General features: G+C 73.4%; 52 protein-coding genes and 2 riboswitches (2 of these 54 running past the window's edge). Of the genes, 38 read left to right on the plus strand and 14 right to left on the minus strand.

What is annotated here, in order from left to right:
- The 3 genes in view from ACIDOF_RS20215 to ACIDOF_RS20225 are tightly spaced (at most 1 nt apart) and all read left to right on the plus strand, a layout consistent with a single transcriptional unit that may run on beyond the window.
- Nucleotides 1-851, plus strand: partial view of a Rieske 2Fe-2S domain-containing protein gene (locus ACIDOF_RS20215; protein WP_409007345.1) — the 3' portion only. The gene continues 325 nt to the left of window position 1, outside the view; 851 of the gene's 1176 nt are visible here — the last part of the coding sequence; its start codon lies beyond the left edge, outside the window; its stop codon occupies nt 849-851.
- A 1-nt stretch (nt 852) separates the two neighbouring features.
- Nucleotides 853-1080, plus strand: a complete 228-nt coding sequence (locus ACIDOF_RS20220; protein WP_409007346.1) for a hypothetical protein — start codon at nt 853-855, stop codon at nt 1078-1080.
- On the plus strand, nt 1073-2149 hold the full coding sequence (locus ACIDOF_RS20225; protein ID WP_409007347.1) for a 2Fe-2S iron-sulfur cluster-binding protein: 1077 nt from the start codon (nt 1073-1075) through the stop codon (nt 2147-2149). The genes ACIDOF_RS20220 and ACIDOF_RS20225 overlap by 8 nt, the downstream gene beginning before the upstream one ends.
- 76 nt (nt 2150-2225) lie before the next feature.
- Here the strand turns inward: ACIDOF_RS20225 and ACIDOF_RS20230 are convergent, their stop codons facing one another.
- Nucleotides 2226-2963 (minus strand): glucose 1-dehydrogenase, encoded by a 738-nt coding sequence (locus ACIDOF_RS20230; RefSeq protein ID WP_409007348.1) that lies wholly within the window; start codon nt 2961-2963, stop codon nt 2226-2228.
- A 188-nt stretch (nt 2964-3151) separates the two neighbouring features.
- Here ACIDOF_RS20230 and ACIDOF_RS20235 point away from each other — a divergent pair, with 188 nt between their 5' ends.
- From ACIDOF_RS20235 to ACIDOF_RS20245, 3 genes are all read left to right on the plus strand, one after another.
- Nucleotides 3152-3916 (plus strand): glucose 1-dehydrogenase, encoded by a 765-nt coding sequence (locus ACIDOF_RS20235; RefSeq protein ID WP_409007349.1) that lies wholly within the window; start codon nt 3152-3154, stop codon nt 3914-3916.
- Nucleotides 3913-4833 (plus strand): alpha/beta hydrolase, encoded by a 921-nt coding sequence (locus tag ACIDOF_RS20240; RefSeq protein WP_409007350.1) that lies wholly within the window; start codon nt 3913-3915, stop codon nt 4831-4833. The genes ACIDOF_RS20235 and ACIDOF_RS20240 overlap by 4 nt, the downstream gene beginning before the upstream one ends.
- An 82-nt stretch (nt 4834-4915) precedes the next feature.
- A complete protein-coding gene (locus tag ACIDOF_RS20245; protein WP_409007351.1) occupies nt 4916-5521 on the plus strand; it encodes a hypothetical protein in 606 nt (201 codons plus the stop codon).
- 14 nt (nt 5522-5535) lie between these two features.
- Here ACIDOF_RS20245 and ACIDOF_RS20250 read toward each other — a convergent pair whose 3' ends face one another.
- The 3 genes from ACIDOF_RS20250 to ACIDOF_RS20260 form a co-directional block, all read right to left on the minus strand.
- Nucleotides 5536-7191, minus strand: coding sequence for a flavin-containing monooxygenase (locus ACIDOF_RS20250; RefSeq protein WP_409007352.1), 1656 nt, complete (start codon nt 7189-7191; stop codon nt 5536-5538).
- A 14-nt stretch (nt 7192-7205) separates the two neighbouring features.
- Nucleotides 7206-8744: a FadD3 family acyl-CoA ligase gene (locus ACIDOF_RS20255; RefSeq protein WP_409007353.1), complete on the minus strand. Its 1539-nt coding sequence runs from the start codon at nt 8742-8744 to the stop codon at nt 7206-7208.
- Nucleotides 8745-8913: 169 nt separating this feature from the next.
- Nucleotides 8914-9792: an IclR family transcriptional regulator gene (locus tag ACIDOF_RS20260; protein ID WP_409007354.1), complete on the minus strand. Its 879-nt coding sequence runs from the start codon at nt 9790-9792 to the stop codon at nt 8914-8916.
- A gap of 185 nt (nt 9793-9977) precedes the next feature.
- Between ACIDOF_RS20260 and hsaA (ACIDOF_RS20265) the strand changes: the two genes are divergently transcribed.
- From hsaA (ACIDOF_RS20265) to ACIDOF_RS20305, 9 genes are all read left to right on the plus strand, one after another.
- Nucleotides 9978-11135, plus strand: coding sequence for a 3-hydroxy-9,10-secoandrosta-1,3,5(10)-triene-9,17-dione monooxygenase oxygenase subunit (gene hsaA, locus ACIDOF_RS20265; protein ID WP_409007355.1), 1158 nt, complete (start codon nt 9978-9980; stop codon nt 11133-11135).
- A 151-nt stretch (nt 11136-11286) separates the two neighbouring features.
- A complete protein-coding gene (locus ACIDOF_RS20270; RefSeq protein ID WP_409007356.1) occupies nt 11287-12903 on the plus strand; it encodes an FAD-dependent oxidoreductase in 1617 nt (538 codons plus the stop codon).
- Nucleotides 12904-13082: 179 nt separating this feature from the next.
- Entirely contained in the window at nt 13083-14249 is a 1167-nt protein-coding gene (hsaA, locus tag ACIDOF_RS20275; RefSeq protein WP_409007357.1) for a 3-hydroxy-9,10-secoandrosta-1,3,5(10)-triene-9,17-dione monooxygenase oxygenase subunit, read from the plus strand.
- A complete protein-coding gene (gene hsaD, locus ACIDOF_RS20280; RefSeq protein ID WP_409007358.1) occupies nt 14249-15145 on the plus strand; it encodes a 4,5:9,10-diseco-3-hydroxy-5,9,17-trioxoandrosta-1(10),2-diene-4-oate hydrolase in 897 nt (298 codons plus the stop codon). The genes hsaA (ACIDOF_RS20275) and hsaD overlap by 1 nt, the downstream gene beginning before the upstream one ends.
- A 47-nt stretch (nt 15146-15192) precedes the next feature.
- Nucleotides 15193-16086, plus strand: coding sequence for a VOC family protein (locus ACIDOF_RS20285; RefSeq protein ID WP_409007359.1), 894 nt, complete (start codon nt 15193-15195; stop codon nt 16084-16086).
- Nucleotides 16074-16556, plus strand: a complete 483-nt coding sequence (locus ACIDOF_RS20290) for a flavin reductase family protein (RefSeq protein WP_409007360.1) — start codon at nt 16074-16076, stop codon at nt 16554-16556. The genes ACIDOF_RS20285 and ACIDOF_RS20290 overlap by 13 nt, the downstream gene beginning before the upstream one ends.
- Entirely contained in the window at nt 16556-17455 is a 900-nt protein-coding gene (locus tag ACIDOF_RS20295) for a MaoC/PaaZ C-terminal domain-containing protein (RefSeq protein WP_409007361.1), read from the plus strand. Before ACIDOF_RS20290 ends, ACIDOF_RS20295 begins: the two co-directional genes overlap by 1 nt.
- Nucleotides 17456-17487: 32 nt before the next feature.
- Nucleotides 17488-18264, plus strand: coding sequence for an SDR family oxidoreductase (locus ACIDOF_RS20300; protein ID WP_409007362.1), 777 nt, complete (start codon nt 17488-17490; stop codon nt 18262-18264).
- 150 nt (nt 18265-18414) lie between these two features.
- Nucleotides 18415-18855 (plus strand): SPW repeat protein, encoded by a 441-nt coding sequence (locus tag ACIDOF_RS20305; RefSeq protein ID WP_409007363.1) that lies wholly within the window; start codon nt 18415-18417, stop codon nt 18853-18855.
- Between the two features lie 119 nt (nt 18856-18974).
- On the opposite strand, the gene ACIDOF_RS20310 is transcribed toward ACIDOF_RS20305, so the two are convergent.
- The gene (locus ACIDOF_RS20310; protein WP_409007365.1) at nt 18975-20219 is read right to left on the minus strand and encodes an MFS transporter; all 1245 of its coding nucleotides are present in this window, start codon (nt 20217-20219) and stop codon (nt 18975-18977) included.
- Nucleotides 20220-20356: 137 nt separating this feature from the next.
- On the opposite strand from ACIDOF_RS20310, the gene ACIDOF_RS20315 reads away from it, so the two are divergent.
- A complete protein-coding gene (locus ACIDOF_RS20315; RefSeq protein ID WP_409007366.1) occupies nt 20357-21619 on the plus strand; it encodes a MalY/PatB family protein in 1263 nt (420 codons plus the stop codon).
- A gap of 18 nt (nt 21620-21637) precedes the next feature.
- On the opposite strand, the gene ACIDOF_RS20320 is transcribed toward ACIDOF_RS20315, so the two are convergent.
- On the minus strand, nt 21638-22297 hold the full coding sequence (locus ACIDOF_RS20320; protein WP_409007367.1) for an endonuclease: 660 nt from the start codon (nt 22295-22297) through the stop codon (nt 21638-21640).
- An 88-nt stretch (nt 22298-22385) separates the two neighbouring features.
- Here ACIDOF_RS20320 and ACIDOF_RS20325 point away from each other — a divergent pair, with 88 nt between their 5' ends.
- Both ACIDOF_RS20325 and ligD (ACIDOF_RS20330) read left to right on the plus strand, forming a co-directional pair.
- Complete coding sequence (locus ACIDOF_RS20325; RefSeq protein WP_409007369.1) at nt 22386-23051, plus strand: DNA polymerase ligase N-terminal domain-containing protein; 666 nt, start codon at nt 22386-22388, stop codon at nt 23049-23051.
- The gene (gene ligD, locus ACIDOF_RS20330; RefSeq protein ID WP_409007371.1) at nt 23048-24067 is read left to right on the plus strand and encodes a non-homologous end-joining DNA ligase; all 1020 of its coding nucleotides are present in this window, start codon (nt 23048-23050) and stop codon (nt 24065-24067) included. The genes ACIDOF_RS20325 and ligD (ACIDOF_RS20330) overlap by 4 nt, the downstream gene beginning before the upstream one ends.
- 25 nt (nt 24068-24092) lie before the next feature.
- Here the strand turns inward: ligD (ACIDOF_RS20330) and ACIDOF_RS20335 are convergent, their stop codons facing one another.
- Nucleotides 24093-24635, minus strand: coding sequence for a type 1 glutamine amidotransferase domain-containing protein (locus tag ACIDOF_RS20335; protein ID WP_409007372.1), 543 nt, complete (start codon nt 24633-24635; stop codon nt 24093-24095).
- Nucleotides 24636-24814: 179 nt separating this feature from the next.
- Between ACIDOF_RS20335 and ACIDOF_RS20340 the strand changes: the two genes are divergently transcribed.
- Nucleotides 24815-25855 (plus strand): Ku protein, encoded by a 1041-nt coding sequence (locus ACIDOF_RS20340; protein ID WP_409007373.1) that lies wholly within the window; start codon nt 24815-24817, stop codon nt 25853-25855.
- A 20-nt stretch (nt 25856-25875) separates the two neighbouring features.
- On the opposite strand, the gene ACIDOF_RS20345 is transcribed toward ACIDOF_RS20340, so the two are convergent.
- A complete protein-coding gene (locus tag ACIDOF_RS20345; RefSeq protein ID WP_409007374.1) occupies nt 25876-26745 on the minus strand; it encodes a SigB/SigF/SigG family RNA polymerase sigma factor in 870 nt (289 codons plus the stop codon).
- 208 nt (nt 26746-26953) lie between these two features.
- Here ACIDOF_RS20345 and ligD (ACIDOF_RS20350) point away from each other — a divergent pair, with 208 nt between their 5' ends.
- From ligD (ACIDOF_RS20350) to ACIDOF_RS20365, 4 genes are all read left to right on the plus strand, one after another.
- Nucleotides 26954-27868, plus strand: coding sequence for a non-homologous end-joining DNA ligase (ligD, locus tag ACIDOF_RS20350; protein ID WP_409007375.1), 915 nt, complete (start codon nt 26954-26956; stop codon nt 27866-27868).
- Between the two features lie 156 nt (nt 27869-28024).
- The gene (locus ACIDOF_RS20355; RefSeq protein WP_409007376.1) at nt 28025-28513 is read left to right on the plus strand and encodes an HPP family protein; all 489 of its coding nucleotides are present in this window, start codon (nt 28025-28027) and stop codon (nt 28511-28513) included.
- Nucleotides 28514-28602: 89 nt separating this feature from the next.
- Complete coding sequence (locus ACIDOF_RS20360) at nt 28603-29100, plus strand: peptidylprolyl isomerase (protein ID WP_409007377.1); 498 nt, start codon at nt 28603-28605, stop codon at nt 29098-29100.
- A 267-nt stretch (nt 29101-29367) separates the two neighbouring features.
- Entirely contained in the window at nt 29368-29874 is a 507-nt protein-coding gene (locus ACIDOF_RS20365; protein WP_409007378.1) for a DedA family protein, read from the plus strand.
- 120 nt (nt 29875-29994) lie between these two features.
- Here the strand turns inward: ACIDOF_RS20365 and ACIDOF_RS20370 are convergent, their stop codons facing one another.
- Nucleotides 29995-30681, minus strand: coding sequence for a haloacid dehalogenase type II (locus ACIDOF_RS20370; protein WP_409007514.1), 687 nt, complete (start codon nt 30679-30681; stop codon nt 29995-29997).
- Between the two features lie 123 nt (nt 30682-30804).
- Between ACIDOF_RS20370 and ACIDOF_RS20375 the strand changes: the two genes are divergently transcribed.
- The 9 genes from ACIDOF_RS20375 (at nt 30805) to ACIDOF_RS20415 (ending at nt 42056) form a co-directional block, all read left to right on the plus strand.
- Nucleotides 30805-31353 (plus strand): CGNR zinc finger domain-containing protein, encoded by a 549-nt coding sequence (locus ACIDOF_RS20375; protein WP_409007379.1) that lies wholly within the window; start codon nt 30805-30807, stop codon nt 31351-31353.
- Between the two features lie 175 nt (nt 31354-31528).
- Nucleotides 31529-34738 carry a carboxyl transferase domain-containing protein gene (locus tag ACIDOF_RS20380; RefSeq protein ID WP_409007380.1) on the plus strand — a complete coding sequence of 1070 codons (3210 nt, stop codon included), beginning with the start codon at nt 31529-31531 and terminating at the stop codon, nt 34736-34738.
- A gap of 46 nt (nt 34739-34784) precedes the next feature.
- Nucleotides 34785-36500, plus strand: coding sequence for an AMP-binding protein (locus tag ACIDOF_RS20385; RefSeq protein ID WP_409007381.1), 1716 nt, complete (start codon nt 34785-34787; stop codon nt 36498-36500).
- A gap of 133 nt (nt 36501-36633) precedes the next feature.
- Complete coding sequence (locus ACIDOF_RS20390) at nt 36634-37851, plus strand: acetyl-CoA C-acetyltransferase (RefSeq protein WP_409007382.1); 1218 nt, start codon at nt 36634-36636, stop codon at nt 37849-37851.
- A 133-nt stretch (nt 37852-37984) separates the two neighbouring features.
- Nucleotides 37985-38740 carry an SDR family oxidoreductase gene (locus tag ACIDOF_RS20395; protein ID WP_409007383.1) on the plus strand — a complete coding sequence of 252 codons (756 nt, stop codon included), beginning with the start codon at nt 37985-37987 and terminating at the stop codon, nt 38738-38740.
- A gap of 2 nt (nt 38741-38742) precedes the next feature.
- The gene (locus tag ACIDOF_RS20400) at nt 38743-39426 is read left to right on the plus strand and encodes an HAD family hydrolase (protein ID WP_409007384.1); all 684 of its coding nucleotides are present in this window, start codon (nt 38743-38745) and stop codon (nt 39424-39426) included.
- Nucleotides 39427-39664: 238 nt separating this feature from the next.
- Nucleotides 39665-40939 carry a precorrin-6y C5,15-methyltransferase (decarboxylating) subunit CbiE gene (gene cbiE / locus ACIDOF_RS20405; RefSeq protein ID WP_409007385.1) on the plus strand — a complete coding sequence of 425 codons (1275 nt, stop codon included), beginning with the start codon at nt 39665-39667 and terminating at the stop codon, nt 40937-40939.
- Nucleotides 40936-41685, plus strand: a complete 750-nt coding sequence (gene cobM / locus ACIDOF_RS20410) for a precorrin-4 C(11)-methyltransferase (protein ID WP_409007386.1) — start codon at nt 40936-40938, stop codon at nt 41683-41685. The genes cbiE and cobM overlap by 4 nt, the downstream gene beginning before the upstream one ends.
- A gap of 14 nt (nt 41686-41699) precedes the next feature.
- A complete protein-coding gene (locus ACIDOF_RS20415) occupies nt 41700-42056 on the plus strand; it encodes a glyoxalase superfamily protein (protein WP_409007387.1) in 357 nt (118 codons plus the stop codon).
- 33 nt (nt 42057-42089) lie between these two features.
- Here ACIDOF_RS20415 and ACIDOF_RS20420 read toward each other — a convergent pair whose 3' ends face one another.
- The gene (locus tag ACIDOF_RS20420) at nt 42090-43292 is read right to left on the minus strand and encodes a cobalt-precorrin-5B (C(1))-methyltransferase (RefSeq protein WP_409007388.1); all 1203 of its coding nucleotides are present in this window, start codon (nt 43290-43292) and stop codon (nt 42090-42092) included.
- A gap of 17 nt (nt 43293-43309) precedes the next feature.
- On the opposite strand from ACIDOF_RS20420, the gene ACIDOF_RS20425 reads away from it, so the two are divergent.
- Entirely contained in the window at nt 43310-44047 is a 738-nt protein-coding gene (locus ACIDOF_RS20425; protein ID WP_409007389.1) for a cobalt-precorrin-6A reductase, read from the plus strand.
- 193 nt (nt 44048-44240) lie between these two features.
- Here the strand turns inward: ACIDOF_RS20425 and ACIDOF_RS20430 are convergent, their stop codons facing one another.
- The 3 genes from ACIDOF_RS20430 to cobG are packed head-to-tail and all read right to left on the minus strand — an operon-like array spanning nt 44241 to nt 47718.
- Nucleotides 44241-45731, minus strand: a complete 1491-nt coding sequence (locus tag ACIDOF_RS20430) for a precorrin-2 C(20)-methyltransferase (RefSeq protein WP_409007390.1) — start codon at nt 45729-45731, stop codon at nt 44241-44243.
- Nucleotides 45728-46360, minus strand: a complete 633-nt coding sequence (locus ACIDOF_RS20435) for a precorrin-8X methylmutase (protein WP_409007391.1) — start codon at nt 46358-46360, stop codon at nt 45728-45730. Before ACIDOF_RS20435 ends, ACIDOF_RS20430 begins: the two co-directional genes overlap by 4 nt.
- A complete protein-coding gene (cobG, locus tag ACIDOF_RS20440; RefSeq protein ID WP_409007392.1) occupies nt 46357-47718 on the minus strand; it encodes a precorrin-3B synthase in 1362 nt (453 codons plus the stop codon). The genes ACIDOF_RS20435 and cobG overlap by 4 nt, the downstream gene beginning before the upstream one ends.
- Before the next feature lie 158 nt (nt 47719-47876).
- A riboswitch (cobalamin riboswitch) is annotated at nt 47877-47967 on the plus strand.
- 113 nt (nt 47968-48080) lie between these two features.
- On the opposite strand from cobG, the gene cobN reads away from it, so the two are divergent.
- The 5 genes from cobN to ACIDOF_RS20465 all read left to right on the plus strand — a co-directional run bounded on the left by cobN (nt 48081) and on the right by ACIDOF_RS20465 (nt 56080).
- The gene (gene cobN, locus ACIDOF_RS20445; protein WP_409007393.1) at nt 48081-51689 is read left to right on the plus strand and encodes a cobaltochelatase subunit CobN; all 3609 of its coding nucleotides are present in this window, start codon (nt 48081-48083) and stop codon (nt 51687-51689) included.
- Between the two features lie 122 nt (nt 51690-51811).
- The gene (pip, locus tag ACIDOF_RS20450; protein ID WP_409007394.1) at nt 51812-52774 is read left to right on the plus strand and encodes a prolyl aminopeptidase; all 963 of its coding nucleotides are present in this window, start codon (nt 51812-51814) and stop codon (nt 52772-52774) included.
- A 79-nt stretch (nt 52775-52853) separates the two neighbouring features.
- A riboswitch (cobalamin riboswitch) is annotated at nt 52854-52936 on the plus strand.
- A gap of 196 nt (nt 52937-53132) precedes the next feature.
- Entirely contained in the window at nt 53133-54206 is a 1074-nt protein-coding gene (locus ACIDOF_RS20455; protein WP_409007395.1) for a FecCD family ABC transporter permease, read from the plus strand.
- Between the two features lie 48 nt (nt 54207-54254).
- On the plus strand, nt 54255-55064 hold the full coding sequence (locus ACIDOF_RS20460) for an ABC transporter ATP-binding protein (RefSeq protein ID WP_409007396.1): 810 nt from the start codon (nt 54255-54257) through the stop codon (nt 55062-55064).
- Nucleotides 55065-55072: 8 nt separating this feature from the next.
- Complete coding sequence (locus ACIDOF_RS20465) at nt 55073-56080, plus strand: ABC transporter substrate-binding protein (protein WP_409007397.1); 1008 nt, start codon at nt 55073-55075, stop codon at nt 56078-56080.
- Between the two features lie 69 nt (nt 56081-56149).
- Here the strand turns inward: ACIDOF_RS20465 and ACIDOF_RS20470 are convergent, their stop codons facing one another.
- Nucleotides 56150-56371, minus strand: the 3' portion of a protein-coding gene (locus tag ACIDOF_RS20470) for a Fur family transcriptional regulator (protein WP_409007398.1). The gene runs 195 nt beyond the window's last position; only the last 222 of its 417 coding nucleotides appear in the window; its start codon lies off the right edge, out of view; it ends in the stop codon at nt 56150-56152.

Raw genomic sequence — 56371 nt, forward strand, 5'->3', positions numbered from 1 at the left:
CCCGCGCCCGGACCCGCGCCTGGCTGACCCTGGAGCGCAACCGGCAGCTCTTCGTCTGGCACGACCCCGAGGGCAACCCGCCGCCGCCCGAGGTCACCATCCCGGAGATCCCCGGCGTGCACGGCGCGGAGGCCGACCAGTGGAGCGACTGGACGTGGAAGACGCTCCGCGTCGAGGGCTCCAACTGCCGGGAGATCGTCGACAACGTGGTGGACATGGCGCACTTCTTCTACGTGCACTACTCGTTCCCCGAGTACTTCAAGAACGTCTTCGAGGGGCACGTCGCCAACCAGTACATGGAGTCGAGCCCCCGCCCCGACCTGGACCTCGGCACCCTCAGCGCGGGCAACCTGCGCTCGGACGCCTCGTACCACGGGCCCTCGTACATGATCGACTACCTGTACAGCGACGTCGGCGGCGGCCTGGAGATGGAGGTCGTGCTCATCAACTGCCACTACCCGATCGACGAGAACAGCTTCCTCCTCCAGTACGGGGCCATCGTCAAGAAGCTGCCCGGCATGACCGACGAGCAGGCCGCGGACACCGCGCGCCTCACCGCGGAGGGCGTGGCCGTCGGCTTCGAGCAGGACGTCGAGATCTGGAGGAACAAGACCCGCATCGACAACCCGCTCCTCACCGAGGAGGACGGCCCGGTCTACCAACTCCGGCGCTGGTACGAGCAGTTCTATGTGGACGCCGCCGACGTGAAGGACGAGATGACCCGGCGCTTCGAGTTCGAGGTCGACACCGAGCGGGCCAACAAGGCGTGGCGCGCCGAGGTCGCCGCGAACCTCGCCCTGCGCGAGGCCCGGCGGTCGGCGACCGGCGCACCGACGGACTCCGGAGCCTGACATGCAGCCCGTGGAGTGCCTGACCTGCGGAAACCAGGTCCTGTGCGAGAAGTTCAGCCTGGCCCACACCTCCGTGCAGTGGACCACGGACGCCGCCGTCGCCTGCGCGGAGATCCGCGCCCAGGTCGCCGACGGCGCGAGCAGCGCCCTCGTCCGGACCTGCGGCCCGCTGCGGGCGAGCATCGAACAGGCCGTCGCGGCAGGGGAGTTGGCGGTGCTCGATGCCTGAACCCGAGCGCGCGAACGAACCCGAGCCCGCCGCGCCTGCGCACCGGCTGCGCGTGCGCGTCGCCGAAGTCGTCGTCGAGACCGCGGACACGCACTCCCTGGTCCTCGAACCGGCGCCGGAGGACGCGCACCGCTTCGCCTACCGGCCCGGCCAGTTCCTCACCCTCCGGCTGCCCGGCGCCGACGGCCGCCCCGCCGCCCGCTGCTACTCGCTGTCCAGCTCTCCGCACACCGGCGAGCCGCTGAAGGTCACCGTGAAGCGGGTCGCGGGCGGCCGGTGCTCCAACTGGGTCTGCGACCGGGTGTCCGCCGGGGACGAGATCGAAGTCCTCGCCCCCGCGGGCACGTTCACCCCGGACTCCCTCGACGAGGACCTGCTGCTCGTCGCGGGCGGCAGCGGCATCACCCCGGTCCTGTCGATCGCCAAGTCGACCCTGTCGAGGGGGCGGGGCCGGGTGGCGCTCCTGTACGCCAACCGCGACGACGCGTCCGTGGTGTTCCGGGACGAACTGTGGGGCCTGACCGAGCAGTACCCGGAGCGGCTCGTGGTGTTCCACTGGCTGGAGACCCTCCTCGGCCTGCCCGACACCGGTCGGCTGACCGCCGCCCTCGCCCCGTACACGGGCCGGGACGCCTTCCTCTGCGGGCCCGCCCCGCTGATGGACGCCGCCGAACAGGCCCTGCGCACCGTCGGCACCCCCGCGAACCGGGTCCGCCGGGAACGGTTCTTCTCGCTCGGCGGCGACGTCTTCGACACCCCCGCACCCGCCCCGGTCGTCGCCGACCCGGCCGCCGAGGTCCGCACCGCCCACGTCGAGCTCGACGGCGAGACGCACACCGTCGACTGGCCGTCCCGCACCCCGCTCCTCGACGTCCTGCTCGCCGCCGGGGTGGACGCCCCGTACTCGTGCCGGGAAGGCGCCTGCGCGGCCTGTACGTGCCGGGTGGTGAGCGGCGAAGTCAAGCTGCTGCGCAACGAGGTCCTGGACGAGGGCGACCTCGACGAGGGCTACGTCCTGGCCTGCCAGGCCGTACCGCTCACGGACCGGGTGGATGTCACGTACGTATGAAGTGCCGTGCGGAGCAAGGGAGTTGGGGCGTGCCCGTTTGCAGGTCCGCCCCAACTCCCTCATGTCGTGGCCCCGTTCACTGGGCCGTGTAGCCGCCGTCGACCACGAACTCCGCTCCGGTCGAGTAACTCGACTCGTCCGACAGGAGGTAGAGCACCATGTTCGCCACCTCGTCGGGATGCGCCTCGCGCCGGACGGCCTGGCGCTCGACCGCCGCGTGCGAGCGGTCCGAGGCGGCCGTCATGTCGGTCGTGACGATGCCGGGGTGCACCGAGTTGACCCGGATGCGGTCCGGGGCGAACTCGACGGCCGCCGCCTTCGTCATGCCGCGCACCGCCCACTTGGAGGCCGTGTAGCTGAGGATGTGGGAGAACGCGACGATCCCGCAGACCGACGAGATGTTGACGATCGAGCCGCCGCCGGCCGCCCGCATCGACGGCAGCACGGCCTTCATGCCGAGGAACACCCCGAGCTCGTTGACGTCCGTCACCCGCCGGAAGTCGGCCACGCTCAGGTCCTCGATCGCGGAGCGGTGCACCAGACCCGCGTTGTTCACCAGGCCGGTGACCGGGCCGAACACCTCCTCCGTCCGGGCCACCGCCGCCTTCCAGGCCGCCTCCGACGACACGTCCAGCTCCACGAACAGAGCCCGGTCCGCGCCGAGTTCGGCCGCGAGTTCCTCGCCCTGCTCGACGAGGACGTCGCCGATCACCACCTTCGCGCCCTCCGCGGCCAGCCGTCGCGCGTGCGCCGCGCCCAGGCCGCGCGCGCCGCCCGTCACGACGACGACCTTGCCGTCCGTCCTTCCGCTCATCCCGACCTCCGTAAACCGATGGGTGTGGGTCGCGGCGATGTTCGCAGCGGTGCAGGCGGATGGCTCGCGGCCCTTCCCACTCACCGGGAAAGCGAACTGCCGCGCGGCGGCCCGTACGGGCAGGCTCGACGCGCGCACCGAGCCGCCGAGCGCCCCACCACCCACCCCCGACCAGGAGGACCCCAGACATGACCGTCGATCTCACCGGAAAGGTCGCCCTGATCACCGGCGCGGCCCGTGGCATGGGCGCGGCCGAGGCCCGCCTGTTCGCCGAGTGCGGGGCGCAGGTCGTCCTCACCGACGTCCTCGACACCGAGGGGCGGGAGACGGCCGCGTCGATCGGCCCGGCCGCCCGGTTCGTCCGCCACGACGTCACCGACGAGGCCCAGTGGGACGCGGCCGTCGCCGCCGCCGTCGACGGCTTCGGACGGCTCGACATCCTCGTCAACAACGCGGCGATCTACAGCACTTCACCCCTCGTCGACGAGGACCCCGCACGCTTCGAGGCGCTGTTCCGCGTCGACCTGTTCGGCCCGTTCCTCGGCATCCGCGCCGCCGCGAAGGCGCTGCGGGAGAGCGGCCGCGGCTCCGTCGTCAACATCTCCTCGCAGGCCGGCCTCCAGGGCATCTGGGGGCACGGCGCGTACGGGGCCGCGAAGTGGGGGCTGCGCGGCCTCACCAAGACCGCCGCGCTCGAACTCGGCGCCGACGGCATCCGCGTCAACTCCGTCCACCCGGGCGCCGTCGACACCGCGATGACCGCCCACCTCGGCACCAAGGAGCACCCGGCCGCACCGCTCGGCCGCATCGCCGACCCGCAGGAGATCGCCCGCGTCGTCGCGTTCCTCGCATCCGACGAGGCCTCCTACCTGTCCGGCGCCGAACTCGCCGTCGACGGCGGCGCGTCCGTGGGCCGCATGCCGGTCTTCCCGCAGCGCGGAGCCGAGGCATGACCCGGCCGGCGCCCGACGTGCGGGCGTTCATCGACCTCGCCACCGCCGACTTCCCGCCGCTCGGCACCGGCATGACCGACATCGCCGACGTCCGCACCTTCTTCGCCGCCCGGCCCCGGCCGCCCGCCGACCCGCTCCCCGTCGACCGCGTCACGGACACCGACGCCGACGGCGTTCCCGTACGCGTCTACGACGACGGGGCGCCGGCCGACGCCCCGCTCGTCCTCTTCCTGCACGGCGGCGGGTTCGTGCTCTGCGACCTCGACAGCCACGACGGCTTCTGCCGCGCCCTGACCCGCGCCACCGGGGCCGTCGTCGTCTCCGTCGACTACCGGCGCGCCCCCGAACACCCCTTCCCCGCCGCCCCCGAGGACGCGTACACGGCCCTGCTGTGGGCGGCCAGGACGCACGCCGGGCGGCGCATCGCCGTCGCCGGGGACAGCGCGGGCGCCAACCTCGCCGCCGTCCTCACCCTGCTCGCCCGGGACCGCGGCGGCCCCGACCTCGTCTGCCAGGCGCTGTACTACCCGATGCTCGACCCGGCCCGCACCGGCGCCTCGCACCGCGAGAACGCCCAGGGCCACTTCCTCACCGCCGACCACGTGCGCTGGTACTGGCAGCAGTACCTGACCTCCGAGCGGGACGCGGCCGACCCGTACGCGGCGCCCCTGCACCGCGCCGACCTGACGGGACTGCCGCCCGCGCACATCGTCACCGCCGGCCTCGACCCGCTGCGCGACGACGGCGAGGCCTACGCGGCGGCCCTCACGGCGGCCGGGGTGGAGGTGCGGCACGACCGGTACGACGGCCTGTTCCACGGCTTCCTGACCATGGCGCCGGACCACCTGACCGAGGCTGCCGCGGCACGCGAGACGGCGTTCCGCACCCTCAGAGCGGGGCTGTCGGCCGGGCACTGATTTGCGTATTGACCTGCACACGTCGATAGGCTGCCCGGAGCCCGCAGGCGGACGGCAACCCGACACGAAGGGGCACGAGCGGATGACGCGCGCAGGTGACATCGAGGTGCACCGCAGCTACATGGTCGACTCCGACACGGAGGCGCCCTGGTTCCCGATGCCCCTCGGGGAACGGCAGGCATCCTGGCGCAAGGACTGGGCCGCGCAGTGCGCCGAGGCCATGCAGCTGATGCACGGCGAGAAGCCCAAGTGGCGCCGCTCCCGCCAACTCCGGGACCGGCTCGTCGAGTTCTCGTCCGCGTTCGCCGCGTTCCCGGCGCACTACGCGTACCTCTTCTCGCCCACCCCGGGCGGCCCGCTGCAGCCCGGCTTCTCCGTCGTCTTCGCCAGCGAGGGCGACCGGGACGAGACGCTGCGCGACAGCGTCCGCGGCAACTCCAGGCAACTGCTCGAACCCTTCGCCCCGGAGCCGTTCACCGGCGCGCTCCTCGGCGACGGGCTGCGCGCCGTCAACCGCTGGCAGGACGCGTCGGCGGGCGAGGTGATGTCCGTCCGCTACGCCTGGCGCGTCCCGCAGGCCGCCGTCGACGTGGCGTTCTACGTCGTGGGCGACGACCCGCAGTTCATGCGGGCGCACCTCGCCGACTTCGACGCGTACGCCCGCACGCTGTTCCTGCGCGACCTCTGACAGGCCGGGGCGGCTCAGCCCGGGATCAGCTCGAACCCCTTGTACCCGGACGCCGCCACATCGGCGATGATCTGCCCGTACGCCCCGAACCCGCCGACGAACGGCATGAACACCCGTGGTTTTCCCGGGATGTTGGCGCCGAGGTACCACGAGTCGGCGGACATCATCAGCGTCGCCGCCGCCCGCTCCCGGCACTCCGCCACCCAGTCCTCCACGGCCCGCGCGCTCGCCTCGATCGCCGCGTACCCGTGCGCGTCCAGATGCGTCAGGCAGTCCGCGAGCCAGTCCACGTGCTGCTCGGCGCACAGGATCACGTTGGCGAGCACCGACGGGCTGCCCACCCCCGCCAGGTTGAAGAAGTTGGGGAAGCCGTCCGTGCCGAGCCCCAGGTACGTGCGCGGCCCCGCCGACCAGTCGTCCTTCAACAGCCGGCCGCCCCGCCCCCGCACCTCGATCCGGTCCAGGGAACCCGTCATCGCGTCGAACCCCGTGGCAAGCACCAGCACGTCCAACTCGACGCGCTCGCCGTCCGCGAGGACCACCGCCCGCCCGTCGACCCGCTCGATCGGGTTGGCCCGCAGGCTGACCAGGCGGACGTGCTCCTGGTTGAACGTCTCGTAGTAGTCCGAGTCCGTCACGATGCGCTTCGTGCCGATCGGATGGTCCGTGGGGACGAGCAGATCGGCCACGGCGGGATCGTCGATACGGGCGCGCACCTGCTCCTCCCAGTACGCCCGGGCCTCGGCGTTGGCCGCCAGGTCGGTCAGCTGGTCCGGGAACGTCTTCGAGTAGAGGACGCCGCCGAGCTCCCACCGCTTCGCGTACGCCGTCCGCCGTTCCTCCGCGCTCACGTCGAGGGTGCGCCGCGGATGCGTCATGAACGGCGAGCCGCCCCCGCTCTGCCGGGCGAGCCGGCGCCGCTCCGCGTACCCGGCCTTCAGCTCGCGCCGGGCCGCGTCGTCCAACGGCTTGTTGCCCGCCGGGATGCTGTAGTTGGCCGAGCGCTGAAACACCGTCAACTCGGCTGCCTGCGCGGCGATCAACGGCACCGACTGGATGCCCGACGAGCCGGTCCCGATCACGCCGACCCGCAGCCCGGTGAAGTCCACACCCTCGTGCGGCCATGCACCGGTGTGGTACGCGGCCCCGGCGAACGCGTCGAGCCCGGGTATCGCCGGCGCGTGCGTGCTCGACAGACAGCCCACCGCCGACACGACGAACCGCGCCGACAGCACCTCCCCGCCGTCCGTCCGCACCGTCCACCTCAGCGCCCCCTCGTCGAGCTCCACCGACAGCACGGACGTCCCGAACGTGAAACTGCGACGCAGGTCGAAGCGGTCGGCGACATGGCTCAGATAGCGCATGATCTCCGGCTGGGTCGCGTACTTCTCGCTCCAGTCCCACTCCTGCTGCAACTCCTCGTCGAAGGAGTACGAGTAGTCCGCGGACTCCACGTCGCAGCGCGCCCCCGGATAGCGGTTCCAGTACCAGACTCCGCCCACGTCGCCGCCGCGCTCGAAACCCCTTACGCGGTAACCGAGTCGGCGGAGCTTGTGGACGGCGTACAGTCCGGTGACGCCCGCGCCGACGACCACGACGTCGACGACGTCCATGTCCACGCCCACGTTCCCGTTCACGGACCGGGGCTCGGTGATGTTGTTGTCGCTCACGTTCGAAACGCTCCTCATCCGGTCTTCGCCCGCAGGCGCAGCACGCTCTTGTCGACCTTGCCCGCCGCGTTGTGCGGCAGCCGGGCCAGGGAGTGGAAGGCGCGCGGGGCCTTGAAGTTGGCGAGCCGCTGCCGCGTCCAGGCGGCCAGCTCCGCCGCGTCGATCCGCGCGCCCGCGCTCGGCACGCAGTACGCGACCCCGACCTCGCCGAGCCGCGCGTCCGGCGCGCCCACGACCGCCGCGTCGGCCACGGCGGGATGGCCGCGGAGCACCTGCTCGACCTCGGCCGGGTACACGTTGAAACCGCCCACCACCAGCATGTCCTTCAACCGGTCCGTGATCCGCAGGAAACCCCGCTCGTCCAGGACGCCGACGTCCCCGGTGTGCAGCCAGCCGTCCGCGTCCACGGCCTGAGCGGTGGCCTCCGGGTCGTCCAGGTAGCCGTGCATCACGTGCGGGCCGCGGGTCAGGATCTCGCCGGGCTCCCCGGGCGGCGCGTCGATCCGCAGCTCCGTCCCGGCGAGCGCGGTGCCGGACGTACGGGCCAGGGTCTCCGGCGACTCGTGCGGCTCGCAGATCGACACCACACCCGTCGACTCGGTCAGCCCGTACGCGGTGTAGATGTTCCGCGCGCCGATGAACTCCCGTATACGGTGGATGAGTTCGGTCGGGATGTTCGCGGCGCCGGTGCCCGCCATCCGCATCGACGACAGGTCGTACGACGCCCGCGCCGGATGCTCGATCAGCGACGTGAACACCGTCGGCGCCCCGGTCAGGACGGAGATCCGCTCCTCCTCGATGCGGGCGAGCGCCGCCTCCGGGTCGAAGACCCGCTCGGGCACGATCGTCGCCCCGCGCAGCAGACAGGCCACGATGCCGGCCTTGTAGCCGAACGTGTGGAAGAACGGGTTGACGAGCAGATACCGGTCGCCGCGCCGCAACGTGACGGCCCGCGCCCACGCGTCGTACACCGTGAGCGTCTGCTCGTGCGTCGTCGGCACCCCCTTGGGGCGGCCGGTGGTGCCCGACGTGAACAGGATGTCGGCGGTGTCACCGGGCAGCACGGCGGCGCTGCGGGAGAGCCGCTCGGCCTCCGTCACTCGGGCCGCGCCCTTCAGGAAGTCCGCCCAGTCGGCGGTGTGCAGCGCCACCGTCCGCTCCAGGAGCGGGAGTTGCTCGCCCGACTCGGCGAGCAGCGCACGGTAGTCCGTGCCGAGGAAGTCGTGCTCCGTGAACAGCAGCCGGGCCTCGGAGCGGCGCAACAGGTCGGCCGCCTCGGCCGCCCGGTACCGGGTGTTCACCGGCACGAGCACCCCGCCCGCCGCCACCGCGCCGAGCGCGGCCACCGCCCAGCGGGCACTGTTCGGCGCCCACACCGCGACCCGCTCGCCCGGGCGCAGGCCGTGGGCCAGCACCGCCCGCGCCGCCTCCGCGACCCGGTCGCGCAGCTCCTCGAACGTCCACCGCTCCGCACCGTCGACGAGGGCTTCCGCGTCCCCGTACTCCTGCGCCGCCCAGTCCGCGAGCCGGGCGATCGTCTGCGCGCCACGCATGATCCGTCACGTCCTCCTCACCGCCCCTTCGGAGGGGTCGGATGCGACCACAACGGTCGGAGGGTGACAGGGGGAGCAGGGGCGGCACATCGGAGAGTTCCCGGCCAGTGGGAATATGCGCCGCGGGCAGTGAACGGCCGTGCGCGGGCCCGGAGTTGCGGGGAAGGGGCTACATCCAGTCGCTGGACCGCAGCCAGGCCATCATGTCGTCCATCGACTCGCGCGGCACCGCGGGCTCCGCCCACTCCTCGTCCGCGCGGCCCCGCGCCGCCGGACGGCCCGGCCCGAACATCGACTGCCACACCTTCCGCGTACAGCCGACCACCGCCGGGGCGATCCGCTCCAGCTCGCGGTGCAGCCCGTTGCCGCCGACCGACACCGCCGCGATCGCCCGCCCCGAGCCGCGTACGGGCGCGGCCACGCAGAACACCCCGCGGTACGCCTCCTCGTAGTCGAACGCGACCCCGCGCTCACGGGCCCGGCGGAGTTCGCTGCGGAAGAACTCGGGCCGGGTCAGCGTCCGCGGCGTCCGCGGCCTGAGGCCCTGCCCGACCACCTCGTCGACGAGAGCGGCGTCGCTGAACGCCAGGATCGCCTTGCCCGCGGCCGTGCAGTACGCGGGCTGCCGGCCGCCCACCCGGGACGGCACACCGGAGTCGTCGGACCGGCCGATCCGCTCCAGGTACACCACCTCGGCGCCGTCGAGGACCGTCAGGTGCACCAGGTGGCCGGTGGCCTCGTGCAGGGCGTGCAGATGCGGGAGCGCCGCCCGCCGCAGCCGGTTGTGGTGCGAGGCGAGCGCGCCCAGCTCCAGCATTCGCATGCCCAGGCGGTAGTCCCGGCCCTCCCGCTCCAGCCAGCCCAGCTGCACGAGTTGGTCGAGGATGCGGTGCGCGGACGAGCGGGGGAGGCCGGAGCGCTGCACGACCTCGGTCAGCGTCAGGCGGGGCCGCGACCCCTGGAACGCGCTGAGCGCCTTCGCGGCCTTCTCCAGCAGGGACAGCGGTGTACTCACGGCCTCCGCGGCCTCGACAGCATGCGCCGACATCGCACCTCCCACACGGACAGCCGGCAGACCCTTGGCCGCGGCCGCACCTCCGACAGTGCCGGAGACTGTGCCAGCGGCTCCCATCTGCAGGGAAGAGGTATTTAGAGGTATTCCGTTCCCGAACGGTAGCGCGTAGGTTCCGTCCCGTCACCCCGCTAAGGCCCGCAGATCCGAGAGGCACGAGCATGCGCGACGAGGACGTTCTCGCTGCCGTCCGCGCCCTCGCGCCGACGCTGCGCGACCGCGCGGCGGCCACCGAGGAACAGCGCCGCATCCCCGGCGAAACGGTCGCCGAACTCGCCGACGCGGGCTTCTTCCGGCTGCTCCGGCCCACCGCGTACGACGGGCTCGCCGCCGACCCGGCCGTGCACCACGCCGCCGTCCAGGAGATCGCCCGGGCCTGCGGCTCCACCGGCTGGGCCGCCGCGGTGCTCGCCGTCCACCCCTGGCACGTCGCCCTCTTCGACCCGCGCGCCCAGGAGGACGTGTGGGGCACCGACCCGGCCGCCCTGATCTGCTCCTCGTACGCCCCCACCGGCACGGTCACCGCCGTCGACGGCGGCTTCCGGCTCTCCGGCCGCTGGCACTTCTCCTCCGGCTGCGACCACGCCGACTGGGCGCTGCTCGGCGGGCTCGTCACCGACGCCGAGGGCAGCCCCGTCGACCTGCGCACCTTCCTCGTGCCGCGCGCCGCGTTCGCCGTCGACCCGGTGTGGGACACGGTCGGCCTGCGCGGCACCGGCAGCAACGACGTCGTCGTCAGGGACGCGTTCGTCCCGGCCCACCGCAGCCTCGGCTACCGCCCGGTCAACGCCCTCGACTGCCCCGGCCACAGCCTCAACTCCGAGCCCCTGTACCGCCTCCCGTACGCCGCGCTCTTCACCACCACCATCTCCACGGCCATGGTCGGCATCGCCGAGGGCGCGTACGAGGAACACCTCGCCGCCGCCCGCGGCCGCCCCGGCGCGCGGGCCGCCGACGACCCGTTCGCGCAGGTCCGCATCGCCCGCGCCGCGAGCGAGATCGACGCCGCCCGGCTGCAACTGGCCCGCAACATGGGGGAGTTGTACGCGACCGTGGTACGCGGCGAACGCCCCACCGCCGACCAGCGCGCCCGCACCCGCAGGGACCAGGCCCTCGCCACGGAACGCGCGGTCACCGCCGTCGACCTGCTCGTCGAGGGCGCGGGCGGCGGCGTCATGGGCCCGCACGGGGGCGTCGTCCAACGTGCCTGGCGCGACCTGCGCACGGGCCGCGGCCAGGCGGCGAACGACCTGGAGCGCGCCCTCGGCCTGTACGGGCGGCACGCGCTGGGCGTGGAGGTCAACGACTCGATGGTGTGAGGGCGTCGAGGGCCCGCACGGCGATCCGAGGTCCGTTTCCCACCCAGCGGGAAGCCGCCGTATCCCGGCCGCCCGTACCGCCCCGATACTCGTCCCCCTCCCGGCCCCGGGCGCGCCGCCCACGGGCCGGCCCACCCAGGGAAGGGACGAGATGGCGAACACACCGAACCCGGCGCGCACAGCGCAGGCCGGGCAGCCGCGGGCCGGGGACGCGTGGGACGAGGAGTGCGACGTCCTCGTCGTGGGCTCCGGCGGCGGCGCGCTCACCGGCGCGTACGGCGCCGCCGCGCGCGGCCTCGACACGCTGGTCGTCGAGAAGACCCGGTACTTCGGCGGCACGACCGCCTACGCCGGGGCCGGCCTGTGGCTCCCCGGCAACCAGGCGCAGGCCCGCGGCGGCCTCGACGACTCGGCCGAGCTCGGCCGCGCCTACCTCCGCGCAGTCGTCGGCGACACCACCGACCACACACTGCAGGACGCGTACGTCGACCACGCGGCGGACACCGTCGCCTTCCTGGAGGACAACCCGCACGTCCGCTTCGAGTACCGCCCGTTCCCCGACTACTACGCCGCCCCCGGCCGCTTCGACGCGGGCCGCGCGGTGTTCCCGGTGGACCTCCCGGCGCCGGACGGGCCGCACGCACTCGTCGACGCGGTACGCCCGCCCGCCTGGGCGGAACGTCTCCAACTCCCCACGCCCGACGGGCCGTTGACGGACGGCCGCGCCCTGATCGCCCGCCTCCTCCTCGCCCTGGAGTCCACCGGCCGCGCCCGCGCACTCCTCCGCACCCCCTTCAAGGGCCTCGTCACGGACCCGGACGGCGCGGTGATCGGCGCCGAGGCCGAGCACGACGGCCGTACGCTGCACATCCGCGCCCGCCGCGGCGTCCTCCTCGCCGCCGGCGGCTTCGAGGCCAACGCCGAACTGCGCCGCGCCTGGCAGGAGTTGCCGGGTGCGGACTGGACGATGGGCGCACCCGGCGGCAACACCGGCGACGCGATCACCGCGGCGGCCGGGGCGGGCGCGGCCGTCGGGCTCCTGGAGGAGTCGTGGTGGTGCCCGTCGCTGCGCTTCCCCGACGGCTCGGCCGCGTTCACGCTCGGCCTGCGCGGCGGCATCTTCGTCGACGGCTCGGGCCGCCGCTTCGCCAACGAGTCGCTGCCGTACGACCGGATGGGCCGCGCCCTGCTCGCCGCGAAGGCCGGCACGAGCCACGACAACCCGGTGTGGTGGGTCTTCGACGCCCGCTTCGGCGACGAGTTGCCGGGCATCACGGTCGTCCCCGCGGACCGCACGGCCTTCACGGAGGCGGGCCTGTGGCACACGGCGGACACGCTGCCCGCGCTCGCCGAGCGGATCGGCGTCGACGCGGAGGCGCTGGGGGAGACGGTACGGGTGTTCAACGGGTACGCGGTGAGCGGGGCGGACGCGGACTTCCACCGCGGGGAGGACCCGTACGACCGCTTCTTCGTCGAGCCCGACCCGGAGGGCGCGAACCCGTGCCTGGTCCCGCTGACGGACGGCCCGTTCCACGCCGTGCAGATCGTGCTGGGGGACCTGGGGACGAAGGGCGGGGTACGCACGGACGTGGACGCGCGGGTCCTGCGCGAGGACGGCACGCCGATTCCGGGCCTGTACGCGGCGGGCAACACGACGGCGTCGGTGGCCGGCCCGTCGTACCCGGGCCCGGGGGTCCCGATCGGCTCGGCGATGGTCTTCGCACACTTGGCGGCCCAGCACATGGCGAGCACGGCTCAGCTTTCCTGAGGTGGTCTCTCGTCCACGGCGGGAAAGCCGGACGAGCACCGCCTTGGGGGCCGCTTCCCGCTCAGTGGGAGTCCGACATTCCCCCGCACCCCCACCCCGCCCTACCGTCCACGCACCCACCCACCCACCCACCCACACCACCACCACCCGGCACGACCAGAGAAGAGAGGGGTCGGCCCATGGCCGAAGACGTCCTGGCAGCGGTCCGTGACCTCGTCCCGAGCCTCCGTGAGCGCGCCGCGGAGGCCGAGCGCCTGCGCCGCGTACCGGACACCTCCGTCAAGGAGTTGGAGGACACCGGCTTCTTCCAGCTGCTGCAGCCCACCGCCTTCGGCGGCCGCGCCGCGGACCCGACCTTCTTCTACCGGGCCGTGAAGGAGATCGCGAAGGCCTGCGGCTCGACCGGCTGGGTCGCCTCCGTGGTCGGCGTGCACCCCTGGCACGTGGGCCTGTTCGACCCGCGCGCCCAGCAGGAGGTGTGGGGCGAGGACCACAAGACCCGGATCGCCTCCTCGTACGCGCCGACCGGCGAGGCCACCCCCGTGGACGGCGGTTTCAGGCTCTCGGGCCGCTGGCACTTCTCGTCGGGCTGCGACCACGCCCAGTGGGTGCTGCTCGGCTGCCTGGTGGCGGACGCCGAGGGCAACCCGGTCGACATGCGCACGTTCCTGATCCCGGACACCGAGTACCGCGTCGACGACGTGTGGGACACCGTCGGCCTGCGCGGCACCGGCTCCAACGACATCGTCGTCGACGACGTGTTCGTCCCCGACCACCGTGCCCTCAGCTTCGGCCCGGTCACGGCCCTGCAGGTGCCGGGGCACGAGCTGAACCACGAGCCGCTGTTCCGCCTCCCGTACGCCGGCGTGTTCACCACGACCATCTCGACCCCGATCGTCGGCATCGCCGAGGGCGCGTACGAGGCGTACGTGGCGGCGACGACGAAGCGCATCCGCGTCTCGTACGGCCAGAAGGTCGCCGACGACCCGTTCGCGCAGGTGCGGATCGCCCGCGCGGGCAGCGACATCGACGCGAGCTGGCTGCAACTCACCCGCAACATCGCCGAGTTGTACGCCTGCGCCGAGCGCGGCGAGGAGCTTCCCACCGAGCTGCGCGCCCGTACCCGCCGCGACCAGGTCCTCGCCACCGAGCGTGCCGTGGCCGCCGTCGACCTGCTGATGGAGAACGCCGGCGGCAACGCGATGCGCACCGGACCCAACCCGGTGCAGCGCGCCTGGCGCGACGTGCACACCGGCCGCGGCCACGCCGCCAACGACCCGGAGCGCGCCCTGACCTTGTACGGCCAGGCCGCCCTCGAACTCGACATCAAGGACACGATGCTCTGATGGGAGATCAACTCAGCTACGACAACGAGCAGTTGGCGACGTACGAGTCCACATCCCGCACCGCCAAGGCCCGCGGACTCACCCTGCACTACCACGAAGCGGGGCCCGGGGGCCGCCCCGACGCCCCCGTCGTGATCATGCTGCACGGCGGCGGCCCGGGCGCGTCCGCCTGGTCCAACTTCGGCCGCAACCTGCCGGTGTTCGCCGAGCACTTCCGCACCCTGCTCGTCGACCAGGTGTGCTTCGGCCGCTCCGACAAGCCGGAGCTCGACAAGGACTACTTCACGTACAGCGCCGACGCCGTCGCGGCCCTGATGGACGAACTCGGCGTGGCCCGGGCGCACTTCATCGGCAACTCCCTCGGCGGCGGCACCTCCGTGCGCATGGCCCTGAACCACCCCGGCAAGGTCGGCAAGCTGGTTCTGATGGGCCCCGGCGGGGTGTCGGTCAACCTGTTCGCCCCCGACCCGACGGAGGGCATCAAACGGCTCTTCGAGTTCAACGCGGCGCCCGAGCCCACCAAGGAGCAGCTCCGCGCGTTCCTGGGCGTCATGGCGTACGACCAGTCCGTCGTCACGGACGAGCTGGTCGAGGAGCGCTGGGCCTCCGCGACCGACCCGGAGACCCGCCTCGGCAACGCCCGTATGGGCGCCGCGTTCGCGAACCCGGCCTGGCAGGAGGACTGGATGCTGTGGCGCGAGGCGCACCGCATCACCCAGCCCGTCCTGCTCACCTGGGGGCGCGAGGACCGCGTCAACCCGCTCGACGGCGCTCTCGTCGCCCTCAAGACCATCCCGGACGCCCGCCTGCACGTCTTCCCGCACTGCGGGCACTGGGCCCAGGTCGAACAGGCCGACGAGTTCAACCGCCTCGCCGTGGACTTCCTCACCCACTGAGCCCCCGCAACTCCGCTACCTGCCAACGCTGTTGAAGGAGAACCGTCATGGACATACGCTCGCTCGGCTACCTACGCATCGAGACCACCGAGCTCGCCGAGTGGCGGACGTACGCGCTCGACATCCTCGGCATGACCGAGGGCGCCGACAGCACCGACGACACCCTCTGCCTGCGCATCGACGACCGCGCCCACCGCATCGTCGTCCAGGCGGGCGAGAGCGACCGGCTGCTCGCGGCCGGCTGGGAGGTCGCCAATGCCGCCGAACTCGCCCGCGCGGCAGCCGAGTTGGAGGCCGCCGGGCACGCCGTGAAACCCGCCGACGACCGGCTGCTCGCCGAACGCCGGGTGCGCGACCTGATCCAGGTCACCGACCCGTGCGGCAACCCCCTGGAGATCTACTGGGGCCAGGCCCAGGACCACACCGCCCTCGGCACCCCGTACGGCAACCGCTTCGTCACCGGCGAACTCGGCCTGGGGCACGTGGTGTTGCCCGTCGCCGACATCGACGCGGCCCTCGACTTCTACGAGAACCTGCTCGGCTTCCAGCTGCGCGACTCCATGAAGCTCCCGCCGCAGGCCGTCCCGACCGCCGCCGAGGAGCGCGACTTCCACTGGATGCACTTCCTCAGCCCCAACCGCCGCCACCACAGCCTCGGCCTTTACCCGGGCCAACTCCCGCCGGGCATCGTCCACTTCATGGTCGAGCTGGAGACCCTCGACGACGTGGGCCGCGGCCTGGACCGCATGAACGAGGCCGGCATCCCCATCGCCTCCAGCCTGGGCCGCCACACCAACGACCACATGGTGTCGTTCTACGCGCAGGCCCCGGGCGGCTTCCAGGTCGAGTACGGCTGGGACGGCCTGGTCGTCGACCCCGCCACCTGGGTCGCCAAGGAGATCACCGCCGACAGCTTCTGGGGCCACCAGTGGAACGGCTGATCGACCCCGACGCGTTCCGGGACGTCCTCGGCCGGTTCGCGAGCGGCATCACCGTCGTCGCCGCCCTGGAGGACGGCGAACCGGTCGGCTTCGCCTGCCAGTCCTTCGCCTCGCTGTCCCTCGACCCGCCGCTGGTCATGCTCGCAGCGGGCCGTACGTCGGTGAGCTGGCCGCGGATCGAACGCGCCGGGCGGTTCTGCGTCAACATCCTCGCGGCCGAACAGCGGGACATCTGCGCCCGGTTGGGCCGCAGCGGCCCCGACAAGTTCACCGCGGTGCCGTGGCGGGTGAGCGAGCACGGCACCGTGCGCATCGACGGCGCCCTCGCCGCCGTCGAGTGCGAACTGCGGGCCGTGCACGAGGCGGGGGACCACTATCTGGCGACCGCCGAAGTGGTGGCCCTCGACGCCCGCGAGGACGGCAGCCCGCTGCTCTACTTCCGCAGCCGGTACGCCGTGGGGGCGTTCTGATGCCCATCGACGTGGCCAAGGCGACGTCCGCCCCGCCCGTGCGCACCGAGGTGACCTGGGACGACCGCGACGTCCGCCTCTACCACCTCGCACTCGGCGCGGGCGCCCCGCCGACCGACCCGACGGAACTGCGGTACGTGTACGAACGGCACCCGCGGGGACTCCAGGTCCTGCCGCTGTTCGGCGTGACCGCGGCCAACGTCGGCTTCCAGGTGTTCGAACACCCGGGCGTGGACGTCGACTTGGCGAGGGCGCTGCACGGCGGCCAGGAGGTCACCGTGCACCGCCCGCTCCCGGCCGCGGCGAGGGCGTACGCGCTCACCCGCGTCACCGACGTGTACGACAAGGGCGCCGCGGCCGTCGTCGTACAGGAGTCGACGCTCGTCGGCGAGGACGACGAGCCGCTGCTCACCCAGCGCAACCAGATCTTCGTGCACGGCGAGGGCGGATTCGGCGGCGACCGCGGCCCCTCGGGCCGCACCCCGGCGCCCGACCGCGCCCCCGACGCCGTGCTCGACGTGCCGACCCTGCCCCAACAGGCCCTGCTCTACCGCCTGTCGGGCGACTGGAACCCGCTGCACGCCGACCCCGCGGTGGCCCGCGCCGCCGGCCACGACCGGCCTGTCCTGCACGGCCTCTGCACGTTCGGCATGGCCGTGAAGGCCGTCGTCGACCGCTTCCTGGACGGCGACGCGAGTGCGGTCGGCGGCTGCCGCACACGGTTCGCGGGCATCTTCCTTCCCGGCGAGATCCTGCGTACAGAGGTGTGGTCCGACCCCGCCGCGAACGGGTTCCGGCTGCGCGCCACGGCCCCGGAACGCGACGACGCACCCGTCCTCGACCACGCCCTGATCACCGCCCGCACACCGGACCGCACGGCGCCGCCCGCCCGCCCCTGACGCCCGCCGCCCGTCCCGACAAGGGAGCACCCATGCCCCGTACGTACCTCGTCACCGGAGCCGCCTCCGGCATCGGCAACGCCACCGCGGACCATCTGCGGGCCCACGGCCACACGGTGATCGGCGCCGACCTCAAGGGCGGCGACATCTCCGCCGACCTCGCGACCCCCGACGGGCGGGCCGAACTGGTCGCCGCCGCACGGGAGTTGACCGGCGGACGGCTCGACGCGGTGATCGCCTGCGCGGGCATCGCCCGGTTCGACCCGCTCACCGTCCGCGTCAACCACTTCGGCGCGGTCGCCACCCTGGAGGGACTGCGCCCGCTCCTCGCCGCCGGTCAGTCGCCCCGCGCGCTCGTCATCGGCTCCATCGACGCCGTGCACCCCACCGACGCGGCGACGGTCGAGGCGGCGCTCGCGGGCGACGAGGAGGCGGCGGTGGCGGCGGCGCAGGCGGCCGTCGACCGGGGCGAGGGGCACCTCGCGTACTCCTCGTCGAAGGCAGCGATCTCCCGCTGGGTGCGCCGCAGCGCCGTCGCCGCCGAGTGGGCCGGCGCGGGCATCCCGCTCAACGCGGTCGCCCCCGGCGTGATCCGCACCCCGCTCACCCAACCGCTCCTGGACGACCCCGAGATGCGGGCCGTGGTCGAGGAGGCGGTCCCGATGCCGCTGCGCGGCCCGGCAGCCCCCGACGAGCTGACCTCGCTGATCGCCTGGCTGACCTCCCCGGAGAACACACTGGTCACGGGCCAGATCGTGTACGCCGACGGGGGAGCGGACGCGGTGCTGCGCGGCGAGACAGGCTGGTGACCAAAGCCGCGCGGCGCCGTTTCATCACGCTTCATTACATCTGCCCCGGCCTCTACACATAAAGACGAAATAAGCGCAGAATGTCTCTAGGCGGCGCACACCGCACACCGCGTCAGAGCGGTTGGGCCTGCGTGTCAAAGGAGACGAGCCATGGCCAACGTGCAGCCCACCAGAAGTGACATCACTGCCCACCCCGATGTCTCCGAGATGCGGGACCGCTATGCCCGCATGCTCGGCGGCCGTGACGTGGCACTCGTGGACGGACCCGTGTTCCTGCTCGGTCTGTACTGTGCCGTGTCCCCGTGGATCCTCCACTACACGACGAGCCAGCCCGCCCTCGTCACCCACAACCTGATCGTCGGCATCGCGATCGGCCTCCTGGCCCTCGGCTTCACCCGGGCTCCGGAACGCATGTACGGCCTGAGCTGGGCCTTCTGCGCGATGGGCGCCTGGATGATCATCGCGCCGTGGATCGTGGGCGAGAGCCCGGACGCCGGGGTCGTCCTGAACAACATCATCATCGGCGCCGTTGCCGTGGTCCTCGGCATGGTGTGCGCCGCGACGGCGTCGAAGAGCGGCCCCAAGCCGTAACCCGGCGGGACACGTTCGTACGAGGGAACCACCGGAACCACCAGGGAACTGCGAGGGAACCACCGCTGGGGAACCGCGAGGGAAAACCAGTGAGGCCGGCCCGCACCCCGCGGCCGGCCTCACTCCTGCTCGCCGCCCCCGGACAGCCGCGGCCGGGCGCGCTTGAACGCCCGCATCGCGACCGCCCCCGCCAGCGGCCCCGGGGCCAGAAGCACCAGGGCGTACTCCCAGCCGACGGCGTCCGCGAGGAGCGGGGTGAGCTGGATGCTGAGGACGGTCAGGGCGAAACCGATCGCGGTCTGCGCGGTGAGCGCCGTACCCACGTAGCGAGGGTCGACGACCTCGCTCAACGACGTCGAGAAGACCCCCGAGTCCGCGATCACCGCCGCGCCCCACACCGTGCAGAACACCACGAGCAGCGCGGGCGAGGCGTCCACCAGCAGCGGCGACAGCAGACAGCACGCACCGCTCACCAGCAGCGCGGCCATCGCCGCCGAGGGGCGGCCGAACCGGTCCGCGCCCCAGCCGCCGAGCAGACAGCCGAGCGCCCCGCCGACGCCCATGGTCAGGAACACGGTGATCTCCACCGACCCGGGCAGCCCGCCCGCCCCGGCCGCCGCCGCGAGGTACGCGGGGATCCACGTCCACAGCGCGTACAGCTCCCACATGTGCCCGAAATAGCCGAGGTTGGCGAGGCGCGGGCGGCGCTCGGCGAACATCGTCAGCGCGTACCGCGGGTTGCGGGCCGGCGCGGCCGGGGCGGCGTACGGGCCGACGCGGATCAGGGCCAGTGCGACGACGGCGGCGAGCAGCCCGGCCGCCGACGCGGTCAGCAGCACACCCCGCCACGGCAGCGAGCCGAGCCCCGCGATCAGGTGCGGGAGCGTCGAGCCGAGGGTGAGCGCGGCGATCAGCACGCCCATGCTCCGGCCCCGCGACGCGCTGTCCGACCAGGACGCCATCAGCTTCATGCCCACCGGGTACACCCCGGCCAGACACACCCCGGTCAGGAACCGCAGGGGTACGGCGGTGCCGAGCCCGTCGACCGTCAGGGCGAGCAGCACCGTGCACGCGGCGGCAGCGGCGGCGCCGGACGCGAGCAGCCGCTGCGGGGCGAAACGGTCGGCGAGGGTGAGCGCGGCGGACGTGAGCGCGCCGGTGACGAACCCGAGCTGCACGGACGCCGTGAGCCACACGGCACTCGTCGAGTCGAGCCCCCACTCGGTCCGCAGACTCGGCACGACCGCCGACATCGAGAACCAGACGGCCAGCCCGAGGACCTGCACGGCGGCGACCAGTCCGCGCTGCACGAGGGGCTGCGGATCAGGCCGCACACCGCCGGTCACGCCACGACTGCTGTTCACGGTCCCCCTCGACTCTCGGTGACGGATGACGGACAGGCCCCCATCATCCGTCATGAGCAAAGCCGCCTCGCACAGATGTCCGGCCACCGTCGCCCGGGATCTTGCGGCGCGGCCGGGACGGCGGTCCAATGCTGGGGATGACTACCGACGGTGGAAGCGAAACGACCGCAGACACGTCCGGCCCGGCGGGCGAGATCGCGAACCCTCTGGAGGTGTTCACGCTCGACCAGCTCCGCCGACGCCGCAGCATGAAGTGGCGGGCGCACCCGGCGGACGTGCTGCCGCTGTGGGTCGCGGAGATGGACGTCCCCCTCGCCGAACCGGTCGCCGACGCCCTCCGCGAGGCCGTCGACGCGGGGGACACCGGCTACCCGGCCGGCACGGAGTTCGCCGAGTCGCTCGCCGGGTTCGCCGTGCGGCGCTGGAAGTGGGACGGAGTGGCGGTCGACCGCGCCGCGATGATCCCCGACGTGATGATGGGCGCCGTCCAGGTCCTCCGCCTCGTCACCGACCCCGGCGGCCCCGTCGTCGTCAACTCCCCGGTCTACGCGCCGTTCTACGCCTTCATCGCCCACGACGACCGCCGCATCGTCGAGGCCCCGCTCGGCCCGGACCACCGCATCGACCCGCAGACCCTGGAGGACACGTTCCGGGACCTGCGCCGCCGCGACAGCAGCGCCCGGATCGCGTACCTCCTCAGCAACCCGCACAACCCCACCGGCACCGTCCACACCCGCGAAGAGCTCGCCACGGTCGCGCAGTCGGCACGGCGGTACGGGGTGCGGGTCGTCGCCGACGAGATCCACGCCCCGCTGGTCCTGCCGGGCGCGGAGTTCACGCCGTATCTGAGCGTGCCCGGGGCAGAGGACGCGTTCTCGCTGATGTCGGCGACGAAGGGGTGGAACCTCGCGGGCATCAAGGCCGCGCTCGCCCTCGCCGGTCCGGAGGCGGCGGACGACCTGCGCCGGATGCCGGAGGAGGTGCACCACGGGGCGAGCTACCTCGGCGTGATCGCCCACACCGCCGCGTACCGGCACGGCGACCGCTGGCTCGACGCGCTCCTCACCGGCCTCGACGCCAACCGCGCCCTGCTCGGCCGGCTGGTCGCCGAGGAGCTGCCGGAGGTGGGGTACGTGCGGCCCGAGGGCACGTATCTGGCCTGGCTGGACTGCCGTGCGCTGGCGGCGGAGGAGGCGCCGACGTCGACGGACCTCGCGGTGGTCACGGACCTCGCGGGCCCGGCGAAGCTGTTCCTCGACGAGGCCCGCGTCGCCCTGTCCTCCGGCCACATCTTCGGCACGGGCGGCGCAGGCCACGTCCGCCTCAACTTCGCCACGTCCCAGGGGGTCCTGCGGGAGGCCCTGGGGAGGATGGGGGCTGCGGTGCGCCGGAGGGGCTGAAGCCGGAAGGCGAGCCCCTCAAGCCGCACGCCCCGTGCATTCCTCCACGATCCCCTTGTCCAACGCCGCCCGCACCAACGCCGAAGCCAATGCGGCATCCGCCGCCCCGGTCCCCTCGGCCAGCCGCCGCAGGTCCACCGTCTTGCGGGGAAGCCCAAGACGCTCGGCGCCCTGCAAGGCCTTCGCGTCCACGTACGGCCCGAACTCCGGCCACACGTCCTGGACTTCACGGAGGAATATCGCCGCGCCGACCGCGCCGATTCCCGGCAGTTCCTGGAGGAGTTCGCGGAGTTCGTCCGCGTCGCCGTCCGCCTCGGCCCGCATTCTGCGGAGGTCGCCGCCCCAGCGGTCGAGGAGGATTTCCGCGGCGTCGCCGAGCTGTGTCGCGGTGCGCTCGTCGTAACGGCGGTATCCGCCCTCGCCGAGCGCGTCGACCCGCTGCTGCCACGTCGCGTCCGCCATCCGCCGCGCGTCCCGCAGCCCCGCCTCGTACAGCGCCCGCGACGTCGCGACGGCGACGGATGCGCGGATACGTGCGCTGAGCAGATGCGCGAGCACGAGCGTCCGGTAGAGCGGCTGAGGCGTGTCCCTCAGATGGATTCCCGCCTCGGCCGCATACGTCTGCCCGTGTTCCCGCAGCAGTTCCCGTATGACTTTGCGGTTCTTGTCGTCGCTCATGGTGACCGCTGCTCCTCGGCTGGTGTCTACGCGTCGGGTGCCCACCCGGGCCCGTTTCATATCCGCCGCAGGGAGAACCCGAAAGGGCATGGCTGACGACAAACCGCTGGACGTCTACCGCAGGAAACGCGACTTCGGCCGCACCGCCGAGCCGGAAGGACGAAAGGCGCGGCAGGGCGGAAAGAAGAAGCGGCAGGAGGACGAGGAGGAACATCGGTTCGTCGTGCAGATCCACGACGCCTCCACCCTGCATTTCGACTTCCGCCTCCAGGTCGGCGACGTACTGAAATCCTGGTCCGTGCCGAAAGGCCCGTCCGCCGATCCGCACGACAAACGCCTTGCGATGCCCACCGAGGACCATCCGCTGGAATACGAGGAATTCGAGGGCGTGATTCCCGAGGGCGAGTACGGCGGCGGCACCGTCATCGTCTGGGACAACGGCACCTACCGGCCGATGAGCCACGACCGCCGCGGCCGGCCCGTGCCCTTCGCCGCATCCCTCGACAAAGGCCACGCCACGTTCTGGCTCGACGGTTCGAAACTGCACGGCGCATACGCGCTGACCCGCTTCAGGGAAGGAAACGGCCAACGGGAGGCCTGGCTGCTCGTCAAGGCCGACGACCGGCGGGCCCGCCCCGGCCACGACGCCCCCGACCCCCGCCGCGCCCGCTCCACGACCACCGGCCGCACCCTCCACCAGGTCGCCGAACAAGCCGAACAAGCCGAACAAGCCGAGCAGGGCGAGCGGTCGTGACCACCGGACTCCTCGACACTCTGCCCGCCGACCACGCCGCCCGGCTGCGCGACGCCCCGCCCGGCGCCGAACTCGCCGCGCAGGCCATGCTCGCCACACTCAGCGACCGGCGCGAGTTCACCGAAGGCTGGATCTTCGAGCGGAAGCTCGACGGCATCCGCGTCCTCGCGGTCCGCGAGCACGGCCACGTACGGCTCCTCTCCCGCACCGGACGCCGGCTGAACGACAGCTACCCGGAGATCGTCGAGGCGCTGGCCGCGCAGGACTGCGGGGACTTCACCGTCGACGGCGAGATCGTCGCCTTCTCGCACGGCCGCACCGAGTTCTCCCGCCTCCAGCAGCGCATGGGCCTCACCGACCGTCGCCGCATCGAGGCGACCGGAGTGGCCGTCACGTACTACCTCTTCGACCTGCTGCGCCTCGACGGCCGGGACACCCGGGCGCTGCCGCTGCGCGCCCGCAAGTCGCTGCTGCGCCGCGCCCTCGCGTACCGCCCGCCGCTGCGGCTGACCACGCACCGCAACGAGGGCGGTGCGGAGCTGCTGGCGAAGGCGTGCGCGAGTGGCTGGGAAGGGCTGATCGCGAAGCGCGCGGACAGCCGCTACCGGACCACCAGGTCGACGGACTGGCTCAAGCTCAAGTGCGCGAAGGACCAGGAGTTCGTCGTCGGCGGCTTCACGGAGCCCGCGGGCAGCCGCGTCGGCCTGGGCGCGCTGCTCCTCGGCCACTACGAGGACGGCCGGCTGCGGTACGCGGGCAAGGTCGGCACCGGCTTCGACCGCACCGCCCTCAAGGACCTCCGCGCCCGCCTCGACGAACTCGCGCGCCCCCGTTCACCGTTCAGCGACCCCGTACGCGAACGCACCGCGCACTGGGCCGAGCCCGAACTCGTCGCGCAGATCGCGTTCACGGAGTGGACCCGCGACGGCATGCTCCGCCACCCCCGCTACCTCGGCCTGCGCGACGACAAGCCGGCGACCGACGTCGTACGGGAACGGCCCGTCGAGGCCACGTGATCCACGGGGTGACCCCTTGCACGCGTCACACGCGCTGCCTGCTGAACACCTCCAACAGCGCCGCGTCGAACGCGTCGAGGTCGGCCGGTTTACGGCTGGTGACCAGCGCGTTCGTACCGTGGTCGCAGACCCGGACCTGTTCGTCGACCCAGGTGCCGCCGGCGTTCCGGATGTCGGTGCGCAGGCTCGGCCACGACGTCAGGACGCGGCCCGAGACGACGTCCGCCTCGACCAGCATCCACGGCGCGTGACAGATCGCGGCGACCGGTACGCCGAGGTCGAAGAACTCCCGTACGAACGACACGGCGCGGCTGTCCATCCGCAGGGCGTCCGGGTTGGCGACGCCGCCGGGCAGCACGAGCCCGTCGAAGGCGCCGGCCGACGCGTCGCCGACGACCTCGTCCACGGGGAACGTGTCCGCCTTGTCGAGATGGTGGAACGCCTGGATCCGGCCGGCCTCGGTGGAGACGAGCACGGGCGTGCCGTCGGCCTCGGACACCGCCTTCCAGGGCTTGGTCAGTTCGATCTGCTCGACGCCCTCCGGCGCCGCCAGAAACGCGATACGCATGGCTGCTCGACTCCTTTCCGAGCACGCGGGGGGTCTTCCGGGTACCCGCACGCCCCGGTCCCACACGCGGCCTGCGCGAACCCGGCCTCCCCCGAGTGCACCGCCCGGCGGGCGCGGCCCGGGGGAGTGGTGCCAGCGTGGACGGGGACGGGGCGCACGGAGCAGGACGGAGCGCGGCGATGGCGCGGGCGATCTGGACAGGTGTCATCACGTTCGGCCTGGTCAGCGTGCCGGTCGGCCTCTTCACGGCGACCGAGGACCACACCGTCCACTTCCACCACCTGCAGCGCGGCACCTCCGACCGCATCCGCAACCGCCGCGTCAACGAACGCACCGGCAAGGAGGTCGACAGCGAGGACATCGTCAAGGGCTACGAGGTCGCCGACGGCGAGTACGTCGTCGTCGAACCCGAGGAGCTCGACGAGATCGCGCCCGGCCGCTCCCGCACGCTCGACATCAGCGACTTCGTCGACCTGGACGCGATCGACCCGGTGTACTTCGGCCGCAGCTACTACCTCGCGCCGCGCGGCGAGGAGTACCTCAAGGTGTACGGGCTGCTGCGGGCGGCGCTCGCGGAGCGCGGCAAGGCGGGCATCGCCACCTTCGTCATGCGCAACCGGCAGTACCTGACCGCGATCCGCGCCGAGGACAAGGTCCTGGTCCTGCAGACCCTGCACTGGTCCGACGAAGTCCGCGACCCCGTCGACGAGTTGCCCGAGCTGCCCTCCGGCCGCGTCGGCAAGGGCAAGGAGCTGGACTCGGCCCTCGCCCTCGTCGACGCGCTCACCTCGCCGTGGGAGCCGGACCGGTACAGCGACACGTACCAGGAGAAGGTCCGCGAGCTCGTGCGGGCGAAGGCCGAGGGGGAGGAGGTCGTGCAGGAGGAGGAAGCGCCGAAGGCGACCGACGTCGTCGACCTCATGGAGGTCCTGGAGGCCAGCCTCAGCCAGGCCCGCGGCAAGTCGGGCAAGCCGAGCGGGTCGAGCACGTCCGGCAAGCCGAGCAAGTCCAGTAAGCCGAGCAGGTCCGGCAAGTCCGGGAAGCCCGCGTCCGAAGCCGATTCCGCGTCGTCCCTGCAGGAGCTCACCAAGGCCGAGCTGTACGAACGCGCCGCCGACCAGGACGTCCCCGGCCGCTCCAAGATGACCCGCGAGGAGCTCGTCGAGGCCCTCACGCGCACGCAGAAGGGCCGCGGCCGCCGCAGGAAGCGGGCCGCCTGACCATCGCGACCCGGTTCGCCTCACGCCACCCGGCAACTCCCGTCGTTCTCCGGCCCGTTGGCGGCCTGCTCGCGGATCCGTGAGCAGGTCTGCGCGATCAGCCGGCACACCTGCATCTGCGAGACGCCGATCTGCTCGGCGATCCGGCTCTGCGTGAGCCCCTCGAAGAACCGCAGGTAGAGCACCGTGCGCTCGCGCCGCGGCAGCTTCTCGATGCCCGGCTTCGCGGCGAGCCGGTCCACGACGAGGTCGTACGCCGGGTCGGGTGCGCCCAGCGTCTCGGCGAGCGAGAGCCCGTCCTCACGGGCGGGTTCCGCGTCGAGGGAGATCGCGCGATAACTGTTCAGGGCGCGCTGCCCGTCGAGCACCGCCTGCTCCGACAGGCCGGTGTGGCGGGCGAGTTGGGCCACCGTCGGCTCCGGGCTGCCGGGGCGCAGCGCCAGTTCGCGGCGGGCCGTGCGCACCGTGTTCCGCAGGTCCTGCACGCGGCGCGGCACGTGCACGTCCCAGGCGTGGTCGCGGAAGTGGCGGCGCAGCTCGCCGGTGATCGTGGGGACCGCGTACGACTCGAACGCGCCGCGCTCCGGGTCGTAACCCTGGAGGGCCTTGAGGAGGCCGAGCGCGGCGATCTGCTGCAGATCCTCCAGCGCCTCGCCCTTGCCGCGGAACCGGCCCGCGATGCGGTGGGCCATCGGCAGCCAGGCCTGGAGGAGTTCCTCGCACAGCAGGTCGCGCTCGTGGCCGGGTTCCAGGCCGTGGAAGCGGACGAACAGGTCGTGCGTGGCGGGTGCGTCGTCGTGCGGATGGCGACGCCTTGACGCCTGCCGGCGGCCGGTGGGCCGCGCCGGGCGGGCAGTACGGTCGGTGCGCGTGACTCGGTCGGTGAGCATGAACGATCCGCTCCTGCTCCTGAACGGGGGCACTCTTCTCATTGTCTCCCTGATCGGGCGATTTGCGACTGCGGTCGGGCGACGGTCACGCAGGGCGCGCGGACGGTGACGGCCGGGTGCGCAAAGGCACGGACGCACGGCCCGCCCCTACGGTGGAAGGGCCATGCCCGCGACGGGCGGGCGACGACCGTGACGGAGGAGTGGCGACGTGAGCTCCACCCTTGAACTCCGCGTCGGACGGCGCAGGATCGACGTGAAGCGGCCCGAGAAGGAACTCTTCCCGCAGGACGGCCTCAGCAAGGCCGACCTCGCCGAGCACTACCGCCGCGTGGCCCCGCGGATGCTCCCCGAACTCCGCGGCAGACCGCTGATGCTGGAGCGGATGCCGGACGGCGTCGACGGCGACCGGTTCTACCAGAAGGAGGTCTCCGACTACTTCCCCGACTGGATCGCCCGCGCCACGGTCCCCAAGGAGGGCGGCGAGGTCACACACGTGCTCTGCGAGGACACCGCGACCCTCGTCTACCTCGCCGGCCAGGCCTGCATCACCCCGCACCGCTGGCTGAGCCGCGCCGACAAGCCCCGCAGGCCCGACCGTCTGGTCTTCGACCTGGACCCGCCCGGCCACGACTTCGAACCCGTCCGCAGCGCCGCCCACCGCGTCCACGACCTCCTCACCGAGCTCGACCTGACCTGCGCCCTGATGACCACCGGCTCCCGCGGCCTGCACGTCCTCGTACCGCTGAACCGGCGCGCCGACGCGGACGACGTCCTGGCCTTCGCCCGGGCCGCCGCCGAAGTGCTCGCAGGCCGCTACCCGGACGAGCTGACGACGGAGTTCCGCAAGCACGCCCGCAAGGGCCGCCTGTTCCTCGACGTGGAGCGCAACGGCTACGCCCAGACCGCCGTCGCCCCCTTCGCCGTACGGACCAGACCGGGTGCGCCGGTCGCCGCGCCGCTGGCCTGGGACGAGCTGGACGACCCGGAGCTGACCGGCCGCCGCTGGACGGTGACCGACCTCGACGACCGGCTCGACAAGGACCCCTGGGAGGGCCTCGCCCGCCACCGCCACGGCCTCACGACGGCGGGCCGGCGCCTGCGGAGCCTGGACCGGAAGGCGTAGCCGGGCGGCGGCGGGCGCAGCCGGAGCGCAAGGAACGGAAGGAACGGCAGGCGGGGCCGTCTCGCCATGGGGACGGACCGTACGGCGAGATCAACAATCTGTTTAAGATCGGCGCGTCCTGCCCCGTACCACCCAGAACCGCCCCGGAGCACGCGCATGACCACGCCGCCGTCCGCCACCACCCGGCCGAGCCTTCCGCATCTGCTGCGGGCCACGGCCTTCGCGATCGGTGCGCTGCTGCTGCTCGTCACGGTCGGCGTCGTGCTCCACCAGCCGCTGCTCATCCCGCCGTTGGCGGCCAGCGCGGCCCTTGTGCACGGCGCCCCCGGGCTGCCGCTCGCGCAGCCGCGCAACCTCGTCGGCGGGCATCTGATGTCGGCGGTGATCGGCTTCGCCACCCTCGCCGTGGCGGGCAGCAGCGCCTGGGCGGCGGCGGTCGCGGCCGGGCTCGCGCTCGGCGCGATGATGCTGACCCACCTGTCGCACTCCCCGGCGGCCGCCACCGCAGTGATCGTCGTGCTGCAGGCCCCGCCGCCCGTACCGTTCCTGCCGCTGCTCGCCCTCGGCGCCTGTCTGCTCGTCGCGATCGGCCTGCTCCCGGGCCGCATAGCCGGGCATCCGGTGCGCTACCCGGTCAGCTGGTGAACCCTGACCCGGCGGCGACCGGAGCCCTGGGCGACGCGGCGGCCACCCTGCGTTTCCCCATCCGCCGGTGGGGATGTGAGGATACGGGCATGAGTAACAACGTTTTCTTCGAGATCGAGATCGACGGCAAGCCCGCCGGGCGCATCGAATTCAAGCTGTACGACGACGTGGTCCCCAAGACCGCCCGCAACTTCCGCGAGCTGGCCACCGGCCAGAACGGCTACGGCTACGAGGGCTCCGGCTTCCACCGCGTCATCCCCGAGTTCATGCTGCAGGGCGGTGACTTCACCAACCACAACGGCACCGGCGGCAAGAGCATCTACGGCGAGAAGTTCGCCGACGAGAACTTCCAGCTGAAGCACAGCGACGCGGGCCTGCTGTCCATGGCCAACGCCGGCCCGAACAGCAACGGCTCGCAGTTCTTCATCACGACGGTCGTCACCCCGTGGCTGGACGGCAAGCACGTCGTCTTCGGCGAGGTCGTCGAGGGCATGGACGTCGTCAAGGCGATCGAGGCGCTGGGCTCCCGCAGCGGCAAGCCCGCGAAGACGATCACCATCGCCAAGTCCGGCGTCGTCGAGGGCTGACCCGGCCCGGCACAGGTGCCCGTGACGCACGGCGCACCGCCCAACTTCGAGCACCCGGTGACCTGTTCACCGGGTGCTCGCCCGTACCGGCCCCGAACCCCGGACCGGCCGTCGGGGCGTAAGGGCGTTCGCTTAACCTGGCAGTGTCAGAGAGGCGGCGGATGCAGGTGAGGTATGGAGAGCAGGCCCGTGTGGTGACCCGCAGCGCGCACCCGGCCGGCGCGGCTCCGCGCCAGGGCCCGGCCGGGGCTTCCGAGGCGGCCCGCCGTGGATAAGGTCCTGCTCACGGCCGCCGGCCTGTACGTCATCGTCCTGCTCCGCGCCGGCGGGACCTTCGCCGTGGGCCGCCTCGCCGCCGCCGGGGCCCGCCGCAGCAGGTTCGCGGAGAAGTTCTCGCAGTCCAGGTTCCAGCGGGTCGAGCGCGCCATCCAGCGCTGGGGCGCCCCGGTCGTCGCCGTCTCGTTCCTGACCGTCGGCTTCCAGACCGCCGCCAACTTCCTCGCGGGCAGCATGCGCATGCCGCTCAGCCGCTACCTCCCGGCCCTGTTCGTCGGCGGCGCCTGCTGGGCCCTGCTGTACGCGACCGCCGGGATCGGCGCCCTGGAACTGATCGGCCGTCTCTTCGCCGAGCACACGGCCCTCGGCGTGGGCGCCGTGGCCGCGCTCGTCGCCGCCCTGTGCGGCTTCATCGCCTACCGCCGCAGGCGCGCCGCCGCCACCCCGGCCGAGCAGGACACGGCGCCAGAGAAGGACGCGACGGCGGACGGCGCCTAAGACTCCGCCGAGCCCGCCGCCCGCGGCGAGGGCCGCCGCACCGACGGGTGGCCGATGCGCCGATCGGCAGGCCGATGCGCGCCGATCAGCAGGCCGGTGCCCGACCGTCGGCGTTCACCGTCAGCCGTCCCGCCCCAGCAACCGCACCACCCCCGCGAGCCCCTCGAAGCAGTGGTCGAACCGGTCCTCGGCGCGCGGTGGGTCGCCGACCGGGCGGTGGACGTAGGCCGTGCGCATGCCCACCCGCTGCGCGCCCCGCAGGTCCCACGCGTGGGCCGCAACCATCAGGGCGCGCTCCGGCGGGCAGCCTGCCGCGTCGAGCGCGAGCCGGTAGACCTCGGGGGCGGGCTTGTGCGCGCGGGCGTCGTCGGCGGACAGGAGCTGGTGCCAGCGCAGGCCCGCGTGCGCGTTCAGGCGCAGCAGCGTCGTCCGGGAGGCGTGGGACAAGCCCATGACGGGGACGTGCCGGGCGAGCGCGGTGAGCCCTGCCGCCGAGTCGTCCCAGGGGTGCAGCCGCTCGCTCGCCGTCGCGAGCCGGGCGATCGCCGACTCGTCGCGGACGCCCGCCAGTTGAGCCACCCGCCGGGCCGCTTCCGCGTCCAGCGTCGCCGAGTCCGCGTACGCCCGGCCGCCCTCCGCCATGCGCCGCTGCTCCCGCGCGACATGCCCCTGCCACACCCCGAGCAGCCGCTCCGCCCGCCCCGGCTCGCAGTCGGGCACGGCCTCCCGGACGGCGGCGCGCAAGCCGCCCGGCTCGTCGACCATCGTGCCCAGGATGTCGAAGACGACTACGTCGAACACTCGGATCTCCTCCTCGGGACGCACGCCCGGCACCTGCCGACGCCGACCGCGATGCGTCACCGCCTGAACCGGTGACGCGGTCACTTCTCGATACTTGCCGAGCGCCGCGTCACCGGTCAAGCTGGTGACGTGACTTTCGCCTACGTGAGCGGCAACCCCGCCCTGGACCTCGTCGGCACCGTCGGCTCCCGCGACGACAACCCCGTCGACCTCCTCGCCCGCCCCGCCGACCTGGAGCGATGGATCCTGGAATGCCCGGAGTTGCCGGACCGTGTGCGCGTCGACGAGGCGGCGTTCGCGTACGCGCTGCGCCTGCGCGAGGCCGTCCACCGGCTGGCCCTCGACCGCCTCCACGGCCGGCCCTTCACCCGCGCCTCCCTGGACCTCCTCAACGAGGCCGCCGCGGCCCCGCCCCTCACCGTCCGACTCGCCGACACGGGACTGAGGTCGACGGGTGACATCACCGCGGCCCTGTCCCACCTCGCCCGCCGCGCCGCCGCCCTGCTCGCCGACCGCGACGCCTGCCTCAAGGAGTGCGGCCGGCCGGGCTGCACCCGCCTCTATGTCGACCGCTCCCGCGGCGCCCGCCGGACCTGGTGCGGAATGGAGTCCTGCGGCAACCGCGTCAAGGCGGCGGCGTACCGGGCGCGCAAGCGCGCGGCGTCGGCGCACACCTAGCGGGCGCGCACTCCCGTCCGGCCCCGCACCCCGCCCGAAACCGCCCCCTGCACACCCCTTGACCCCCTGCCGCGGGGGAGTGCAGCATGCGTACCGACTGGGCGGTATGTGTGGCGGGCACGGGATTGCCGCGTCGCCTCGCCGTGGACCGGAACGCCTCAGGAGTGCCCGCATCGTGACCCGTGTTCTGATCGCCAACCGAGGCGAGATCGCCGTCCGAGTCGTCCGCGCCGCCCGCGCCGCCGGCCTGAGCCCGGTCGCCGTGCACGCGCCGGGGGACCGGGACGCGCTGCACGTACGACGGGCCGACGAGGCCCACGAATTGACCGGCCCCGACGGCTATCTCGACGCCGAGCAGCTGGTCGCCGTGGCTCGCCGCGCCGACTGCGCGCTCGTGCACCCGGGATACGGATTCCTCAGCGAGAACGCCGAGTTCGCGCGGCTCTGCGGCAAGGCCGGGCTGACCTTCGTCGGCCCCTCGCCCGAGGTGCTCGTCGAGTTCGGCGACAAGGCGCGGGCGCGGGCCCTCGCCGAGGCGCACGACGTGCCGGTGCTGCGCGCCACCCCGGCGGGCACGACGCTCGCCGACGCGGCCGCGTTCCTCGCCGGACTCGGCCCCCGCGCCGCCGTGATGGTCAAGGCCGCCTCGGGCGGCGGCGGCCGCGGCATGCGCGTCGTACGCCGCCCGGAGGAACTGGCGGAGGCGTTCGAGCGCTGCCGCTCCGAGGCCGAACGCGCCTTCGGCGACGGGCAGTTGTACGTCGAGGAACTCCTCGACGCGGCCCGGCACGTCGAGGTGCAGGTGCTCGGTGACGGCACCGGCGCGGTCAGTCATCTGTGGGACCGGGAGTGCACGATCCAGCGCCGCCACCAGAAGCTGATCGAGGTCGCGCCCTGCACCACCCTCACCCGCGCCGCCCGCGACCCGCTGCTCGCCGCGGCCCGCCGGATGGCCGCCGCCGTCGGCTACCGAGGGCTCGGCACGTTCGAGTTCCTCGTCGACGCCCACGACCCCGGCCGCTGGTACTTCATGGAGGCCAACCCGCGCGTGCAGGTCGAGCACACGGTGACCGAGGAGATCACCGGAGTCGACCTGGTCTCCGCCCAGTTGGACGTCGCCCTCGGCCGCACCCTCGACGAGCTCGGCCTCACCCAGGACCGCATCCCCGAGCCGCGCGGCGTCGCCGTGCAGGCGCGGGTCAACCTGGAGACCCTGCGCCGCGACGGCACCGCACGCGCCGCCTCCGGCCGCATCGACGTCTTCGAGGTGCCGACCGGCCCCGGCGTACGCGTCGACACGCACGGGCACGCGGGCCTCGTCGCCGACGGGCGGTACGACTCGCTGCTCGCCAAGGTGATCGTCACCGTGCCCCGCGGCGGGCTCGACCGGGCCGCGGCCCGCGCGGACGCCACGCTCGCCGAGTTCCGCGTCGACGGCCCCGCCACCAACATCGACGCCCTGCGCGCGATCCTCGGCCACCCCGCGTTCCGCACCGGCGAGGCCACCACCCGCTTCGTGGACGACCACCTCGACGCCCTCCTGCCGCAGGAGGACGACCAGCCGGCCCGGGCCACGGACCGACTCACCGAGATCCGCGCCGACTTCGTCGCCACCGTCGTCTCCGTACCCGTACGAGAAGGCCAACAGGTCGCCGCCGGGGCGCCGTTGGCGGTGCTGGAGTCCATGAAGATGGAGCACGTCGTCACCGCGGGCGTGGCCGGAACCGTCCGCGAGGTGCGGGCCGCCGTCGGCGACACGGTGCCCGAGGGCGGCCTGCTCCTGCGCGTCGACCCCGACGGAACCGGGGCCGAACAGGCCGACGCGGTCGAGGAGTTGGACCTCGACACGGTCCGCCCCGACCTCGCCGAGATCCGGGACCGGCACGCCCGCACGCTCGACGCGAGCCGCCCCGAGGCGGTCGACCGACGGCACGCCACCGGCCACCGCACCGCCCGCGAGAACGTCGAGGACCTGTGCGACGACGGCTCGTTCGTCGAGTACGGCTCCCTCGCCGTCGCCGCCCAGCGCCGCCGCCGCACCCTCGACGACCTGATCGCGCACACCCCCGCCGACGGCATGGTCACCGGCATCGGCCGCGTCGACGCGGCCCGCTGCGTCGTCCTCGCGTACGACTACACGGTCCTCGCCGGGACGCAGGGGTACGTCAACCACCACAAGACCGACCGGATGCTCGAACTCGCCGAGCAGCAGCGGATTCCCGTGGTCCTCTTCGCGGAGGGCGGCGGCGGCCGGCCCGGCGACACCGACAGCAACACGGCCTCCGGTCTCGACGTGCCGACGTTCGCGACGATGGGCCGGCTGAGCGGCGCCGTCCCGACCGTCGGCATCGCCTCCGGCCGCTGCTTCGCGGGCAACGCCGCGCTGCTCGGCTGCTGCGACGTCGTCATCGCCACGAAGGACGCCACCATCGGCATGGGCGGCCCGGCGATGATCGAGGGCGGCGGCCTCGGCCGGTACCGGCCCGACGAGGTCGGCCCGATGTCCGTGCAGGTGCCCAACGGCGTCGTCGACGTCCTGGTGGAGGACGAGGCCGAAGCCGTCGACGTGGCCCGCCGCTACCTCTCGTACTTCACCGACAGCCCGCGCGCAAAGGGCAGTTGGGAGCAGCCCGACCCGCGCGTCCTGCGGCATGTCGTGCCCGAGAACCGGGTGCGGGTCTACGACGTGCGGGCAGCCGTGCGCGGCATCGCCGACGAGGGCTCCGTGCTGGAACTGCGGCCCGCGTTCGGCCGGGGCGTCGTCACCGCCCTCGTCCGGATCGAGGGCCGCCCCCTGGGCCTGGTCGCCAACGATCCCGCGCACCTCGGCGGCGCCGTCGACGCGCCGTCCGCCGACAAGCTCGCCCGCTTCCTGCAGCTCTGCGACGCGCACGGCCTGCCGGTGGTGTCCCTCTGCGACACGCCGGGCTTCATGGTCGGCCCCGAAGCCGAACGGACCGCGACCGTACGGCACTTCAGCCGCCTCTTCGTCGTCGGCGCCAACCTGCGAGTGCCACTCGTCGCGGTCGTGCTGCGCAAGGCGTACGGGCTCGGCGCGATGGCCATGGTCGGCGGTGGCTTCCGCACCCCGGCCGCGACCGTCGCCTGGCCCACAGGGGAGGTCGGCCCGATGGGCCTGGAGGGCGCGGTGCGGCTCGGCTACCGGCGGGAGCTCGACGCGATCGACGACCCGGCCGACCGGCAGCGCGCCTTCGACGACCTCGTCGCCGAGCACTACGACCGCGGCAAGGCCATCAACGCGGCCACCGTCTTCGAGCTGGACGACGTCATCGACCCGGCCGACACCAGGGCCTGGATCACCGCCGCCCTGCCGCCCGAGACGGACCGACCGCCGCTGCGGCGGTCGTTCGTCGACACCTGGTGAGCGCCCGTACGCCCGTGACCGTGGAGGAGAGCGAGCCTTGGACCCCGTGAGCAGCGCCAGCCTTGAGCAGTACCTGCGTGACCTGCGCGCCCGGCAGGACGCCACCCGCCCGGCCGGGCTCCCGGCGACCGTGCACTACCCGCTCGGCGAGACCGGCATCCCCGAACACGTCGCCCACTGGGCCCGTACGGTCCCCGACCGCCCGGCGATCGTCTTCGAGGGCCGCACGACGACCTACGCGGAACTCGACGCCCTCGTCGGCTCCGTCTCCGGCTGGCTGCGGGCGAGCGGCGTACGGCCCGGGGACCGGGTGGCCGTGCATCTGCCGAACACCCCGCAGTTCGTCGTCGCGATGATGGCGGTCCTGCGGCTCGGCGCGGTCCACGTGCCCGTCAACCCGATGTTCCAGGCCGCCGAGCTGGCCCACGAACTGGCCGACAGCGGTGCCGAGATCGTCCTCACCCTCGACCGTCTCCTGCCCGTCCTCGACACCGTCCTCGACCGCGTCCCCGTACGCCACGTCCTCGTCACCGGCGCCCACGAGATGGCCGCCGCCGCGACCCCACCCGAACTCCCCGCCGGCCGCTCCGCCCTCACCCCCTGGTCGGACGCCGTCGCGCACGCGCCCTCGCCCGCGCACCCCACCGACCTGGACGCCCTCGCCGCGCTCAACTACACCGGCGGCACAACCGGGCTGCCCAAGGGCTGCGAGCACACCCAGCGGCACATGCTCTACACCACCGCCTCCAGCGCGAGCGCCATGGGCCGCGGTGCGAACGGGGACTTCATCGCGCTCTGCTACATCCCGATCTTCTGGATCGCCGGCGAGAACCTCGGCATCCTCAGCCCTCTCGTGCTCGGCGGCACCTCCGTGCTCATGCCCCGCTGGGACCCGGCCGCCGCCCTCGACCTGCTGGCCCGGCACCGCGTCAGCACGATGGTCGGCACCGTCGAGAACTACCTGGAGCTCCTCGAACGCCCCGAGTTCCCCGCCACGGACCTCTCCGCCCTGGACGACCCGATGGCCGTGTCCTTCGTACGCAAACTCAGCCCCGAGATCCGCCACCGCTGGCAGGCCGCCGCCGGACCCCACTCGGTGCTCCGCGAAGGCGCGTACGGGATGACCGAGACGCACACCTTCGACGCCACCCCCTACGGGCTCGCGCAGGACGACCGGGACCTGCTCGCCGAACCCGTCTTCTGCGGGGTGCCCGTGCCCGGCACCGACATCGCGGTCGTGTCGTTCGAGACGGGCGAGCCGCTGCCGCTCGGCGAGGTCGGCGAGATCGTCGTCCGCAGCCCCTCCGTGATGACCGGCTACTGGCGCAATCCCGAGGCCACGGCCGCCCAACTCCGGGACGGCTGGCTGCACACCGGGGACAACGGCCGCATCGGCGAGGACGGCTGCCTGCGGTACCTGGGCCGCGACAAGGACATGATCAAGGTCAAGGGGATGAGCGTGTTCCCGGCCGAGGTCGAGCTGCTCCTCACCCGGCACCCGGGCGTGCGCACGGCGGCCGTCGTGCCGGGGCGGCACCCGGAGAAGGGGCAGGTGCCGGTCGCGTTCGTCAGCCTCGAACCCGGCGCGGACCTCACGGCGGAGGGCCTGGAGGAGTGGGCGCGCTCGGCGATGGCCTCGTACAAGGTGCCGCGCGTGCGGATCGTCGCCGACTTCCCGATGACGACGACCGGGAAGATCCGCAAGGTCGAACTCGTCGAGCGGGCCCAGGAGATCGTGGACGCGGGCTTCCGCCCCGTGTGATCCGGCACGTCACGGTGTGACGCGGCTTACAGGGCGGGTCGGGGCGTTGACGCGGCCCGCCCGCTGCGCGAAGGTGAGAGCGCAGCCAGCTCTAAGCAACTGCTTAGTATGGGAAGGTCTCGAAGGGGTCATGATGCCGGAAGCAGTGATCGTCGCCACCGCCCGCTCGCCCATCGGCCGGGCGTTCAAAGGCTCGCTCAAGGACATGCGCCCCGACGACCTCGCCCTGCAGATGGTCCGCGCCGCCCTCGCCAAGGTGCCCGCGCTCGACCCGGCCGACATCGACGACCTGGTGCTCGGCTGCGGTCAGCCGGCGGGTGAGTCCGGGTTCAACATGGGCCGCATCGTCGCCGTGCTTGCGGGGTTGGACGGGGTGCCGGGGACGACGGTCAACCGGTACTGCTCGTCCAGCCTGCAGAGCACCCGCATGGCGCTGCACGCGATCAAGGCGGGCGAGGGGGACGTCTTCCTCTCCGTCGGAGTGGAGACCGTCAGCCGGTACGGCAAGGGCAACGCGGACGGGCTGCCGGACACGCGGAACCCGCTGTTCGACGAGGCGCAGGCACGTACCGAGAAGTTCGCCGCGGGCGGTCAGGTCTGGCGCGACCCGCGTGCGGACGGCCTCGTGCCGGACGCGTACATCGCGATGGGGCAGACCGCCGAGAACGTCGCGCAGCTGAAGGGCGTGACGCGGGCCGACCAGGACGCGTTCGGGGTGCGCTCGCAGAACCGGGCCGAGCAGGCCATCACCGACGGCTTCTGGGCGCGGGACATCACGCCGGTCACGCTGCCCGACGGCACGGTGGTCGACGCCGACGACGGCCCGCGCAAGGGAGTCACCCTGGACGCCGTCTCCGCGCTGAAGCCGGTGTTCCGGCCCGACGGGACGGTGACGGCGGGGAACTGCTGCCCGCTGAACGACGGTGCGGCGGCGCTGGTGGTCATGTCGGACGTGAAGGCCCGCGCACTCGGCCTCACACCGCTCGCCCGGATCGTCTCCACCGGTGTGTCCGGGCTCTCGCCGGAGATCATGGGCCTCGGCCCGGTCGAGGCGTCCCGGCAGGCCCTGCGGCGCGCCGGGCTCGGCATCGGCGACATCGACCTGGTCGAGATCAACGAGGCCTTCGCCGCCCAGGTCATCCCGTCCGCACGGGAGTTGGGCATCGACGAGGACAAGCTGAACGTCAACGGCGGCGCCATCGCCGTCGGCCACCCCTTCGGCATGACCGGCGCCCGCATCACGTCCACGCTGATCAACTCCCTGCAGTGGCACGACAAGCAGTTCGGCCTGGAGACCATGTGCGTCGGCGGCGGCCAGGGCATGGCGATGGTCGTCGAGCGGCTGAGCTGAGGGACGCGGACGATATGAGTACGACGACCGGCCCTCAGCGAGCGCGAGCGCGATGCCCGGCCTGCCATCACGCGACGACCGGCATCCGCCACTCCGCCACCCCCGACCCCACGAGCAACGACCCGAGGACCCCATGAGCACGCGATTCGCAGGACGTACGGCCATCGTCACCGGAGCCAGCCGGGGCATCGGCCTCGCCATCGCCGAACGGCTCGTCGCCGAGGGCGCGAAGGTCGTCGTCACCGCCCGCAAGCAGGAGGCGCTCGACGAGGCGGTCGCCCACCTCGGCGGGCCCGAGCACGCCCTCGGCGTCGCGGGCCACGCCGACGACACCGACCACCAGGCCGAGACCGTCAAGCGTGCCGTCGACACCTTCGGCAGCGCCGACCTCCTCGTCAACAACACCGGCATCAACCCCGTCTACGGGCCGCTCGTGGAGCTCGACCTCAAGGCGGCCCGCAAGATCGTCGAGGTCAACTGCCTCGCCGCGCTGTCCTGGGTGCAGCAGGTGCACGGGGCATGGATGAAGGACCACGGCGGCTCCGTCGTCAACGTCTCGTCGGTGGCGGGCATCCGCCCCGCACCCGGCATCGGGTTCTACGGCGCCTCCAAGGCGATGCTGACCCACATCACCGAGGAACTCGCCGTCGAGCTGGGCCCCGACATCCGCGTCAACGCGGTCGCCCCGGCCGTGGTGAAGACCCAGTTCGCCACCGCGCTGTACGACGGCCGGGAGGAACAGGTCGCCGCCGCGTACCCGTTGAAGCGGCTCGGCGTGCCCTCCGACATCGGCAGCGTCGTCGCGTTCCTGCTGTCCGACGACGCGGCGTGGATGACCGGCCAACTCCTCGTCGTCGACGGCGGCGTGACGCTCACCGGGGGTGTGTGACGGTGCCGGAGGCAGGCGCGGCCGGGACAGGCGCGGCGGCGGGGGAGGGGAGGCTGATCGACGCCGTCGTGTTCGACTTCGGCGGAGTGCTGACCGGGCCCGTACGGGAGTCCATCGGGGCGTGGCTCGACCGCGACGGCATCGACCCGGCGTCGTTCTCCCGCACCCTCAAGGCGTGGCTGGCCCGGGACGCGCCCGAGGGAACGCCCATCCACCGCCTGGAGACCGGGGAGTTGACCGTCCCCGAGTTCGACGCGCTGCTCGCGGCGGAGCTCACGACCGTGGACGGCGGGGCGGTCTCGCCGGTCGGTGTTCTGGAGCGGCTGTTCGCGGAGCTCCGCGAGGACGAGGAGATGTTCGCCCTCGCGAGCGAGCTGCGGGAGCTCGGGGTGCGGGTCGCCGTGCTGTCCAACAGCTGGGGGAACATCTACCCGCGCGCACGGCTCGACGCGCTGTTCGACCCCGTGGTCATCTCGGAGGAGGTCGGTCTGCGGAAGCCGCACGCGGAGATCTTCGAGCTGACCCTCGGCCGGCTTCAACTCCCGCCTGCGCGGGTGCTGTTCATCGACGATGCCGAGCCGAACGTGCTGGGTGCCCGGGCCGTGGGGATGCGGGGGCATCTGCACACGGGGGTGGGGGGTACGCGGGAGGTGCTGCGGGGGCTGGTGCCGGGCTTGGCCCGTTGAGTTTCCCCTCCCCGCCCCTTGTCAGGGGCGCGGGGAACTGCGCGATCAGCCACAGCGGTGCCGCAGACGAACGACGGACCGGGGTCCGGGGCGAAGCCCCGGGGCTGTCCGCAGGACTTTCGGGAAGGGGCGGGGTGGGGAACACGTACCCGGCAGGAGAACCGCAGGTCGGGCCGCAGTAGAGTGCGGGGCTGTTGTCCGTGCAGAACCCCCACCCGAACCCCGAGGTACCCCCGCCGTGAGCCGCGCCCGACCGACAAGCCCCGCTGTCACCGTCGTAGGCATCGGCGCCGACGGGTGGGGCGGACTCCCCGAACCCTCGCGGGACGCCCTGCACGCCGCCGACGTGATCCTCGGCGGCGCCCGCCAGCTCGACCTGCTGCCCGACACGTGCAGCGGCGAACGCCGCAGCTGGCCCTCCCCGTTGCGCCCCGCCGTCCCCGGACTGCTCGCCGCGCACGCGGGCCGCCGCATCGCCGTCCTGGCCAGCGGCGACCCGTTGTTCTACGGCATCGGCCGCGCCCTCACCGAAGAGCTCGGCGCCGACGCGCTGCGTGTGCTGCCGCACCCCTCGTCCGTCGCGTACGCCTGTGCCCGGCTCGGCTGGCCGCAGGAGGACGTGGAGGTCGTGACCGTCGTCGGCCGGCCCGTCGCCCGGGTCGCCGCCGCGCTGCACCACGGGCGCCGGCTGCTCGTCCTGAGCGCGGGCGCCGCCACCCCCGGCGAGATCGCCGCCCTCCTCCGCGACCGCGGCTTCGGCCCCAGCCCGGTGCGCGTACTGGAACAACTCGGCGGCCCCGACGAGGACATCAGCGAACCGCTGCCCGCCGACGCCTGGCCCGCCGACCAGCCGTGCGACCCCCTGAACATCGTCGCCGTCGACTGCCGCCGCGCCCCCGACACCCTCCGCATCGGCGCCGTGCCGGGACTGCCCGACGCCGCGTACGAGCACGACGGCCAGCTCACCAAGCGGCACGTACGCGCCGCGACGCTCGCCGCCCTCGCGCCCGCGCCCGGCGAACTCCTCTGGGACGTCGGCGGAGGCTCCGGTTCCATCGCCGTGGAGTGGATGCGCACGCACCCCTCCTGCCGGGCCGTGACCGTGGAACGCGACCCGGTGCGCGCCGAGCGCATCGCCCGCAACGCGGACCGGCTCGGCGTGCCCGGCCTGCGCATCGTCACCGGCGCCGCGCCCGCCGCCCTCGCCGAACTCCCGCAGCCCGACGCCGTGTTCATCGGCGGCGGCCTCACCGCCCCCGGGCTGCTCGCGGCCTGCTGGGACGCGCTGCCGGTCGGCGGCCGGCTCGTCGCCAACACCGTGACCCTGGAGTCGGAGGCGCAGCTCGCCGCCGCCCAGCGGCGCCTCGGCGGCGAGCTGGTGAAACTCGCCGTCGCGCACGCCGTGCCCGTCGGCGGCTTCACCGGCTGGCGGCAGGCGATGCCCGTCACGCAGTGGGCCGTGCAGAAGACCTCCCCGAGCCGATACGACGACCCCGCAGGAGCAGAGCGATGACCGTGTACTTCATCGGAGCCGGGCCCGGTGCCGCCGACCTGATCACCGTGCGCGGCGCCCGTACGCTCGCCGCCTGCCAGGTCTGCCTGTACGCCGGCAGCCTCGTCCCGCGCGAACTCCTCGCCGAGTGCCCGCCCGACGCCCGCCTCGTCGACACCGCGCAGCTCAACCTCGACGAGATCACCGCCGAGCTGGTCCGCGCGCACGAGCAGGGGCTCGACGTGGCGCGGCTGCACTCCGGCGACCCGTCCGTGTTCAGCGCCGTCGCCGAGCAGATGCGGCGCCTCGACGCGGCCGGAGTGCCGTACGAGGTCGTCCCCGGCGTCCCCGCCTTCGCGGCCGCCGCGGCGTCCTTGAAGCGGGAGTTGACCGTCCCGACCGTCGGCCAGACCGTCATCCTGACCCGTGTCGCCCAGCGCGCCACCGCCATGCCGGAGGGCGAGGACCTGGCCACGCTCGGCCGGAGCGGCGCGCTGATCGTGCTGCACCTGGCCGCCGGGCTTGTGGACCGCGTCGTCGACGAACTCCTGCCGCACTACGGAGCCGACTGTCCCGCCGCCGTCGTCGCGTACGCCTCCCGCCCCGACGAGATCGTCCTCCGCGGCCGCCTCGACGAGATCGCAGGGCAGGTCAAGGCCGCGGGCATCCAGCGCACCGCCGTGATCATCGTCGGCCGCACACTCGGCGCGGAACAGTTCCGCGACAGCCACCTGTACTCGGCGGAACGCGACCGCCACACCTGCTGAGACCGGTGGCCGCCATGGACGAAGAGGTCATCCCGATCCTCCGGGTCGAGGACGCCGCACGTGCCGTCCGCTGGTACGCCCGGCTCGGCTTCGCACAGCAGTGGGAGCACCGCTTCGAGCCGGGCCTCCCGGTCTTCACGGAGGTCGCGCGCGGCCGCGTACGGCTGTTCCTGTCCGAGCACGAGGGCGACGCCCGGCCGGACACCCTCGTGTACCTGCGCGTCGCGGACGTCGACGCCGTGGCCGCGGAGTTCGGCGTACGCGCCGAACAGGCCCCCTGGGGCCGGGAGTTGGAGCTCACCGACCTGGACGGCAACCGAATCCGCGTGGGCGCGACGGCCTCGGGGGACGACGCTCACCCTCGCCCGTAGGCCCGTAGGCCGTACGCCCGACCGCCCCCCGGCTCAGCCCGTCGGCCCCCGTACCGCGCTGCGGCCCACCACCGTGCCCGCCCGGTCGATGCAGATCACGTCGACCGCGACCGGGGCGCCCCGCAGCACCGTCAGGGCCTCGTCGCGGGCCGCCGCGGCCACCAGGTCGCCGAGCGGGACCCCGGCCGCCATGCACAGCTGGAGTGCCGCGAGGCCCGTGTTCGCCTCGGCGATCCGCGCGGCCAGCGCCTCGTCCGCACCGCCCGTGCGGGCCAGCTCGGCGAGGAAGCCCTTGTCGACCTGCGAGCGCGCCGAGTGCAGGTCCAGATGCCCGGCCGCCAGCTTCGACAGCTTCGCGAAACCGCCGCACACCGTCAGCCGGTCTACGGGGTGGCGGCGGATGTACTTCAGCACCGCGCCCGCGAAGTCCCCCATGTCGAGCAGCGCGTCCTCGGGCAGCGCGTACTCGGCGACGACCGTCTTCTCCGACGTCGACCCCGTGCACCCCGCCACATGCGTACGCCCCGCCGCCCGCGCCACGTCCACCCCGCGCCGGATCGAGTCGATCCACGCCGAGCACGAGTACGGCACCACGACCCCCGTCGTGCCCAGGATCGACAGGCCGCCGAGGATGCCCAGCCGCGGATTCCACGTCGAGCGGGCGATCTCCTCGCCGTGGTCGACGGAGACCGTGATCTCCACGTCGCCGCTGCCGCCGTACCGTGCGGCGACCTCCGCGACGTGCTCGCGCATCAACTGCCGCGGCACCGGGTTGATCGCCGGCTCACCGACGTCGAGCGGCAGCCCCGGCCGCGTGACCGTCCCCACGCCCGGCCCCGCCCTGAACACCACCCCGGCCCCGGCGGGCAGCAGCCGCACCGTGGCCCGTACCAGCGCCCCGTGCGTGACGTCCGGGTCGTCCCCCGCGTCCTTCACGATCCCCGCCATCGCGTACGCGTCGGTCAACTCCTCGGCGGCGAGCGCGAACGACGGGGTCTGGCCCTTCGGTAGCGTGATCGTCACCGGGTCCGGGAAGTCCCCGGCCAGCAGCGCCGTGTACGCGGCGGTCGTCGCCGCCGTCGCGCACGCCCCGGTCGTCCAGCCGGGCCGCAGGCCGGTGTGCTGCAACTGCGCGCCGCGCCCGCCCTTCGCCCCGCCGGAACCCTGGCCGCCGCCCCGCGCGGCGCCCTGCGCACCGCTGGACGTATCGTCGACGCCCTGCACGTCACCGCTCATGATCGGACCCGACTCCCATGCACGTACTGATACTCGGCGGGACCACGGAAGCCCGCCGGCTCGCCGAGCTGCTCCACGGCACCCCCGGCCTGACGGTGACCAACTCCCTCGCCGGACGCGTCGCGAGCCCCAGGCTGCCGCCCGGCGAGGTCCGCGTCGGCGGCTTCGGCGGGGCGGAGGGGCTGGCCGCGTGGCTGCGCGAGCACCAGGTCGACGCGCTCATCGACGCCACCCACCCCTTCGCCGGGACCATCAGTTTCAACGCGGCACGGGCCGCCGCCACCGCCCATGTTCCCCTGCTCGCCCTGCGCCGCCCCGGCTGGGTCCCCGTCGCCGGCGACGACTGGCACGAGGCGGCGTCCCTCGAGCACGCCGCGGAGCTGCTGCCCGGCCTCGGCGAGCGGATCTTCCTGACCACGGGCCGCATGGGCCTCGCCGCCTTCGCGCACCTCTCCGAGCCGTGGTTCCTCGTACGGTCCGTCGACGCGCCGGACGGCCCGCGCCCCGCCCGCACCGAGGTGCTGCTCGACCGGGGGCCGTTCACGCTGGACGGGGAGCGGGAGGTGCTGCGGCGGTACGGGATCGACGTCGTCGTCACGAAGGACAGCGGCGGCGCGGCGACGGCCCCCAAACTCACGGCGGCCCGTGAGGCGCAGATCCCGGTCGTGGTCGTCCGCCGCCCGGCGGTCCCGGAGGGCGTCCGGGAGGTGGGGTCACCGGAGGAGGCGGCGCGATGGCTCGACCAGACGATCTGATCCCCACCCCGCCCCTTCCCGAAAGACTGCCGTCGGCACGGGGGCCGGCCCCCGGACCCCCGCTCCTCAAACGCCGGAGGGGCTGATTCGTGCCCCGACAGGGGCGGGGGGAACTGCGCGACCAGCCACGACGAGAGCCGCGGAGGAACGACGAACCGCCGGAGGCTTTCGGGAAGGGGCGGGGAGGGGAAGGTCACGACCCCTCGGGGTACCTCCGCGGCGTCCACACGACCTGCTCCCCGTCGCCCCGGCGTACCACCTGGGTCTGGGAGGACCCGACGAGCAGCAGTGTCCGCATGTCGACCTCCGCCGGGTCGAGCTCGGCGAGCCGCACGACGCGTACCCGTTCACCCGAACCGCCGACGTCCCGCGCGACGACCACCGGAGTGTCCGGAGCCCGGTGCTCCAGGAGCAGCTCGCGCGCCTTGCCGACCTGCCAAGTCCGGCTCCGTGAACCGGGGTTGTACAGGGCGAGCACCAGATCCGCCGCCGCAGCAGCCCGCAGCCGCTCGGCGATGACCTCCCACGGCTTGAGCCGGTCGGAGAGCGAGATCGTCGCGTAGTCGTGGCCGAGCGGCGCACCCGCGCGGGCCGCCGCCGCGTTGGCCGCGGTCACCCCCGGGAGGACCCGCACCGGCACGTCCGCGTACTCCTCCTGCGAGGCGACCTCCAGGACGGCCGTGGCCATCGCGAACACCCCGGGGTCGCCGCCCGAGACGACCGCGACCCGGCGTCCGCGGCGCGCCAGGTCGAGCGCGAACTCGGCGCGTTCCGACTCGACCTTGTTGTCCGAGCCGTGCCGCGACTGCCCGGGACGGTGCGGCACCCGGTCCAGGTAGGTGGTGTAGCCGACCAGGTCGTCCGCGGCGGCGAGCGCGCCCCGCGTCTCCGGCGTCAGCCACAGCGGCCCGGCCGGACCGGTACCGACGACCACGACCTCGCCGACGTCCCGCACCGGCCGCTGCACGTCGACCTCGCTCGGCAGCACCGCCACCGAGAAGTACGGCACCGACTCCTCGTCGACCTCCGCGAGCCGCGCGAGCCGCTGGCCGGGCATCGTGGCCCGCTCCACGTACCGCGCGGCCTCGAGGCGGCCCGAACTCTCCATCGCCCGGCGGACCTTGGGGAAGGTGCGGCCCAGCTTCATCACGACCGCGGCGTCCGTCGCGGCGAGCCGCGCCGTCAGCTCCTCCTCGGGCAGGGTGCCCGGCAGGATCGTCAGGACCTCCTCGCCCTCGGCGAGCGGAGTGCCGAGCCGCGCCGCGGCGGCCGAGACGGATGTGACCCCGGGGATCACCTCGGTCTCGTACCGGTCCGCGAGGCGCTTGTGCATGTGCATGTACGAGCCGTAGAACATCGGGTCGCCCTCGGCGAGGACGGCGACCGTGCGGCCCGCTTCGAGGTGCGCGGCGAGGCGTTCGGCGGCCTCGGCGTAGAACTCCTCCATGGCGCCCTTGTAGCCGCCCGGGTGGTCCGTGGTCTCCGTCGTGACGGGGTAGACCAGGCGCTCCTCGATGTGGTCGGCGCGCAGGTGCTTCTCCGCGATGGACCGTGCGATGGACCGGCCGTGCCGTGCGCTGTGGTACGCGATCACGTCGGCCTCGCCGATGATCTCGACGGCGCGGACGGTCATCAGGGACGGGTCGCCGGGGCCGAGCCCCACGCCGTACAGCTTGCCGCTCATTCTTCCTCGCTCGCGATCGCGTTGAGGGCGGCGGCGGCGATGGCGCTGCCGCCACGACGGCCGCGCACCACCAGGTGCTCGACGCCCGGGTACTCGGCCAGGGCGTCCTTGGACTCGGCGGCGCCGATGAAGCCGACCGGCACGCCGATGATCGCGGCGGGCTTCGGGGCGCCCTCGTCGAGCATCTCCAGGAGCCGGAACAGCGCGGTCGGCGCGTTGCCGACGGCGACGACGGAGCCTTCGAGGCGGTCCCGCCACAGTTCGAGCGCGGCGGCGCTGCGCGTCGTGCCGAGCTTCGCGGCGAGCTCCGGCACGGCCGGGTCGGAGAGCGTGCACAGCACGTCGTTGTCGGCGGGCAGCCGCTTGCGGGTCACTCCGCTCGCGACCATCTGCACGTCGGTGAAGATCGGCGCCCCGGCCCGCAGCGCGGCACGCGCGTTCGCGACGGCGTCGGGCGTGTACGAGAGGTCCTTCACGAGGTCGACCATCCCGCAGGCGTGGATCATCCGGACCGCGACCTGGCTGACGTCGGCGGGCAGGCCCGCGAGGTCGGCCTCCGATCGGATCGTGGCGAAGGACTGGCGGTAGATGGACGCCCCGTCCTTCTCGTAGTCGTAGGTGGTGGTCACGGTGTTCTTCTCGCTGCTCTCGGTCGTCGTGCGGTTCGATCGGTGAGCGCCACCAGGGCGGTGGCGAGCCGGGAGGGGTCGTCCAGGAGGACGGGTGCGGGTGCTGCGTCTGTCACGGCGGTCGCTTCGGCTGGTTCCGTGGCGGTGAGGCGGTAGCCGCCTTCGGGGGCGGCGACGACGTCGATCCGCCCGGTGCGCGGACGCCCGCAGCGGCGCTCGCAGCCGGACCAGTAGAGGGGGAGGTGCGCCCCGGCGGCCGCGTCGAGCGCGCGGGCCGCGTCCGCCTGCACGTCCGCGTGGGACTTGGCGCAGCCGGGCCGCCCGATGCAGGCGCCGACGCGCAGCCAGGGGGAGTCGGGGGAGGTGACGAGCCCGGCGGCGGCGAGCCGCGCGAGCGCGTACGAGGCGTCGGAGGGGACGAGTCCGGGGGCGGGGACGACCGCTCCGCTCCAGGGCGTCAGCCGCAGCTCCCCGCCGTGCCGTTCGGCGGTCCGCGTCAACGCGTCCCACTGGTGGGCCGAGAGACGGCCGAGAGGAATGTGCACCGACAGGGCCGCACCGGAAAATCCGGGCACCGGCCCGTCGGCGAGGGCGACTTCACGCGCCCGTATCGCACCGTCGACGCCCGCAGCCGTCAGCCGCTCGACGACGGTACGGGTCAACTCCTCGGCGGGGACGCCCAGTTCGGCCACCCGCCAGACCTGCCTGCCGTGCTGCGTGCGCTCGGCCGCCGACGTGAGAAACGTCTCGGCGGCGATCAGCGCGGACCGGGGCACATCGGACCCGGCCACCGCGATCGCCTCGCCGGACGAGCCGAGCGAGAGCAGCGCGGCGCCGTCGGCGGCAGCCCGTACCGTCACGTCCGCGTCCAGGCCCGCCACGTCGCCGCGGCCGTCGTCGAGCGCGAACAGGAAACGGCCGGACAGATCGCGGGCCGTTTCGCTCGCGCACAGCTCCGCGTCCAGCCCCGTCAACCACGGCCGTACGTCGGCGAGACCGGCGCCGTCCAGGCCCGACAGCGGCGAGGCCACGACGTTCCGCACCCGCTCGTGCGTGCGGGAGGGCAGCAGCCCCACCGAGTCCAGAACGGCGGCCAGTTGGGCCCCGCAGCCGTCCCCGAGACCACGCAGCTGGACGTTGCCGCGCGAGGTCAGATGCAGCTCTCCGTCCCCGAGCTCACGCGCGGCGGCGGCGAGCGCGTCGGCCTGCCGTACGTCGAGCACACCGCCGGGAATCCGGATCCGGGCCAGCGCCCCGTCGTCCGCGGCGTGCAGCCTGAGCGACCCCGGGCAGGCGTCACCGCGGTCCCGTGCGACCGCTGTGGCCTGGGACGATGAGCGGGGGGCTGGCGAGGACATGGCGGCGAGCATACCTACCGCCGCACGGGCCGTCCGCCCCGCCCGTTCCTCCCGTGGCCTGTCCTCGCACTTCGGGGGACCGCGGGAGATCGGGGACCGGACCCTTACTATGCTCTCGGCGGATCATCCGGTCCGTCGTCGCCGGCGAGGCGACAGGGGAGGAAGCCCGGTGCGAATCCGGCGCGGTCCCGCCACTGTGAGCCCGGCCCGAGGGGGACGTCCCCGACGGCGCGGGTGAGCCAGGAACTCCCTTTCCCCGCTTCAGGTTTCCCCACGGCCCGCCCTGGGGGAGGTCCGCGGAGCAGGGAGACCCCACTCCTCACACCACCCGGGGCGCGGACCCCGAGGAAGGCCTCACGCGCATGATCCTGCTCCTGTCGACCTCCGACACCGACCTGCTGAGCGCCCGTGCGGCCGACGGACCGGTCCCGTACCGCTTCGCCAACCCCTCGCGGCTCGCCCTCGACGAGCTGCCCGCGCTCCTCGACGGCGTCGGCCTGGTCGTCGTCCGCCTCCTCGGCGGCATCCGCGCCTGGCAGGACGGGCTCGACCTGCTCCTCGCCGACGGCCGTCCCGTCGTCGTCCTCACCGGTGAACAGGCCCCGGACGCCCAGCTGATGGCCGCCTCCACCGTCCCGGTCGGCATCGCCGCCGAGGCGCACAAGTACCTGGCGCACGGCGGCCCGGCCAACCTGGAGCAGCTCGCCCGCTTCCTCTCCGACACGGTCCTGCTCACCGGCCACGGCTTCGAAGCCCCCGCGGCCGCGCCCACCTGGGGCCGCCTCGACCATCTGCCGCTGCCGGGCACGCAGCCGGACACGCCGCTGGTCGCCGTGCTCTACTACCGCGCCCACCACATGAGCGGGAACACCGCCTTCGTACGGGCGCTGTGCGACGAGATCAACCGCGCCGGGGCCCGCGTCCTGCCGCTCTACGTCGCCTCCTTGCGCGCCCCCGAGCCCGAGCTGATCGAAGCGCTCGGCGCCGCCGACGCCATCGTCACCACCGTCCTCGCCGCGGGCGGCACCAAGCCCGCCGAGGCCTCCGCCGGCGGGGACGACGAGTCCTGGGACGCGGGCGCCCTCACCCAGCTCGACGTGCCGATCCTGCAGGCCCTCTGCCTGACCGGTTCGCGCGCCGCCTGGGAGGAGAACGACGAGGGCGTCTCGCCGCTCGACGCCGCCAGCCAGATCGCCGTGCCCGAGTTCGACGGCCGCCTCATCACCGTCCCGTTCTCCTTCAAGGAGATCGACGCCGACGGCCTGCCCGCGTACGTCCCCGACCCCGAGCGCGCCGCCCGCGTCGCCGGAATCGCCGTACGCCACGCGCGACTTCGGCACATCCCGGCCGCCGAGAAGCGCCTCGCCCTCGTCCTCTCCGCGTACCCGACGAAGCACTCCCGCATCGGCAACGCCGTCGGCCTCGACACCCCCGCCAGCGCCGTCGCGCTCCTGCGCCGCCTGCGCGAGGAGGGCTACGACTTCGGCGACGCCGACATCCCCGGCCTCGTCTCCGGCGACGGCGACGAGCTGATCCGCGCGCTCATCGAGGCCGGCGGCCACGACCAGGACTGGCTCACCGAGGAGCAGCTGGCCCGCAACCCCGTCCGCATCCCCGCCGCCGACTACCGCCGCTGGTACGCCACGCTCCCCGAGGAGCTGCGCACCGCGGTCGAGGAGCACTGGGGCCCGGCGCCCGGCGAGATGTTCGTCGACCGCAGCAGCAACCCGGACGGCGACATCGTGCTCGCCGCCCTCCGCTTCGGCAATCTCCTCATCCTCATCCAGCCCCCGCGCGGCTTCGGCGAGAACCCCATCGCCATCTACCACGACCCGGACCTGCCGCCCTCGCACCACTACCTCGCCGCGTACCGCTGGATCGCGGCCCGCGCGGAGGACGGCGGCTTCGGCGCGGACGCGATGATCCACCTCGGCAAGCACGGCAACCTGGAGTGGCTGCCCGGCAAGAACGCCGGCCTCTCCGCCGCCTGCGGCCCCGACGCCGCCCTCGGCGACCTGCCGCTGATCTACCCGTTCCTGGTCAACGACCCGGGCGAGGGCACCCAGGCCAAGCGCCGCGTGCACGCCACCCTGATCGACCACCTCGTACCGCCGATGGCCCGCGCCGACTCCTACGGCGACATCGCGCGCCTGGAGCAACTCCTCGACGAGTACGCCCAGATCAGCTCGATGGACCCGGCCAAGCTGCCCGCCATCCGCGCCCAGATCTGGACCCTCATCCAGGCCGCCAAGCTCGACCACGACCTGGGGATGGAGGACCGGCCCGACGACGACGGCTTCGACGACTTCCTGCTGCACGTCGACGGCTGGCTCTGCGAGGTCAAGGACGCCCAGATCCGCGACGGCCTGCACGTCCTCGGCAACCCGCCCGCCGACGCCGACCGCGTCAACCTCGTCCTCGCCATCCTCCGCGCCCGCCAGATCTGGGGCGGTACGACGGCACTCCCGGGCCTGCGCGAGGCCCTCGGCCTGGACGAGTCCGCCGCCACCCGCACCACCGCCGACGAGGCCGAGGACAAGGCCCGCGCGCTGGTCCAGGCGATGGACGACGCCGACTGGGGCCCGGCCGCCGTGCAGGCAGTGGCCGCCGGTCACGGTGAACAGGTCGCCGCCATCCTGGAGTTCGCCGCCCGCGAGGTCGTCCCGCGCCTCGCCGCGACCACCGCCGAGCTCGACCACGCCCTGCACGCCCTGAACGGCGGCTTCGTCCCGGCCGGCCCGTCCGGCTCCCCGCTGCGGGGCCTCGTCAACGTCCTGCCGACCGGCCGGAACTTCTACTCCGTCGACCCGAAGGCCGTCCCGTCCCGCCTCGCCTGGGAGACGGGCCAGGCCCTCGCGGACTCCCTCCTGCAGCGGTACAAGGACGACAACGGCGAGTACCCCGTCTCCGTCGGCCTCTCCCTCTGGGGCACCAGCGCGATGCGCACCGCGGGCGACGACGTCGCCGAGGCCCTCGCCCTCCTCGGCATCCGCCCCGTCTGGGACGACGCGTCCCGCCGCGTCACCGGCCTGGAGGCCGTCCCCGCCGAGGAGTTGGGCCGCCCCCGTATCGACGTGACGCTGCGCATCTCCGGCTTCTTCCGCGACGCGTTCCCGCACACCATCGGCCTGCTCGACGACGCGGTACGCCTCGCCGCGTCCCTCGACGAGCCCGCCGAGGTCAACCACGTACGCGCCCACGTGCAGGCCGACCTCGCCGAGCACGGCGACGAACGCCGCGCCACCACCCGCATCTTCGGCTCCCGCCCCGGCACGTACGGCGCCGGCCTGCTCCAGCTGATCGACTCCCGCGACTGGCGCACCGACGCCGACCTCGCCGAGGTCTACACGGTGTGGGGCGGCTACGCGTACGGCCGCGAGCTCGACGGCTGCCCGGCGCGCGAGCAGATGGAGACGGCGTACAAGCGGATCGCGGTCGCGGCGAAGAACACCGACACCCGCGAGCACGACATCGCCGACTCCGACGACTACTTCCAGTACCACGGCGGCATGGTCGCCACCGTCCGCGCCCTGCGCGGCACGGCCCCCGAGGCGTACATCGGCGACTCCACCCGCCCCGAGACCGTCCGCACCCGCACCCTCGTCGAGGAGACCTCCCGCGTCTTCCGGGCCCGCGTCGTCAACCCCAAGTGGATCGAGGCGATGCGCCGCCACGGCTACAAGGGCGCGTTCGAGCTGGCGGCGACGGTCGACTACCTCTTCGGGTACGACGCCACGACCGGCGTGATCGCCGACTGGATGTACGACAAGCTCACCGAGACGTACGTCCTCGACCCGGTCAACCGCGAGTTCCTCCAGGAGGCCAACCCCTGGGCCCTGCACGGCATCGCCGAGCGGTTGTTGGAGGCCGAGTCCCGCGGCATGTGGGCCAAGCCCGACCCGGCGGTCCTGGAGGCCCTGCGCCAGGCGTACCTGGAGACGGAGGGGGACCTGGAGGGCGGGGAGGACTGAGCTGCCGCGAGACGGCTCCGGGGCGCTCTGCCCCGGGGCCGTCGTTCGGCTCCCGCTGTCGCCGTGACCGGTCGCGCAGTTCGCCGCGCCCCTGAAAACCCGGCCGCCGCTACAGTGCCCCGATGGGCGGCTACCCGGAGACAGCACCGCACGACCACGGCATGCTCGACGTCGGCGACGGCAACCGGATCCACTGGCAGACCTGCGGCAACCCGCGCGGCAAACCCGCGGTGGTGCTGCACGGCGGTCCCGGCTCCGGCTGCGACGCCGGTTTCCTGCGGTACTTCGACCCGGCGGCCTACCGCGTCGTGCTCCTCGACCAGCGCGGCTGCGGCCGGTCGACCCCGCACGCGAGCGCCCATGACACGGACATGAGCGTCAACACCACCGCCCACCTCCTGTCCGACCTCGAACGGGTCCGCGCCCACCTGGGCATCGAGCGCTGGCTGGTCTGGGGAGTCTCCTGGGGGTCGGTGCTCGGACTGCGGTACGCGCAGACGCATCCGGGCGTCGTCTCCGAGCTGGTCCTGTCCGGGGTCGCGACCGGCTCGAACCCCGAAGTGGCCCTGCTCACCCGGGGGTTGGGGACCTTCTTCCCCGAGGCCTTCGAACGCTTCCTCGCCCCGCTCTCCGCGGACGAGCGCGACGGCAACCTCGCCCGCGCCTACAACCGGCTCCTCGAATCACCCGACCCCGCCGTACGGGCGAGCGCGGCCCGCGCCTGGACGGACTGGGAGACCGCCACCGTCCCGGCGCCGCCGCGCAGCATCGCCCGCTACGAAGACCCCGCCTTCCGCCTGGGCTTCGCCCGGACCGTCACCCATTACTGGGGCAACGACCACTTCCTCGGCGACGGCAACGACGAGGGCGTCGTCCTGCGGGACGCCCACCTCCTGGCCGGCATCCCCGGCACCCTCGTCCAGGGCAGCCTCGACTTCGGCAACCTCCTCGGCACCGTGTGGCGGCTCCATCACGCCTGGCCCGGAAGCCGGTTGACCGTGGTGGGCGGCGCCGGGCACAACGCGTCGGCCGCGGGCATGCTGGACGCGCTGGTCGCCGCCACCGACGCGTACGCCTCCCGCTGAGCCACCGGGACCAGCCCCGACCCAACCCCGCCCCAACCCCTCGAACCCGCACTTGTTACGCTCCAGACCGCCTTCCGTGGGGGAAGTCCGGTGAGAGTCCGGCGCTGACCCGCAACGGTGTGCGCGGGGAACCGACCCGTTCCCGCGCGAGCCCGATCGCCCGGGGAAGGCCGCGACCCGATGACTGCTCGCCGTGGACTGCGAGAGGGGCACCGCGCGGCCGAGCCGGTCGTACGGGCGTCTCCCGACCGACGTCCATCAGGCGGCCCCAGGCGAAGGACCGCCCGACGTGCGCCGAACCAGCACCACGAGCACCCCGCGTGCGCCGAGCCCGCGCGCACCGAGGACCCCGCGTGCGGTGAGCACCCCGCGCGCTCCGAGGACCCCGCGCGTTCCGAGCCGCACACCCCTCACCCCGCTCGTCCTCGGGCTCGCCGCCCTCCTGCTCGTCTCCCTCGTCTGCGGAGTCGCGCTCGGCGACGCGGGCATCGCCCCCGCCGACGTACTGCGCCACCTGCGCGCGGGTCTCACCGGCGGCACCCTCCCCGCGAGCGACGCCGCCGCGTACACCATCGTCTGGGAGATCCGGCTGCCCCGCGTCGTCCTCGGCGCCGTCGTCGGGGCCGGGCTCGCCGCCGTGGGCGTGGCCGTACAGGCCATGGTGCGCAACGCCCTCGCCGACCCGTTCGTCCTCGGCATCTCCTCCGGCGCGGCCGTCGGCGCCAACCTGGTCATCCTGCTCGGCGCGTTCGCAGGGCTCGGCGTGTGGGCGCTGTCCGCGTCCGCGTTCCTGTCCGCGCTCGCCGCGATGGTCCTCGTCTACGCCGTCGCCCGCTCCCCGTACGGCTTCACCCCGCTGCGCCTCATCCTCACCGGCACCGCGCTCGCCTTCGGCTTCGAGGCGATCACGACCGTCATGGTGTTCGGCGCCGCCCGCGGCGAGGCCGCCCGGTCCGTGATGATGTGGCTGCTCGGCAGCCTCGGCGGCGCCACCTGGGCGCAGGTCCCGCTCGCCGGCGCCACCGTCCTCGCCGGATGGGCCTGGCTGCGGGCCCGCGCCGAGTCCCTGAACGCCCTGTCCGTCGGCGACGAGACGGCCGCCGCGCTCGGCGTCCAGGCCGAACGGCTGCGCCGCGAGCTGTTCTTCGTCACCGCCGCCGTCACCGGCACGGTCGTCGCCGTCAGCGGCGCGATCGGCTTCGTCGGCCTGATGGTCCCGCACGTCGTACGGATGCTCGTCGGCGCCGACCACCGCCGCGTCCTCGCCGTCGCACCGCTGCTCGGCGCGGTCCTCCTGGTGTGGGCGGACGTGCTCTCCCGGATCCTGCTCGCCCCCGCCGAACTGCCCGTCGGCGTGATCACCGCCGTGGTCGGCGTCCCCGCCTTCCTGCTGCTGATGCGCCGCGGCGGCTACGCGTTCGGCGGCCGCTGATGACACGGCCGCTGATGACACAGGAACCGTTGCTGAGGGGACACGCACATGCGGCTTGAAGTGGACGACGTCACCGTCGAGGTGGCCGGCGCCCGGCTCGTCGAGGACATCCGGCTGACCGTCGACCAGGGCGCGTTCGTCGGCCTCGTCGGCCCCAACGGCAGCGGCAAGTCGACCCTGCTGCGCTGCGCGTACCGCGCCCTGAAACCCGCCGCGGGCAGCGTCCGGCTCGACGGGGACGACCTGCACGCACTCGCGCCCCGCGCCGCCGCCCGCGTGCTGGCCGCGCTGCCGCAGGAGACCAACGCCGAGTTCGACTTCACCGTCGCCGAGGTCGTGGCCATGGGCCGGCTCCCGCACCGCGAGCGCACCGCCGCGGGCGACCGGGAGATCTGCGACCGCGCCCTGGCCCGCACCGGCGTCGCCCACCTCGCCGACCGCGGCTTCCTCGCCCTGTCCGGCGGCGAGAAGCAGCGCGTCCTGCTGGCCCGCGCCCTCGCCCAGGAACCCCGCGTCCTCGTCCTCGACGAACCCACCAACCACCTGGACATCGCGCACCAGTTGGACGTCCTGTCCCTGGTCCGCGACAGCGGCCCCACCGTCCTCGCCGCCCTGCACGACCTCAACCTGGCCGCCGCCCACTGCGACGTCCTCTACGTCATCGCCGCCGGTCGCATCGTGGCCTCCGGCCCACCGCACGACGTCCTGACCCCCGAACTCCTCGCCGAGGTCTTCGGCGTCCGTGCCCACCCCGTACGGCACCCGGAGACCGGCGCCGTCCAACTCCTCTTCGACCTGCTGCCGCCCGACCCCACACCCCTGCCCCCGGACCGCAAGCCCCTGCCGACCGCACCGTGAGGACCCCCATGCGCAAGCCGACCCTCGTCGCCGCCCTCTGCCTCGCCACCACCCTCACCGCCGCCGGCTGCGGCGCACAGGTGGAGCCCTCCGCGTCCGCCGAGTCGGCCTCGGTGACCCTGACCAACTGCGGCAGGAAGGTCACGTACGACAAGGTCCCCGAGCGGGTCGTCACCAACGACGTGGGGATCACCGAGCTGATGTTCGCGCTCGGCCTGGAGGACCGCATGGCCGGGTACGCGATGCCCGACGACAAGGGCGACCTGGACGCCGTCCCGTGGAAGGACGGCTACGACCAGGTGAAGTGGCTGTCCAAGGGCCAGCTGACCAAGGAGAACGTGCTCGACGCGAACGGCGACTTCGTGTTCGCCGGCTGGAACTACGGCTTCCGCGAGGACGCCGGATTCACGCCGGACGCGCTGCACAAGCTCGGCATCCCCTCGTACGTCCTGACCGAGTCCTGCCGCAACGGCCGCGCCGACGACGCGCGCGGCATCATGCCTCCGCTGGAGGCGCTCTACACGGATCTCGCCAACCTGGGGAAGCTGTTCGGCGTCGAGGAGCGCGCGGATCGGCTGATCGCCGACTTCAAGAAGCGCGTCGCCGCCGTGCAGGCGAAGGCCCCCGAGGGCGCGGACCGGCCCAAGGTGTTCCTCTACGACAGCGGCCAGGACCAGCCGTTCACGACCGGCCGGTTCGCCGCGCCGGAACAGATCATCAGCAAGGCCGGGGGAGTCAACGTGATGCACGACGTGGCCGACTCCTGGACCACCGTCGGCTGGGAGACCGTCGTCAAGCGCAACCCCGACGTCATCGTGGTCTGCGACTACGGCGACGTGAGCGCCGAGCAGAAGAAGGAGTTCCTGCGCTCGCACCCCGCGCTGCGCGACGTGTCGGCCGTCAAGCACGACCGGATCTTCACCCTCGACTACGTGGACCTCGTCGAGAGCCCCCGCAACCCCGCGGCCGTGGAACGCCTCGGCGCGTACCTGCGGAAGGTCGCCGACGAGCGCTGACCACCTACGCGTACGAGCGCGCGGCCGGGCGGGACGGCGCCCGGACGGACCCTCGGGTCCCGCGTCCGCTCAGGCCCGCGTGCACTCCGGGCACAGACCCCGGTACGTGACCTCCGCCTCGGAGACCGTGAATCCGAACCGCTCCGACGCCGGCAGGTCCGCCAGCGGGTCGCCGCCCGGGTGCACGTCCCGGATCGCGCCGCAGCCCGAGCAGACCAGGTGCTGGTGCGGGCGGTGCGCGTTCGGGTCGTACCGCTTCGCGCGGCCGTCCGTCGACACCTCGATGACCTC

The organism is Streptomyces sp. Da 82-17, from assembly GCF_046098215.1.
Lineage (GTDB): Bacteria > Actinomycetota > Actinomycetes > Streptomycetales > Streptomycetaceae > Streptomyces.

Excerpts from the sequence above, each read along its gene's own strand:
- ACIDOF_RS20235 (WP_409007349.1), top strand. The coding sequence starts at position 3,152 with ATGACCGTCGATCTCACCGGAAAGGTCGCCCTGATCACCGGCGCGGCC.
- ACIDOF_RS20355 (WP_409007376.1), top strand. The coding sequence starts at position 28,025 with ATGACCACGCCGCCGTCCGCCACCACCCGGCCGAGCCTTCCGCATCTG.
- ACIDOF_RS20395 (WP_409007383.1), top strand. The coding sequence starts at position 37,985 with ATGAGCACGCGATTCGCAGGACGTACGGCCATCGTCACCGGAGCCAGC.
- ACIDOF_RS20460 (WP_409007396.1), top strand. The coding sequence starts at position 54,255 with ATGCGGCTTGAAGTGGACGACGTCACCGTCGAGGTGGCCGGCGCCCGG.
- ACIDOF_RS20420 (WP_409007388.1), bottom strand. The coding sequence starts at position 43,292 with ATGAGCGGTGACGTGCAGGGCGTCGACGATACGTCCAGCGGTGCGCAG.
- ACIDOF_RS20465 (WP_409007397.1), top strand. The coding sequence starts at position 55,073 with ATGCGCAAGCCGACCCTCGTCGCCGCCCTCTGCCTCGCCACCACCCTC.
- ACIDOF_RS20345 (WP_409007374.1), bottom strand. The coding sequence starts at position 26,745 with ATGCTCACCGACCGAGTCACGCGCACCGACCGTACTGCCCGCCCGGCG.
- ACIDOF_RS20320 (WP_409007367.1), bottom strand. The coding sequence starts at position 22,297 with ATGAGCGACGACAAGAACCGCAAAGTCATACGGGAACTGCTGCGGGAA.
- ACIDOF_RS20270 (WP_409007356.1), top strand. The coding sequence starts at position 11,287 with ATGGCGAACACACCGAACCCGGCGCGCACAGCGCAGGCCGGGCAGCCG.
- ACIDOF_RS20425 (WP_409007389.1), top strand. The coding sequence starts at position 43,310 with ATGCACGTACTGATACTCGGCGGGACCACGGAAGCCCGCCGGCTCGCC.
- ACIDOF_RS20220 (WP_409007346.1), top strand. The coding sequence starts at position 853 with ATGCAGCCCGTGGAGTGCCTGACCTGCGGAAACCAGGTCCTGTGCGAG.
- cobG (WP_409007392.1), bottom strand. The coding sequence starts at position 47,718 with ATGTCCTCGCCAGCCCCCCGCTCATCGTCCCAGGCCACAGCGGTCGCA.
- ACIDOF_RS20315 (WP_409007366.1), top strand. The coding sequence starts at position 20,357 with ATGACTACCGACGGTGGAAGCGAAACGACCGCAGACACGTCCGGCCCG.
- ACIDOF_RS20245 (WP_409007351.1), top strand. The coding sequence starts at position 4,916 with ATGACGCGCGCAGGTGACATCGAGGTGCACCGCAGCTACATGGTCGAC.
- ACIDOF_RS20305 (WP_409007363.1), top strand. The coding sequence starts at position 18,415 with ATGGCCAACGTGCAGCCCACCAGAAGTGACATCACTGCCCACCCCGAT.
- ACIDOF_RS20255 (WP_409007353.1), bottom strand. The coding sequence starts at position 8,744 with ATGCGTGGCGCGCAGACGATCGCCCGGCTCGCGGACTGGGCGGCGCAG.
- cobN (WP_409007393.1), top strand. The coding sequence starts at position 48,081 with ATGATCCTGCTCCTGTCGACCTCCGACACCGACCTGCTGAGCGCCCGT.
- ACIDOF_RS20360 (WP_409007377.1), top strand. The coding sequence starts at position 28,603 with ATGAGTAACAACGTTTTCTTCGAGATCGAGATCGACGGCAAGCCCGCC.
- ACIDOF_RS20225 (WP_409007347.1), top strand. The coding sequence starts at position 1,073 with ATGCCTGAACCCGAGCGCGCGAACGAACCCGAGCCCGCCGCGCCTGCG.
- ACIDOF_RS20390 (WP_409007382.1), top strand. The coding sequence starts at position 36,634 with ATGCCGGAAGCAGTGATCGTCGCCACCGCCCGCTCGCCCATCGGCCGG.
- ACIDOF_RS20260 (WP_409007354.1), bottom strand. The coding sequence starts at position 9,792 with ATGTCGGCGCATGCTGTCGAGGCCGCGGAGGCCGTGAGTACACCGCTG.
- ACIDOF_RS20335 (WP_409007372.1), bottom strand. The coding sequence starts at position 24,635 with ATGCGTATCGCGTTTCTGGCGGCGCCGGAGGGCGTCGAGCAGATCGAA.
- ACIDOF_RS20285 (WP_409007359.1), top strand. The coding sequence starts at position 15,193 with ATGGACATACGCTCGCTCGGCTACCTACGCATCGAGACCACCGAGCTC.
- hsaA (WP_409007355.1), top strand. The coding sequence starts at position 9,978 with ATGCGCGACGAGGACGTTCTCGCTGCCGTCCGCGCCCTCGCGCCGACG.
- ACIDOF_RS20295 (WP_409007361.1), top strand. The coding sequence starts at position 16,556 with ATGCCCATCGACGTGGCCAAGGCGACGTCCGCCCCGCCCGTGCGCACC.
- hsaD (WP_409007358.1), top strand. The coding sequence starts at position 14,249 with ATGGGAGATCAACTCAGCTACGACAACGAGCAGTTGGCGACGTACGAG.
- cobM (WP_409007386.1), top strand. The coding sequence starts at position 40,936 with ATGACCGTGTACTTCATCGGAGCCGGGCCCGGTGCCGCCGACCTGATC.
- ACIDOF_RS20325 (WP_409007369.1), top strand. The coding sequence starts at position 22,386 with ATGGCTGACGACAAACCGCTGGACGTCTACCGCAGGAAACGCGACTTC.
- ACIDOF_RS20240 (WP_409007350.1), top strand. The coding sequence starts at position 3,913 with ATGACCCGGCCGGCGCCCGACGTGCGGGCGTTCATCGACCTCGCCACC.
- ACIDOF_RS20430 (WP_409007390.1), bottom strand. The coding sequence starts at position 45,731 with ATGAGCGGCAAGCTGTACGGCGTGGGGCTCGGCCCCGGCGACCCGTCC.
- pip (WP_409007394.1), top strand. The coding sequence starts at position 51,812 with ATGGGCGGCTACCCGGAGACAGCACCGCACGACCACGGCATGCTCGAC.
- ACIDOF_RS20230 (WP_409007348.1), bottom strand. The coding sequence starts at position 2,963 with ATGAGCGGAAGGACGGACGGCAAGGTCGTCGTCGTGACGGGCGGCGCG.
- ACIDOF_RS20300 (WP_409007362.1), top strand. The coding sequence starts at position 17,488 with ATGCCCCGTACGTACCTCGTCACCGGAGCCGCCTCCGGCATCGGCAAC.
- ACIDOF_RS20415 (WP_409007387.1), top strand. The coding sequence starts at position 41,700 with ATGGACGAAGAGGTCATCCCGATCCTCCGGGTCGAGGACGCCGCACGT.
- ACIDOF_RS20340 (WP_409007373.1), top strand. The coding sequence starts at position 24,815 with ATGGCGCGGGCGATCTGGACAGGTGTCATCACGTTCGGCCTGGTCAGC.
- hsaA (WP_409007357.1), top strand. The coding sequence starts at position 13,083 with ATGGCCGAAGACGTCCTGGCAGCGGTCCGTGACCTCGTCCCGAGCCTC.